This is a genomic window from Stenotrophomonas maltophilia group sp. vghtpe118 (assembly GCF_052605195.1).
In genome coordinates this window covers 1,242,213-1,298,298 of record NZ_CP199672.1, presented here as the reverse complement: position 1 = coordinate 1,298,298, position 56,086 = coordinate 1,242,213, and the positions used below count along the sequence as shown (strand labels likewise).

52 protein-coding genes (2 of these 52 only partly in view) are annotated in these 56,086 nt (G+C 66.8%); 25 read left to right on the top strand and 27 right to left on the bottom strand.

From position 1 onward, the window contains the following. Together cydB and ACUDTM_RS06095 are read right to left on the bottom strand one after the other, a co-directional pair. Positions 1–500, bottom strand: partial view of a cytochrome d ubiquinol oxidase subunit II gene (gene cydB / locus ACUDTM_RS06100; protein ID WP_053501030.1) — the start only. It extends 652 nt beyond the left edge of the window; only the first 500 of its 1,152 coding nucleotides appear in the window; the start codon lies at positions 498–500; the stop codon falls past the left edge of the window. Positions 501–515: 15 nt separating this feature from the next. Further along, positions 516–2,105 carry a cytochrome ubiquinol oxidase subunit I gene (locus tag ACUDTM_RS06095; protein ID WP_053501033.1) on the bottom strand — a complete coding sequence of 530 codons (1,590 nt, stop codon included), beginning with the start codon at positions 2,103–2,105 and terminating at the stop codon, positions 516–518. 228 nt (positions 2,106–2,333) lie between these two features. Between ACUDTM_RS06095 and cydD the strand changes: the two genes are divergently transcribed. Together cydD and cydC are read left to right on the top strand one after the other, a co-directional pair. Then, on the top strand, positions 2,334–4,079 hold the full coding sequence (cydD, locus tag ACUDTM_RS06090; protein WP_088497654.1) for a thiol reductant ABC exporter subunit CydD: 1,746 nt from the start codon (positions 2,334–2,336) through the stop codon (positions 4,077–4,079). Continuing rightward, positions 4,076–5,749 carry a thiol reductant ABC exporter subunit CydC gene (cydC, locus tag ACUDTM_RS06085; RefSeq protein WP_252745301.1) on the top strand — a complete coding sequence of 558 codons (1,674 nt, stop codon included), beginning with the start codon at positions 4,076–4,078 and terminating at the stop codon, positions 5,747–5,749. Before cydD ends, cydC begins: the two co-directional genes overlap by 4 nt. A gap of 85 nt (positions 5,750–5,834) precedes the next feature. On the opposite strand, the gene ACUDTM_RS06080 is transcribed toward cydC, so the two are convergent. From ACUDTM_RS06080 to ccmA, 11 genes are all read right to left on the bottom strand, one after another. Beyond that, positions 5,835–6,179 (bottom strand): DUF1294 domain-containing protein, encoded by a 345-nt coding sequence (locus ACUDTM_RS06080; protein WP_061478025.1) that lies wholly within the window; start codon positions 6,177–6,179, stop codon positions 5,835–5,837. Further along, on the bottom strand, positions 6,180–7,292 hold the full coding sequence (gene metX / locus ACUDTM_RS06075) for a homoserine O-acetyltransferase MetX (RefSeq protein ID WP_088496661.1): 1,113 nt from the start codon (positions 7,290–7,292) through the stop codon (positions 6,180–6,182). It lies immediately after the preceding gene. Between the two features lie 180 nt (positions 7,293–7,472). Next, entirely contained in the window at positions 7,473–8,462 is a 990-nt protein-coding gene (locus ACUDTM_RS06070) for a tetratricopeptide repeat protein (RefSeq protein WP_180890825.1), read from the bottom strand. Next, entirely contained in the window at positions 8,456–8,905 is a 450-nt protein-coding gene (locus ACUDTM_RS06065) for a cytochrome c-type biogenesis protein (RefSeq protein WP_072168379.1), read from the bottom strand. The genes ACUDTM_RS06070 and ACUDTM_RS06065 overlap by 7 nt, the downstream gene beginning before the upstream one ends. A 4-nt stretch (positions 8,906–8,909) precedes the next feature. Further along, entirely contained in the window at positions 8,910–9,527 is a 618-nt protein-coding gene (locus ACUDTM_RS06060) for a DsbE family thiol:disulfide interchange protein (RefSeq protein WP_072168378.1), read from the bottom strand. A gap of 8 nt (positions 9,528–9,535) precedes the next feature. After that, entirely contained in the window at positions 9,536–11,455 is a 1,920-nt protein-coding gene (locus tag ACUDTM_RS06055; RefSeq protein ID WP_334272285.1) for a heme lyase CcmF/NrfE family subunit, read from the bottom strand. Beyond that, positions 11,456–11,917, bottom strand: a complete 462-nt coding sequence (gene ccmE, locus ACUDTM_RS06050) for a cytochrome c maturation protein CcmE (protein WP_061478019.1) — start codon at positions 11,915–11,917, stop codon at positions 11,456–11,458. It lies immediately after the preceding gene. Beyond that, entirely contained in the window at positions 11,914–12,102 is a 189-nt protein-coding gene (locus ACUDTM_RS06045; protein WP_061478018.1) for a heme exporter protein CcmD, read from the bottom strand. The genes ccmE and ACUDTM_RS06045 overlap by 4 nt, the downstream gene beginning before the upstream one ends. Beyond that, a complete protein-coding gene (gene ccmC / locus ACUDTM_RS06040) occupies positions 12,099–12,869 on the bottom strand; it encodes a heme ABC transporter permease CcmC (RefSeq protein WP_061478017.1) in 771 nt (256 codons plus the stop codon). Before ccmC ends, ACUDTM_RS06045 begins: the two co-directional genes overlap by 4 nt. Before the next feature lie 43 nt (positions 12,870–12,912). Then, positions 12,913–13,608, bottom strand: a complete 696-nt coding sequence (gene ccmB / locus ACUDTM_RS06035) for a heme exporter protein CcmB (protein WP_329847438.1) — start codon at positions 13,606–13,608, stop codon at positions 12,913–12,915. Continuing rightward, the gene (gene ccmA / locus ACUDTM_RS06030) at positions 13,605–14,234 is read right to left on the bottom strand and encodes a heme ABC exporter ATP-binding protein CcmA (RefSeq protein ID WP_252744466.1); all 630 of its coding nucleotides are present in this window, start codon (positions 14,232–14,234) and stop codon (positions 13,605–13,607) included. Before ccmA ends, ccmB begins: the two co-directional genes overlap by 4 nt. A 178-nt stretch (positions 14,235–14,412) precedes the next feature. Between ccmA and ACUDTM_RS06025 the strand changes: the two genes are divergently transcribed. From ACUDTM_RS06025 to ACUDTM_RS06015, 3 genes are all read left to right on the top strand, one after another. Continuing rightward, the gene (locus ACUDTM_RS06025) at positions 14,413–15,561 is read left to right on the top strand and encodes a pyridoxal phosphate-dependent aminotransferase (RefSeq protein ID WP_072168376.1); all 1,149 of its coding nucleotides are present in this window, start codon (positions 14,413–14,415) and stop codon (positions 15,559–15,561) included. A 14-nt stretch (positions 15,562–15,575) separates the two neighbouring features. Further along, on the top strand, positions 15,576–16,382 hold the full coding sequence (locus tag ACUDTM_RS06020) for an amidohydrolase (RefSeq protein WP_061478015.1): 807 nt from the start codon (positions 15,576–15,578) through the stop codon (positions 16,380–16,382). A 103-nt stretch (positions 16,383–16,485) separates the two neighbouring features. Next, positions 16,486–16,920 carry a hypothetical protein gene (locus ACUDTM_RS06015; RefSeq protein WP_061478014.1) on the top strand — a complete coding sequence of 145 codons (435 nt, stop codon included), beginning with the start codon at positions 16,486–16,488 and terminating at the stop codon, positions 16,918–16,920. On the opposite strand, the gene ACUDTM_RS06010 is transcribed toward ACUDTM_RS06015, so the two are convergent. Together ACUDTM_RS06010 and ACUDTM_RS06005 are read right to left on the bottom strand one after the other, a co-directional pair. After that, on the bottom strand, positions 16,907–17,200 hold the full coding sequence (locus ACUDTM_RS06010) for a hypothetical protein (protein ID WP_088496667.1): 294 nt from the start codon (positions 17,198–17,200) through the stop codon (positions 16,907–16,909). The two genes, ACUDTM_RS06015 and ACUDTM_RS06010, sit on opposite strands and share 14 nt — an antisense overlap. 95 nt (positions 17,201–17,295) lie before the next feature. Next, positions 17,296–18,423: an MFS transporter gene (locus ACUDTM_RS06005; RefSeq protein ID WP_445391211.1), complete on the bottom strand. Its 1,128-nt coding sequence runs from the start codon at positions 18,421–18,423 to the stop codon at positions 17,296–17,298. A gap of 90 nt (positions 18,424–18,513) precedes the next feature. Here ACUDTM_RS06005 and ACUDTM_RS06000 point away from each other — a divergent pair, with 90 nt between their 5' ends. After that, positions 18,514–19,302 (top strand): AraC family transcriptional regulator, encoded by a 789-nt coding sequence (locus ACUDTM_RS06000; RefSeq protein WP_088496669.1) that lies wholly within the window; start codon positions 18,514–18,516, stop codon positions 19,300–19,302. Between the two features lie 116 nt (positions 19,303–19,418). Here ACUDTM_RS06000 and ACUDTM_RS05995 read toward each other — a convergent pair whose 3' ends face one another. The 3 genes from ACUDTM_RS05995 to ACUDTM_RS05985 are packed head-to-tail and all read right to left on the bottom strand — an operon-like array spanning position 19,419 to position 22,825. Further along, positions 19,419–21,038 (bottom strand): pseudouridine synthase, encoded by a 1,620-nt coding sequence (locus ACUDTM_RS05995; protein ID WP_188240802.1) that lies wholly within the window; start codon positions 21,036–21,038, stop codon positions 19,419–19,421. Beyond that, the gene (scpB, locus tag ACUDTM_RS05990) at positions 21,031–21,906 is read right to left on the bottom strand and encodes an SMC-Scp complex subunit ScpB (RefSeq protein WP_072168371.1); all 876 of its coding nucleotides are present in this window, start codon (positions 21,904–21,906) and stop codon (positions 21,031–21,033) included. Before scpB ends, ACUDTM_RS05995 begins: the two co-directional genes overlap by 8 nt. 13 nt (positions 21,907–21,919) lie before the next feature. Further along, a complete protein-coding gene (locus ACUDTM_RS05985; protein ID WP_005417635.1) occupies positions 21,920–22,825 on the bottom strand; it encodes a segregation and condensation protein A in 906 nt (301 codons plus the stop codon). Positions 22,826–23,199: 374 nt separating this feature from the next. Between ACUDTM_RS05985 and ACUDTM_RS05980 the strand changes: the two genes are divergently transcribed. The 10 genes from ACUDTM_RS05980 to ACUDTM_RS05935 all read left to right on the top strand — a co-directional run bounded on the left by ACUDTM_RS05980 (position 23,200) and on the right by ACUDTM_RS05935 (position 37,053). After that, on the top strand, positions 23,200–23,499 hold the full coding sequence (locus ACUDTM_RS05980) for a YciI family protein (RefSeq protein ID WP_005417634.1): 300 nt from the start codon (positions 23,200–23,202) through the stop codon (positions 23,497–23,499). Then, positions 23,496–23,771, top strand: coding sequence for a BolA family protein (locus ACUDTM_RS05975; RefSeq protein ID WP_227836962.1), 276 nt, complete (start codon positions 23,496–23,498; stop codon positions 23,769–23,771). Before ACUDTM_RS05980 ends, ACUDTM_RS05975 begins: the two co-directional genes overlap by 4 nt. Before the next feature lie 148 nt (positions 23,772–23,919). After that, positions 23,920–24,957, top strand: a complete 1,038-nt coding sequence (locus tag ACUDTM_RS05970; protein WP_005417630.1) for a LacI family DNA-binding transcriptional regulator — start codon at positions 23,920–23,922, stop codon at positions 24,955–24,957. Between the two features lie 78 nt (positions 24,958–25,035). After that, complete coding sequence (locus ACUDTM_RS05965) at positions 25,036–28,092, top strand: TonB-dependent receptor (protein WP_353761199.1); 3,057 nt, start codon at positions 25,036–25,038, stop codon at positions 28,090–28,092. Between the two features lie 249 nt (positions 28,093–28,341). Further along, positions 28,342–29,946, top strand: a complete 1,605-nt coding sequence (locus ACUDTM_RS05960) for a glucoamylase family protein (RefSeq protein WP_088496671.1) — start codon at positions 28,342–28,344, stop codon at positions 29,944–29,946. Between the two features lie 4 nt (positions 29,947–29,950). Further along, entirely contained in the window at positions 29,951–31,291 is a 1,341-nt protein-coding gene (locus ACUDTM_RS05955) for a sugar ABC transporter substrate-binding protein (RefSeq protein ID WP_252744460.1), read from the top strand. Next, on the top strand, positions 31,288–32,169 hold the full coding sequence (locus ACUDTM_RS05950; RefSeq protein WP_005410323.1) for a carbohydrate ABC transporter permease: 882 nt from the start codon (positions 31,288–31,290) through the stop codon (positions 32,167–32,169). The genes ACUDTM_RS05955 and ACUDTM_RS05950 overlap by 4 nt, the downstream gene beginning before the upstream one ends. Beyond that, on the top strand, positions 32,166–33,002 hold the full coding sequence (locus tag ACUDTM_RS05945) for a carbohydrate ABC transporter permease (protein WP_005417620.1): 837 nt from the start codon (positions 32,166–32,168) through the stop codon (positions 33,000–33,002). The genes ACUDTM_RS05950 and ACUDTM_RS05945 overlap by 4 nt, the downstream gene beginning before the upstream one ends. Continuing rightward, positions 32,999–36,166, top strand: a complete 3,168-nt coding sequence (locus ACUDTM_RS05940) for a discoidin domain-containing protein (RefSeq protein WP_353080280.1) — start codon at positions 32,999–33,001, stop codon at positions 36,164–36,166. Before ACUDTM_RS05945 ends, ACUDTM_RS05940 begins: the two co-directional genes overlap by 4 nt. A 2-nt stretch (positions 36,167–36,168) precedes the next feature. After that, positions 36,169–37,053, top strand: a complete 885-nt coding sequence (locus ACUDTM_RS05935) for an endonuclease/exonuclease/phosphatase family protein (protein ID WP_032954315.1) — start codon at positions 36,169–36,171, stop codon at positions 37,051–37,053. Positions 37,054–37,220: 167 nt separating this feature from the next. Here the strand turns inward: ACUDTM_RS05935 and ACUDTM_RS05930 are convergent, their stop codons facing one another. Next, positions 37,221–40,463 carry an Rne/Rng family ribonuclease gene (locus tag ACUDTM_RS05930; protein WP_353761195.1) on the bottom strand — a complete coding sequence of 1,081 codons (3,243 nt, stop codon included), beginning with the start codon at positions 40,461–40,463 and terminating at the stop codon, positions 37,221–37,223. 407 nt (positions 40,464–40,870) lie between these two features. Here ACUDTM_RS05930 and ACUDTM_RS05925 point away from each other — a divergent pair, with 407 nt between their 5' ends. Then, entirely contained in the window at positions 40,871–41,845 is a 975-nt protein-coding gene (locus ACUDTM_RS05925) for an RluA family pseudouridine synthase (RefSeq protein ID WP_049397926.1), read from the top strand. A gap of 347 nt (positions 41,846–42,192) precedes the next feature. On the opposite strand, the gene zupT is transcribed toward ACUDTM_RS05925, so the two are convergent. The 3 genes from zupT to ACUDTM_RS05910 all read right to left on the bottom strand — a co-directional run bounded on the left by zupT (position 42,193) and on the right by ACUDTM_RS05910 (position 43,864). Then, positions 42,193–43,002: a zinc transporter ZupT gene (gene zupT / locus ACUDTM_RS05920; RefSeq protein ID WP_072168365.1), complete on the bottom strand. Its 810-nt coding sequence runs from the start codon at positions 43,000–43,002 to the stop codon at positions 42,193–42,195. 98 nt (positions 43,003–43,100) lie between these two features. Beyond that, a complete protein-coding gene (locus ACUDTM_RS05915; protein ID WP_111200747.1) occupies positions 43,101–43,517 on the bottom strand; it encodes an energy transducer TonB in 417 nt (138 codons plus the stop codon). Beyond that, a complete protein-coding gene (locus tag ACUDTM_RS05910) occupies positions 43,514–43,864 on the bottom strand; it encodes a 4a-hydroxytetrahydrobiopterin dehydratase (protein WP_021203009.1) in 351 nt (116 codons plus the stop codon). Before ACUDTM_RS05910 ends, ACUDTM_RS05915 begins: the two co-directional genes overlap by 4 nt. A gap of 90 nt (positions 43,865–43,954) precedes the next feature. Here ACUDTM_RS05910 and ACUDTM_RS05905 point away from each other — a divergent pair, with 90 nt between their 5' ends. Then, complete coding sequence (locus tag ACUDTM_RS05905; RefSeq protein WP_049417239.1) at positions 43,955–44,554, top strand: NfuA family Fe-S biogenesis protein; 600 nt, start codon at positions 43,955–43,957, stop codon at positions 44,552–44,554. Between the two features lie 10 nt (positions 44,555–44,564). Beyond that, the gene (locus ACUDTM_RS05900; RefSeq protein ID WP_072168364.1) at positions 44,565–46,328 is read left to right on the top strand and encodes a hypothetical protein; all 1,764 of its coding nucleotides are present in this window, start codon (positions 44,565–44,567) and stop codon (positions 46,326–46,328) included. A gap of 132 nt (positions 46,329–46,460) precedes the next feature. Here the strand turns inward: ACUDTM_RS05900 and ACUDTM_RS05895 are convergent, their stop codons facing one another. Further along, positions 46,461–46,874: a barstar family protein gene (locus ACUDTM_RS05895; RefSeq protein WP_072168363.1), complete on the bottom strand. Its 414-nt coding sequence runs from the start codon at positions 46,872–46,874 to the stop codon at positions 46,461–46,463. Continuing rightward, entirely contained in the window at positions 46,874–47,326 is a 453-nt protein-coding gene (locus ACUDTM_RS05890) for a ribonuclease domain-containing protein (protein ID WP_061478000.1), read from the bottom strand. The genes ACUDTM_RS05895 and ACUDTM_RS05890 overlap by 1 nt, the downstream gene beginning before the upstream one ends. Before the next feature lie 219 nt (positions 47,327–47,545). Between ACUDTM_RS05890 and ACUDTM_RS05885 the strand changes: the two genes are divergently transcribed. Then, positions 47,546–48,157 (top strand): superoxide dismutase, encoded by a 612-nt coding sequence (locus ACUDTM_RS05885; RefSeq protein ID WP_005410310.1) that lies wholly within the window; start codon positions 47,546–47,548, stop codon positions 48,155–48,157. Between the two features lie 71 nt (positions 48,158–48,228). Here the strand turns inward: ACUDTM_RS05885 and ACUDTM_RS05880 are convergent, their stop codons facing one another. Beyond that, positions 48,229–49,077 carry an endonuclease/exonuclease/phosphatase family protein gene (locus ACUDTM_RS05880; protein ID WP_072168362.1) on the bottom strand — a complete coding sequence of 283 codons (849 nt, stop codon included), beginning with the start codon at positions 49,075–49,077 and terminating at the stop codon, positions 48,229–48,231. Between the two features lie 162 nt (positions 49,078–49,239). On the opposite strand from ACUDTM_RS05880, the gene ACUDTM_RS05875 reads away from it, so the two are divergent. Further along, positions 49,240–50,805: a POT-type proton-dependent oligopeptide transporter gene (locus ACUDTM_RS05875; protein WP_188240810.1), complete on the top strand. Its 1,566-nt coding sequence runs from the start codon at positions 49,240–49,242 to the stop codon at positions 50,803–50,805. Between the two features lie 7 nt (positions 50,806–50,812). Then, entirely contained in the window at positions 50,813–51,436 is a 624-nt protein-coding gene (locus ACUDTM_RS05870; RefSeq protein ID WP_005417591.1) for a rhomboid family intramembrane serine protease, read from the top strand. 48 nt (positions 51,437–51,484) lie between these two features. Here the strand turns inward: ACUDTM_RS05870 and ACUDTM_RS05865 are convergent, their stop codons facing one another. Continuing rightward, complete coding sequence (locus tag ACUDTM_RS05865; protein WP_162911592.1) at positions 51,485–51,646, bottom strand: hypothetical protein; 162 nt, start codon at positions 51,644–51,646, stop codon at positions 51,485–51,487. A 208-nt stretch (positions 51,647–51,854) separates the two neighbouring features. On the opposite strand from ACUDTM_RS05865, the gene ACUDTM_RS05860 reads away from it, so the two are divergent. The 3 genes from ACUDTM_RS05860 to cfa are packed head-to-tail and all read left to right on the top strand — an operon-like array spanning position 51,855 to position 54,211. Continuing rightward, positions 51,855–52,157: a GNAT family N-acetyltransferase gene (locus ACUDTM_RS05860; protein ID WP_005417588.1), complete on the top strand. Its 303-nt coding sequence runs from the start codon at positions 51,855–51,857 to the stop codon at positions 52,155–52,157. Between the two features lie 37 nt (positions 52,158–52,194). Further along, entirely contained in the window at positions 52,195–53,076 is an 882-nt protein-coding gene (locus ACUDTM_RS05855; RefSeq protein WP_353080283.1) for a DUF3298 and DUF4163 domain-containing protein, read from the top strand. Between the two features lie 19 nt (positions 53,077–53,095). Next, a complete protein-coding gene (gene cfa, locus ACUDTM_RS05850) occupies positions 53,096–54,211 on the top strand; it encodes a cyclopropane fatty acyl phospholipid synthase (protein WP_072168359.1) in 1,116 nt (371 codons plus the stop codon). Between the two features lie 127 nt (positions 54,212–54,338). Here the strand turns inward: cfa and ACUDTM_RS05845 are convergent, their stop codons facing one another. Next, on the bottom strand, positions 54,339–56,086 hold the 3' portion of the coding sequence (locus ACUDTM_RS05845; RefSeq protein ID WP_353080284.1) for a M3 family metallopeptidase. It continues 421 nt past the right edge of the window; only the last 1,748 of its 2,169 coding nucleotides appear in the window; the start codon falls outside the window, past its right edge; the stop codon is at positions 54,339–54,341.

Sequence of the window (56,086 nt, the reverse complement as noted above, 5' to 3'; positions counted from 1 at the left end):
CCGAAGAACGAGCCGGTGTAGAAGATGCGCATGCTGTCATCGAAATGGAACGGAACGCCCAACAACACGTTGCCCACGGCCACGCCCATGATCAGTGCGGGAATGAAGCCACCGATGAACAGCGCCCAGTCCCAGGTGTTGCGCCAGCGTTCGCTGGGCATCTTGCTGCGGAACTTGAAGCCGACCGGACGCAGGATCAGGGCGAACAGGATCACGAACATCGCCAGGTAGAAGCCAGAGAAGCTGACCGCATACAGCGGCGGCCAGGCGGCAAAGATTGCGCCACCGCCCAGGATCAGCCACACCTGGTTGCCTTCCCAGACCGGGCCGATGGTGTTGATCACCCGGCGGCGTTCGGCATCAGTGCGGGCGACGAAGGGCAGCAGGGTGCCCACGCCCAGGTCGAAACCATCCATCACGGCGAAACCGATCAGCAGGATGCCGAGCAGCAGCCACCAGATCACGCGCAGCGTGGTGTAGTCCAGAAGAATGAAATCCATCTTGGTTCTCCTGCCTCAGGCCTGGCCGGCGGCGGGCGCCGAGGCATTGTGGGAAGCATGCGGCTGGGGCGACTGCAGCGAAGGCAGCAACTCGTCCGGACCCTTGCGGATCGCCTTGAGCATCAGCTTGATCTCGACCACGATCAGCGCGGTGTAGATCGCGGTGAAGCCGGCCAGGGTCAGCACGATTTCATGCAGGGCCAGGCCCGATGCCGCATAGAAGGTCGGCAGCACGCCATCGACCGCCCACGGCTGGCGACCATACTCGGCCACGAACCAGCCGCACTCGATCGCGATCCACGGTGCCGGCAGCGTCCACAGGGCCAGCTTGAGGAACCAGCGCTTGTCCTGGAAGTTGTTGCGGCACGAGTAGTAGAAGGCCAGCGCGAAGAAGGCGATCAGGTAGAAGCCCAGGCCGGCCATCACGCGGAAGGTCCAGAACAGCGGCATCACGCGCGGCACGGTATCCATCGCCGCCTGCGAGATCTCCTGCGGGGTGGCGTTGAGGATGTCATCGCGGTAGCGCTTGAGCAGCAGGCCGTGGCCCAGGTCCTGCCAGTGGCGGTCGAACATCTCGCGTGCTTCCACGTCGTTCTTGTTCGCACGCAGGCGTTCCAGCGCGCCGTAGGCGAGCTGGCCGCCGCGCACGCGGTGTTCGGCGCGCTCGACCAGTTCCAGGATGCCTGGAATCGGCTGGTTCAACGAACGGGTGGCGATCAGGCCCATCAGGTAGGGGATCTTCACCGCATAGTCGTTCTGGTGGGTGTCCTGGTTCGGGATGCCGAAGGCGGTGAAGTCGGCCGGCGCACGCTCGGTCTCCCACATCGCTTCGATCGCGGCCAGCTTCATCTTCTGGTGTTCACTGGCGGCGTAACCGCTCTCGTCACCCAGCACCACCACCGACAGCGATGACAGCAGGCCGAACGCTGCGGCCACCGCGAACGAACGACGGGCCAGGTCCTTGTGCTTGTTGCGCAGCAGGAACAGGGCACTGATCGCCATCACGAACACCGCACCGGTCACATAACCGGCGCTGACGGTGTGCACGAACTTGGCCTGCGCCACCGGGTTGAACACCACCGCCATGAAGTCGACCACTTCCATGCGCATGGTTTCCGGGTTGAACACCGCACCGGTCGGGTTCTGCATCCAGCCGTTGGCGACCAGGATCCAGATCGCCGACAGGTTGGTACCCAGCGCCATCAGCCAGGTCACCATCAGGTGCTTGACCTTGGTCAGGCGGTTCCAGCCGAAGAAGAACAGGCCGACGAAGGTGGCTTCCAGGAAGAAGGCCATCAGGCCTTCGATGGCCAGCGGCGCACCGAAGATGTCACCGACGTAGTGGCTGTAGTAGGACCAGTTCATGCCGAACTGGAATTCCATGACGATGCCGGTGGCGACGCCCATGGCGAAGTTGATGCCGAACAGGACGCCCCAGAACAGGGTCATCCTGCGCCAGATCTCCTTGCCGGTCATCACGTACACGCTCTCCATGATGGCCACCATGAAGGACAGGCCGAGGGTGAGCGGTACGAATAGGAAGTGGTACATCGCGGTCAGCGCGAATTGCAGCCGCGACAGTTCTACGACTGTCTGATCAATCATGGCCTGGCTACCTCGTTGGATAGTGCCGTTGCAGGTGGCGGGAAGGGTGGTCTACGACGTGAATGATGTGACCGACTACTTCAAACAGCCTTGATCCAGATCAATGTATGAACAGGTGCCCCGGTCGATCGTATGCCAACCTGATGAAGACTGCGACTGCTGGCCGCAGAGGCCGGCCATTGCCTGCGCCTACAATGCCGTGTCTCCCCCGTTGCCCGTGAAGACCCCTTGAGCGCTGCCGAAACCTCCTCCGTCGCCCTGTCCCAGGACGCCGAAACGACCCGCCAGCGGCGCGCCCGCAGCGCGTGGCTGGCCGATCTGGCGCGGCCTGCTCGAGGCCGCCAGCGGCTGGCGGCACTGTGCATCAGCCTGTCCGGTGCCCTGTTGATCGGCCAGGCGGCCGCCATCGCCTGGCTGGTGCAGCAGGTGCTGGTAGAGCGCGCGCCGCTGGCCTCGGGGTTGCCGGTGCTGGGCGGTCTGGCGGCGATCCTGGTGGCGCGCACGCTGCTGGGCAGCGCCACCCAGGCCGCCGCCGGTGATGTGGCCGATGCCGCGCGGTTGGCCCTGCGTGAACGCGTGTTCGGACGCCTGCTTGGCCTGGGGCCGCTGTGGCTGCGCCAGCGCCGCACCGGCGAACTGGGCGAACTGATGCTGCATCACGCTGATGCGATCGAGAGCTATTACAGCGGTTTCCTGCCGGTACGCACCGAAGTAGTGGTGGTGCCGCTGCTGATCCTGGCCGCCGTAGCCTGGGTCGACTGGGTGGTGGCGCTGATCCTGCTGTTCACTGCACCGTTGGTACCGTTCTTCATGATGCTGGTGGGCTGGGGGGCCGAAGCGGCCGGCCGCGCGCAGCTGGGTGAGCTGGCGCGGATGAGCGGCCATTTCGCCGACCGCATCAAGGGCCTGGGCCTGCTGCGCCTGTATGGCCGCGGCGAGGCTGAGCTGGAGGGGATCGAGGCGGCTGCCGAAGGCGTGCGCGTGCGCACCCTGAAGGTTCTGCGCATCGCTTTCCTGTCGTCCACGGTGCTGGAGTTCTTCGCCTCGGTCAGCGTGGCGATGGTCGCCCTGTACCTCGGGCTGAGCTATCTGGGCATGATGTCGCTGCATGCAACGGTACCGACGCTGGGGGCGGGCCTGTTCTGCCTGCTGCTGGCGCCGGAATTCTATGCGCCGTTGCGACGGCTGGCCGCCCACTACCACGACCGTGCCAATGCGCTGGCTGCCGCTGCCGAGGTGGAGCGCCTGCTGCAGTCGCTGCCCGATGAGCAGGGCCTGATCGAGAACGAAGCTGCGCCGCTGGCGGTGGAGCCGGCCGAGGCCGCGCTGCCACCGCTGCGGGCACAGGGTCTGGTGCTGCGTCCGCTGGGCGCGCCGCACGATGTGCTGCAGGATCTGGACGTGCTGCTGGAACCGGGCCAGCGCCTGGCCCTGGTCGGTCCCAGCGGGTCCGGCAAGAGTACGTTGCTGGAGGCGCTGGCCGGTTGGCTGCCGCCGCGAGCCGGCAAGCTGCAGGTGCGTCCCGGCGTGCAGGTGGCCTATGCCAGCCAGCGTCCGTACCTGTTCCACGGCAGCATCGCCGACAACCTGCGCCTGGCCGATCCCGGCGCCAGCGATGCGCGCCTGCGCGCGGTGGCCGAGGCGTCGCAGGTACTGCAGTTTGCGCAGCGCCTGCCGCAGGGGCTGGATACGGTGATCGGCGAACGTGGCTTCGGCCTGTCCGGTGGTGAGGCGCGTCGCATCGGCCTGGCCCGTCTCCTGCTGCGTGATCCGCAGGTGCTGCTGCTGGACGAACCCACCGCGTTCCTGGATGCCGATACCGAAGCGGCATTGCTGCGCAGCCTGGCCGCATATGCACGTGGCCGCAGCGTGGTGGTCGCCACCCACAGCCCGGCGGTGATCGCCTGGGCCGATCGTTGCCTGCTGCTGCCGGAAGGCCGCCTGGTAGAACCGGCACAGGCGGTGCGCGCATGAGCCGTTCACCTGATTCGCTGCGCGCGGTGTTCCTGCGTCATCGTCCACGCCTGTTGCTGACGATCCTGTTGTTGTGGACCACGATGCTGGCCGGCACTGCATTGCTGGGCCTGTCCGGTGGTTTCCTCACCGCGGCCGCGCTGGCCGGTGCCGCAGGCCTGGGGCAGGGATTCAATTTCTTCTCGCCGTCTGCGGGTATCCGTGGCTTGACCATGGCGCGCATCGTGTCGCGCTACTTCGAAAAGCTGGTGGGCCACGATGCCACCCTGCGCATCGCCCGCGATCTGCGCGTCTGGTTCTTCCGCCGCGCGCTGCCACTGGCGCCGGCACGGCTGGGGGCTACGCGTACCGGCGAGTTGCTGGCGCGACTGCTGGGCGACATCGGCGAAGTGGATGGCCTGCTGGTACGTGCGATCGGGCCGCTGGTGGCGCTGGGTGCGCTGTCGGTGGTGGCGGTTGCATCGGCGGCGCTGATCCTGCCGTCGGCGGCAGTCCTGCTGGCGGTGCTGGCGCTGCTGATCGCCTTCGGTGTGCCGTGGCTGGGCGTGCGTGGCCACGATGATGAAGAAGCCGACCGCGCCGCACATCGCGCCGCATTGCGCACCGCGGCCTTTGAGGGGTTGGAGGGGGCGGGAGATCTGGCCGCGCTGCATGCCGATGCCGCGTGGCAGCTGAAGGTGCGCGTGGCAGCCAAGCAGTTGGCCTCGCGTGACCGCCGCCGTCGCTGGCGCCTGATCGCGGCCTCGACCCTGCACGGCCTGGTGGCCGGGCTGGGCCTGGTGGCGATGCTGGCGTTGGCCCTGCACGCCGCCGAACAGCAGCGCATCGCGCCGGAGATGGCGGCGGGCCTCGTGTTCCTGACCGTGGCGTTGATCGAACTGTGGGCCGGCATGGGCCTGGCCTGGCAGTCGCTGCAGTCCGGGCGCATTGCCGCAGATCGCCTGCAGGCGATCGTCGAGCAACCGCCGACGGTGGACGATCCGCAAGTGCCACAGCCGGTGCCGCAAGCCGCGCGCGTGCATTGGGACGATGTGCATTTCCAGTGGCCGGGCGCGGCGCGGCCGGTGCTGTCCGGCCTCCAGCTGACCCTGGCGCCAAGCGAACGCATCGCCATCCGCGGCGACAGCGGCAGTGGCAAGACCACGCTGTCCAGCCTGCTGCTGCGGCTGTGGGATCCGCAGCAGGGGCGAATCACCTATGGTGGCCGCGATCTGCGCGACGTCGCCCAGGCTGAGTGGCACCAGCAACTGGCGTGGCTGCCACAGAACGCACCGGTGTTTGCCGGCAGCGTGGCAGAAAACCTGCGGCTGGGCGATCCCGATGCCAGCGACGCCGCCTTGTGGGCGGTCCTCCGTCGCGTGCGCCTGGGCGACTGGGCCGAGCGCAACGGTGGCCTGCAGGCCTGGGTGGGCGAGAACGGCGCGACGATGTCGGCCGGCCAAGCGCGACGGCTGGCGCTGGCGCGGGCGCTGCTGCGCAACGCGCCGATCCTGCTGCTGGACGAACCAACCGAAGGGTTGGACGTGGATACCGCACGTGCGCTGCTGCACGATCTCTCCGGGTTGCTGGACGGGCGCAGCCTGTTGATGATCACCCACGACGACCTGCCCGAAGGCGTGGTCGATGCGCAGTACCGGTTGCGTGATGGGGTGTTGATTCGCGAATCGTGACGATGGTCCGGTAGTGCCGGCCGCTGGCCGGCAATTGAAGCGTCTGAGGTTGCCGGCCAGCGGCCGGCACTACCGATGGCGAGGGTTATCGCGAAAATTCGCGCAGCAGTACCGCGATCGAGGCCACGTTGGCCAGCACGCACAGCCAGAACACCCATTGGAACGCGGCCTTGCGGTGCTTGTGGCGGAACATCGCCTGGCCCAGCAGCGCGCCGGGCCAACCACCGGCAAAGGCCAGCAGCTGGAGGGTGCGCTCGGGAATCCGCCACTGCTTTCGCTGCGCCGCGCGCTTGTCATGGCCATAGAGCCCGAACGACACCGCGCTGGCCAGCACGCACCAGCCGCCCAGCCACAGCGGCAGCACGCCGCTGATCATCAGCGCGATCAACGCGCCGAAGGCAGCCAGCGCGAGATTACGCCGCCACGCCACTTACAGCGCGTCGAGGAAGCCGCGCACGGCCGGGCCGAAACGCTCGAAATCGACGAGGAAGGCGTCGTGGCCCTGCGGCGATTCCAGGCCGATGAAGTGCGCATCGGCACCGCCGGCGCGCAGGCCATCGGCAATCTGTTGCTGCTGCTGCACGGGGAACAGGATGTCGGTGTTGGCGCCGATCGCCAGCGCCTTCTCCACACGGATCTTCGCAAGCCCGGCCAGCACGTTGCCGTCGGCATACTCGGCCAGGTCGAACCAGTCCATCGAGCGGCTCAGGTACAGGTAGCAGTTGGGATCGAAGAAACGCACGAAGCGCCGTGCGTGGCCTTCCAGATAGCTTTCCACCTGGAATTCCAGGCCGAACGGATCGTCGTCGGTCTGGTCCGAATCCAGCCGCACGCGGCCGAAGCGGCCATCCCACTCCAGCGCCGAGCGGTAGGTGATCACGCCCAGCTTGCGCGCCATGCGCATGCCGGACTCGGGGTACTCGGCATCGTCGTAGTGGCCGCCATTCCAGCGCGGGTCAAGGCGGATTGCCTCGCGCTGCAGCGAGCGGATCGCGATCGAGAACGGCAACGCCTGCGCGCTGCCGGAAATGTTGACGTGGCTGCGCGCGATGCCCGGATGCAGCATCAGGATGGCAAGGGCCGTCATGCCGCCCATCGAGTTGCCGACCACGCAGGCCAGCCGCTCGATACCGAGTGCACGCACGACGTCGACGGCGGCGCGGGCACCGTCTTCGATCGACAGCTCGGGGAAGTCCAGGCGGTAGGGCTCACCGTTGGCCGGGTTGAGCGAAGCGGGGCCGGTCGAGCCCTTGCAGCTGCCCAGCGAATTCACGCATACCACGAACCAGCGGTTGGTATCGATCGGCTTGCCGGGGCCAACCATCGCTTCCCACCAGCCCGATGCCGGGTTGGCCTCGTTGGCCGCTGCATGCGCGTCTGGGGACAGGCCGGTCACGATCAGGATCGCATTGCTGGCATCGGCCGCCAGCGTTCCCCAGGTCTCGTAGGCCACGCGCGCGCCGTGCAGGGCGCCACCGCGCTTGAACGGGAACGGCGAAGGCAGGGCGTGGAAGCGGGTGCCGGGCGGGATGAATTCGGTCATGCACGCATTCTAGCGGGGTGGCATGTGGAGCTGGCGACACGCTGGATTCCAGCAGCGGGTGGACGCGGACCGGACCGTCGTATCCACGCATGGCGTGGATCTGCTGTAGAGCCGAGCCGATGCTCGGCTGGCGGGCGCCGGCAACCCAATCGCAGCCGAGCGTGGGCTCGGCTCTACAAGTCAGGGAAACCGCAGTTCCACCACGCCTTCATGCGGCAGGCTTACCTTCACTGGAACGCTCTGCAGGTCGCCCTCGCTGCGATTGGCGCTACCAGTACGCGAGATGCGTGCCAGCACTTCCACTTCGCGATGGGCCGACAGCGGTGCAGTTGGCATCGGACTGTCACCGTCGCCGAGCCCGACCGTGTCCGGGAATCCGCTCAGCGGCAGCTTGCGAGCGGCCACCGGCATCGGCGGGCCGCCGACGGCACGGGCCAGCACGAACACCTGGGTGCTGGCGGGCCACTCGGCGTTGTTCAGTGCCGGCAGCTGCACGCGCACCTGCAGCAGCGCCGGTGGCGCCGCAACGCCAGCATCGGGCGCATGGCCGGCGGCCTCGCGGGCAATCGCGATCTGCGCCTGCAGCGCCTGCGCGGCACCCGGTTCCAGTCGCGGCAGCAGGCCGCTCCACACGTCCGCAGCCTCGGCATTCCTTCCACGTTGCCGCAGGGCGATGCCCAGCAGCCAGCTGGCGCGCTCGGCGTCGGGGGCCTGTGTACGTGCCTGCTGCAACCAGGTCATCGCGGTGTCATCGAACTGCTTGCCGGCATCAGCCTGCGCGCGCGCCTGCGCGGCTTCCACCAGCACGCCCGGATCATCCGGTGCCAATTCGGCGGCCTTCGCGAAGGCGTCTGCCGCAGCTGAGGCATTGCCCAGTTCGGCCTGCGAACGCCCGAGCAATGCCCAGCCATCGGCACGCTGAGGGTCGCGCTTCAGTGCATCCTGCAGGGCCTGCACGCCATCGCGCAGGGTGGCCACCGACGGCGTCGGCTGTACCTGTGCTGCACGCGGATCACCGACCAGCAGGTACAGGCAGGCACCGGCCACGCCCAGTGCGAACACGCCGACCACGAAACCGCGACGACCGTGGTGGCGCAGCGGCCACAGCACCAGTGCTGCCATCAGCGCTGCAACCAGGCCGGCCAGCACCGGCAGCCAATGGTTCACCATTCGTCTCCTTCATCGGCCTTGCCGGCCGGCGCCGCGCCGACGGTGCGTCCACGTCGGCGGACGATGCCCAGCACCACCAGTGCACCGGCGCCGAGCACCAGCAGGGGGCCACCCCACAGCAGCCAGGTGCCCGGCTGCAACGGTGGTTGATAGAGCACGAACTCACCGTAGCGGGCGACCAGGAACTGCTTGATCTGTGCGTCGTCGTGGCCCTGCTGCATCAGCTGCAGCACCTCGCGACGCAGGTCCTGCGCGATCTGTGCGTTCGAATCGGCCAGCGACTGGTTCTGGCACTGCACGCAGCGCAGTTGTGCGGCCAGGTCATGGAAGCGGCGCTCCTCGGCATCGTCGCGGAACTGCAGCGGCTGTGGATCGTGCAGCGGCTGCTGGGCCAGCACGGCCAGCGGCAGCATCAGGAGCAGCAGCGCCAGCAGCCAGCGCATCGGCTCAGGGCGCCGTATGCAGGGTGTTGCCGGCACTGCCCTGGGCCTTCTCGATCTTCTCCAGTGCCGGGATCAGCTTCTCATCGATCACGCGCTGGGTCATCGCGCCACTGTACTTCCAGCGCACGATGCCGCTGCCATCAACCAGGAAGGTTTCTGGCGCAGCGGTCACGCCCCAGTCGATCGCGGTGCGGCCCTCGACGTCGCTAAGCACCACCATGAACGGGTTGCCCAGCTGCTCCAGCCAGTGCAGCGCGTCGGTCGGATCATCCTTCCAGTTGTAGCCGATCACGCGCACGCGCTTGCTCTCGGCAAAGCGGGTCAGTACCGGGTGTTCTTCGCGGCAGGCCGCGCACCAGCTGCCCCAGACGTTCAGCAGATAGGGCGCGCCGCGCAGCTCGTCGCTGTGTACGATCATTTCCGGGTCATGCAGCACCGGCAGCGCGAACGCCGGCGCCGGCTTGTCGATCAGCGCCGACGGCAGCACGTCGCGCTGCGGGTCGCCCGATTTCATCACCCCGTAGATCATCAGCCCGAGCAGGCCGAAGAAGAACAGCACGCCGATCACGATGGCTACCGGCGGCAGCGGGCGGGAGGGGCGCGGGGCGGGGGACTCGGACATGGGAACTCCTACGGACGACGGAAACGGCGGTCGGCGGCGGTGATGAATCCGCCCAGGGCCATCAGCAGCGCGCCGAGCCAGATCCAGCGCACGAACGGCTTGATGTGCACCCGGACCGCCCATGCATTGTTGCCCAGCGGCTCGCCCAATGCCACGTAGACATCACCGTCGAAGCGTGCATCGATGCCGGCCTCGGTCATCACCTGGCCGCCACTGGCGTACTGGCGCTTCTCGGGATGCAGCAGGGCCTGCTCGCGGCCGTTGCGGAACACCCGCAGGTGGCCCCGATCAGCGATGAAATTCGGCCCTTCGCGATGGTCCACGCCTTCGAAGCGGACTTCGTAGCGACCGACCACCAGCTGCTGCCCCGGTGCCAGCGCCACTTCGCGCTGCACGTTCAGCGCTTCGACCAGCAGGGCGCCGGCCAGGAACACGGCGATGCCGGCGTGGGCGACGATCATGCCGAGCATTTCGGCGGTGAAGCGGCCGTTGCCGCGCAGGCGCTGCCAGACGAAGCGTGCGGTGCCGAGTGCGACCCAGGCCGCAGCGGCGACGCCGATGCCGGCCTTCCAGCCATTCTGCGGTGCCTGCCACCAGACCAGCGCGCCCAGCAATACCGCCAGGCCCAGCCAGGGTGCCAGCAGCGCGAAGGCGCGCGAGGGCTGGTCACGCTGCCATTTCACCAGCGGGCCGAACGGCAGCAACAGGATCATCGGTGCCATCAGCAGCAGGAACAGGCTGCCGAAGTAGGGCGGACCGACCGAGATCTTGCCCAGCGACAGCGCATCGGCCAGCAGCGGGTACAGCGTGCCGAGCAACACCATCGCGCAGGCGGTGGCCAGCAGCAGGTTGTTCGCCAGCAGCAGGGTCTCGCGCGAGGTGGCGGTGAAGCCACGGCGCGGATCATCGGCATCCACGTTCAGCTGGCTGGCACGCAGCGCATACAGCAGCAGGCTGCCGCCCACCAGTACCGACAGGAACACCAGGATGAACAGGCCGCGCGAGGGATCGGCAGCGAACGAATGCACGCTGGTCAGCACGCCCGAGCGCACCAGGAAGGTGCCCAGCAACGACAGCGCGAAGGCGGCGATCGCCAGCAGCAGGGTCCAGCTGCCGAAGGTGCCGCGCTTTTCGGTGACGGCCTGTGAATGGATCAGTGCCGCACCGACCAGCCACGGCATGAAGCTGGCATTTTCCACCGGGTCCCAGAACCACCAGCCGCCCCAACCCAGCTCGTAGTAGGCCCACCAGCTGCCCAGTGCGATGCCCAGGGTCAAAAAGCCCCAGGCGACGTTGGTCCACGGCCGCGTCCAGCGCAGCCAGCGCGCATCCACGCGACCTTCCAGCAGCGCCGCTACCGCGAATGCGAAGGGCACCGCGAAGCCTACGTAGCCCAGGTACAGCATCGGTGGATGGATGATCAGCCCCGGATCCTGCAGCAGCGGATTGAGGTCGCGGCCTTCCAGCGGTGCCGGGTTCAGGCGCAGGAACGGATTGGAGGTGAAGATCAGGAAGGCGAGGAAGCCGACGCTGACAATGCCCATCACCGCCAGTACGCGCGCCTGCACCGGTGCCGGCAGGTGCCGCGAGAACAGCGCCACCGCGCCGGTCCACAATGCCAGCACCAGCGCCCACATCAGCAGCGAGCCCTCGTGCGCGCCCCACACCGCCGAATAGCGGTAGATCAGCGGCAGCAGCGAATTGGAGTTCTCGGCCACATAGCGCACCGAGAAATCCTGCTGCACGAACGCGGTGGTCAGCACCGCGAAGGCGCCGGCCAACAGCAGCAACTGCGCGAAGGCGGCAGGCCGCGCCACTGCCATCCATGCCGCGTTGTTGCGATGCGCACCGGCCAGCGGCAGGCCGGCCTGCAGCAGCGAGGCCAGCAACGCACACAACAGCAGGATCTGACCCAGTTCGGGCAGCACTCAGCGCACCTCGGGGGCCGTCACCGGCACGTCGTGCTTGCGATGGGCATCGCCCATCTTGTCGGCCACTTCCTTCGGCACGTACTTCTCATCGTGCTTGGCCAGCACTTCGTCGGCGACGAAGACGCCGTCCTGCAGGCGGCCACTGGCGACCACCGCGGTGCCTTCGGCGAACATGTCCGGCAGGATCCGCGAGGTGGTCACCGCCAGCTGTGCATCGCCGTCGGTCACGTCGAAGCGCGCCTCCAGCGAGCCGACCGGGCGGTTGAAGGAGCCCTTTACCACCATGCCGCCCAAGCGGAAACGCGACTGTGCATCGACATCGCCGCGCAGCACTTCCGAAGGGGTGTACAGGTAGGCGATGTTGCGTTCCAGCGCCATCGCCACCAGCGCGGTGGCCAGGCCGGAGGCGAGCAGGGCCAGCAGCACCCACACCAGGCGGCGACGCTGCACCGGGGTCATCGTTCCAGCTCCGTCGACAGCGGCGTCGCAGCGTCCTGCCTGCCAGCGCGGGTCTGCTGCCGCTGCTGGCGGGCCAGTGCCAGCCGGCGCGCCACGCGCAGGCGCAGCCACGAACCGAGGGCATCGGCGCTGAGCACCAGCACGAATACGGCGTAGGCGCCGATCACATAGGGCAGGTGTGTCATGGCTGGGCCTCCCGGGTGGCGCGCGCGGCATCGACACGGCCGCCGACCCAGGCCTTGCCGGCCTCGCGGTCGAGATTGTCGGCGCGGGCCTTGGCCAGCACCGAACCGGCGAACCAGAACTTGGTGCCGATCACCATCCACCACAGCGGCGCGATCATCGCGCTGCTGATCGCCGATTCACCGAACACGTTGATCGACTGGCGCTGGTGCAGGCCGCCCCACCAGTCCACCGAATAGCGGATCACCGGCAGCAGGCTGACACCTACAATGGCCAGCAGGCCAGCGGCGCGCGCGGCGCTGCGGCGGTCTTCGATGGCGTGGTACAGGCCGATCACGCCCAGGTACAGGAACAGCAGTACCAGTTCGCTGGTCATGCGCGGGTCCCAGTCCCACCAGGTGCCCCAGGTGCCCTTGCCCCAGATGCTGCCGGTCAGCAGGGTGATGAGGGTGAAGCCGGCGCCCATCGGCGCGCAGGCCATGGCCAGGATCTCGCAGACCTTGATCCGCCAGATCAGCGCGATCGCGGCATACAGCGCCATCAGCGCGAACACGAACAGGCTCATCCAGGCACTGGGGACGTGGATGTAGAGGATGCGGAAGCTGTCCAGCTGCTTGGCTTCCGGCGGCACCACCAGCAGCGCCTGCCACATGCCGACCAGCAGCACCGGCACTGCGGCGAGGTAGAACACCCGCGACCAGCGGGCAGCGAAACGGTCGAACGTGGGAGGCGAACCGAGTTGGTGGAACCAGCGGACAATCGGATTCATGCGTGGCGGCTATCCAGCAGGGGTGGATTGGCTCTCAGCTCGGTCAACTCAGAGAAATACGTATTGCAGCGGCGGTGGCCAGCGGCGCCAGCACCAGCGCGACCAGCAGGCCGGCGCCCAGCATCAGCAGCGCACCGACCGGATCCTGCCCGCGCCCGGCTGCCGCCAGGCTGCCTGCGCCGAACACCAGCACCGGCACGTACAGCGGCAACGACAGCAACGCCACGAGAATACCAGAGCGCCGGATGCCAACGGTCAGTGCAGCGACCACGCCACCGATCAGGCTCAGCAACGGCGTTCCCAGCAGCAACGATGCCAGCAACATCGGCAGCTGGTCATGCGGCAGATGCAGCATTTCGGCCAGCAGCGGGCTGACCACGATCAGCGGCAGTGCCGTGGTGGCCCAGTGCAGCAGCACGCGCACCAGTACCAGCCAGGCCAGCGGCACCGGCGCCAGCAGCCACTGTTCCAGCGAGCCATCTTCGGCGTCGGAACGGAACAGCGAATCCAGCGACAGCTGTCCCGCCAGCAGCACGGCCAGCCACAGCACCGCGCCGGCGGTGGCGGCCAGCAGTTGTGGCTCACGACCCTGGGCCAGCGCGAACAGCACCACTACCAGCACCGCGAACAGCAGCGGTTGCAGCGCGTCGCCGCGGCGGCGCCAGAGCAGGCGCAGGTCGCGCTTGAGCAGGGCGTCCGCGGTCTGCCACAGGCCCGGTTCGGTGCCCGGCGCGATCATGCGGCACCGCCGAGGTCGAGCTGGCGGGTGCGCACCGGCGGTGCGGCATAGGCGCCGTGGGTGGTGACCAGCGCAGCGCCACCGGCGCGCAGGTGCGCCGAAATCATCCGGTTGACCAGAGTGATGCCCTCCAGGTCGAGGTTGGCGTAGGGTTCGTCGAGCAGCCACAGTGGCGCCGGCGACAGCCAGATGCGCGCCAGTGCCAGCCGCCGCTTCTGCCCGGCCGACAGGTGGCGTACCAGAGTGTCCTCGTAACCGGCCAGGCCGACGATGGCCAGCGCGTTGCCGGGCATCTGCCGCGCACGGCGGCCGTGCAGGCCGCACAGGAAGTGCAGGTTCTCCAGCGTGTCGAGGTCCGGCTTCAGCGCCGGCAGGTGGCTGAGATAGGCGACATAGCGCGCACGCTCGGCGTTGCTGGCCGGCTTGCCGTCGATCCGCACCTGGCCGGCCCCGGGCCGGGCCAGGCCGGCCAGCACGCGCAGCAGGGTGGTCTTGCCGGCGCCATTGCCACCCTGCACCAGCAGGGCTTCGCCGGCGTCCACATGGAAGTCCAGCGGGCCGAACACCGGCTCGTCATTGCGGGAGAAGCTCAGGCCGCTGGCGGCCAGCAATGCAGGGGTGTCCAAGGGGCAGGGATCTTCATGCCGGAGTGCGGTGGCAATTGTAGCGGTGAATTCACAGGGTAGTGCCGGCCGCTGGCCGGCAATTTCGCCATCTGCCAGCCGAGGTTGCCGGCCAGCGGCCGGCACTACCGACGCGCGGATTGCGTAAACTCGGAGGCCTTGTTCCCCACAGTCCAGGCCGATGCAACCCACCACCAAGCTGCCCAAGGTCGGTACCACGATCTTCACCGTGATGTCCCAGCTCGCCGCCGAACACGGCGCGGTCAACCTGGGCCAGGGTTTCCCGGACTTTTCCGCGCCGCAGCGCCTGATCGATGAGACGGCCAAGGCGATGGCCGCCGGGCTGAACCAGTACCCGCCGATGACCGGCGTGGCGCCGCTGCGCCAGGCCATCGCACAGAAGGCGCTGGACTGCTACGGCGCGCAGGTGGATGCGGACAGCGAGATCACCGTCACCAGTGGCGGTACCGAGGCCATCTTCAACGCCATCCACGCCGTGGTGCGTGCCGGCGAAGAAGTGATCGTGCTCGACCCGGCCTATGACTGCTATGAACCGGCGATCGATCTGGCCGGTGCCAAGGCCGTGCATGTGTCGCTGGATCCGCAGACCTTCGCCGTCGACTGGGACCGCGTGCGTGCGGCGATCACCCCGCGCACACGCATGCTGATCGTCAACACCCCGCACAACCCGTCCGGCGCGATGCTGTCGGCGCAGGACATGCAGGCGCTGGCCGAGCTGCTGCGCGGCACGCAGATCTACCTGATCTCCGATGAGGTGTATGAGCACATCATCTATGACGGCCGCCGCCATGAATCGGCGCTGCGCTACCCGGAACTGCGCGAGCGCGCGTTCGTGATCTCCAGCTTCGGCAAGACCTACCACTGCACCGGCTGGAAGATCGGCTATGCGATCGCCCCGCCGGCGCTGACCGCCGAGTTCCGCAAGGTGCACCAGTACAACACCTTCACCAGCTTCGGCCCGGCGCAGTACGGTTTCGCCGCGATGATCCGCGATGAGCCGGAACACCACCTGGAACTGGGCGCGTTCTACCAGGCCAAGCGCGACCGTTTCCGCGAGCAGCTGGCCAGCACCCGCCTGAAGGCGCTGCCGGTGCCGGGCGGCTACTTCCAGCTGGTCGACTACTCGGCCATCAGTGACCTGCCGGACCATGAGTTCGTGAAGTGGCTGACCATCGAGAAGGGCGTGACCGCCATCCCGCTGTCGCCGTTCTACGAGACTCCTCCGGCCGGCCAGCGCCTGGTGCGCCTGTGCTTCGCCAAGAACGAAGCGACCATGGACGCGGCGATCGAACGCCTGCGCCTGCTGTGAGCGGAGGCGTGGACATGCAGGATCTGCGTATTTCCCTCGTCCAGGGCGACACCCGCTGGCACGACCCGGCCGGCAACCGCGCCTACTACGGCGCGCTGCTGGCACCGCTGGCCGGCACCACCGACCTGGTGATCCTGCCGGAGACCTTCACCAGTGGTTTCTCCAACGAGGCCATTGCCCAGGCCGAAGGCATGGACGGCCCGACCGTGGCCTGGGTGCGCGAGCAGGCCAGGGCCTTGAACGCGGCGGTGATCGGCAGCGTGCAGCTGCGTGATGGCGAAGGCGTCTACAACCGCCTGCTGTTCGCCACGCCCGATGGCACGCTGGAGTACTACGACAAGCGCCACCTGTTCCGTTACGGCGGCGAGCACGAGCGTTATGCCGCCGGCCGCGAGCGCCTGAGCGTGGAATGGAAGGGCTGGCGGATCAATCCGCAGGTCTGCTACGACCTGCGCTTCCCGGTGTTCTGCCGCAACCGCTACAACGTCGAGCGTCCGCAGCAGCTGGACTTCGATCTGCAGATCTTCGTGGCCAACTGGCCGTCGGCGCGCGCCTATGCGTGGAAGACCCTGCTGCGCGCGCGCGCGATCGAGAACCTGTGCTTCGTGGCGGCGGTGAACCGCGTCGGCGTGGACGGCAACCAGCTGCACTACGCCGGCGACAGCGCGGTGATCGACTTCCTCGGCCAGCCGCAGGTGGAGATCCGCGAACGCGAACAGGTGGTGACCACCACCATCTCGGCCGATGCCTTGGCCGCGCATCGCGCGCGCTTCCCGGCGATGCTCGATGCCGATGCCTTCCACCTGGATGAACAGGCCTGAGCCACGGCCTGAACACCGCCGCACCAGCGCGCGCGCCTGCATCCAACGTGCACGCGCGCACTGCTAGATTCGCCGTCAGTCCGACCGAACTGGAAGTCCTGCCATGAACAAGCCTTTCGCCGTGCTGCTGGCCCTGTCTGCTGCAACGCTGGCCCCGGCTGCGCACGCTGCCGGCAATCTCGATTGCCAGCTGCGCTACAACCTGTCCGGCTGGTCGCTGATCTACAAGACCGCCTCCGGCAACGGCACCGTCACCTGCAGCAATGGCGCCAGCATGCCGGTACGTATCGAAGTGAAGGGCGGCGGCCTGACCGTGGGCAAGTCGAAGATCACCAATGGGCGTGGCAGCTTCACCGGTGCGGTCAGCGTCAACGAACTGCTGGGTACCTACGCCTCGGTGGGTGCGCATGCGGGTGCGGTGAAGTCCAGCAACGCGCAGGTGATGACCAAGGGTGACATCTCGCTGGCCCTGTCCGGTACCGGCAAGGGCTGGGACCTGGGCGTGGACGGCGCCGCCTTCACCATCAGCCGGCGCTGAGGCGCGTCGGCTCGGCAGTTCCCCAGCTGATGCGGATGTAGTGCTGTTCGGAGTCGCTCAACAGCCGTTCGACAACGAAACCATTTTTCAGCAATTGTGCGACCGCGTCTTCGACGAGCTGCCCGCTGGCCATTACCTGGCTGAAGCCGAACACGATGTAGCGACGGCCATTTTCCGAGCCGGCCTGGATGGCGTTGTCGAGGTCGCGGTAGAACAACTCGATCGGGCGCTTGGCGGCGTCAGCATTGGCGCGGGCCTGTTCGGCGGTGATGGTGATCATGGGCATCTGCCTTGGGTGGGGCAGCGCGCACGATAGCCAGCGAATCAAAGCCGTTCCCGGAAGCCGCGCACAGTGCGCTCCATTTGCAGCCATTCCTAGGTTGCAGCGGGACGCCGTCGCTGCAGCCACAAGGCCAGCAGGCCACACACGATAACGGTCGGTGCCAGCAGCTGCACTGCACCAACCAACGCCATTGCCGCACCGATCAACAGGTAGTAGAGCAGGCCGAACAGCGCGCCTGCGCTGCCGAGACAGTGTGGATAGCCGCGCAGGGCCTGGCCGAGCACATTGGGAATGGCCAAGCCGAAGCCCGTCACCCCCGGCACCATCGCCGCGACCAGGGCAGGGTGATCATGCAGCAGCGCAGCCAGCAGGCCTCCCGTCAGAACCAGGCCTGCGGCGATGCGGATGCGCGTGGCCGCGGCAACGCCGGCACGCAGCAGGCGGCCATTGCCCCACGCGCCCAGTGCCGAGCCCAGTGCCAGCACCGCGCCGCTTGCACCGAACCAAGCCAGCGGCCAATGCAGTCGTTCAAACACGAACGGACCCAGCGCGTACCAGCTGTACATGGCCACGTTGAACGCCGTCACCAGCAGCGCCTGTGACCAGATCCAGCGATCGCGCAGCAGTTGCCGCAGCAGCGGCAGCATGGGTGTGTGCGCGACTTCGGCAGGGCGGCTCTCGTGCAGGCCGGATGTGCATCCGAGCATCAGCAGGATGACCATCAGCAGGAGGCCGGCCTGCACACCGGCATAGCCATGGCGGCCCACCAGCAGCGTGCCCAGTGCAAGGCCGATGGCCGGACTCAGGGCCAGGGCCATGCCGATCCAGGAGAATGCCTGCGCCAACGCCGGCCCCTGCAGATGGTCGCGCAGCACGGTCTGGGTGACCACCGAAGCGGCCGCGGCGCCGACCGCGGCCAGCGCTTGGGCCAGCAACACCGGGCCGAAGCTGCCAGCCAGCAGGCCGCCCAGTGCAGCCACGGCAAAGATGCCGAGGCCACAGAGAATGGCCGGGCGACGACCGATACGATCGGCCAGGCGCCCCCACAGCAGCACGCCTGCAGCGAAGCCGAACAGATACAGGCTCATGGCCTGGCTGGCGGTACCCGGCGGCAGGGCGAAGCGTTTGCCCAGATCGGCCAGGGCCGGGCTGTACAGGGTCTGCGCCAGCTGGGGAAACATCAGCAGCGCGATGGTGAGCAACAACAGGCGACGCGACATGCGGGCGCTCCACGAACAGGGCCGCGCATTGTGGTCGCGCCTGCAATGGCGCACTCTCTCCATCCTGTCATTGGATATATGAAATCGGACATGGCCTGGTTGCAGCCGGACGCGCCCTTCGACGCTGATGCCTGGAGCGCTCCGGTGCTGGGGATCGCGGCGTCACTGGCGGATCACGATTCGGGTTGGCACCAGCATGCACGCGCGCAGCTGCTCTACACCCGGCAGGGCTGTACGCGCCTGACCTACGGTGATCGCATCAGCCTGCTGCCGCCTGCGCGCGCGGCGTGGATTCCGGGCGGGCTGCGCCATCGCGCGCAGATGCGCCAGGCGGTCGACTACCGTTCGTTGTACTTCGACGCCACCCTGTCGGCCCAGCTGCCCCGGCAACCGGCGATCATCGGCGTAGGTCCGCTGCTGCAGGCCTTGCTGGAGCCGATCGCGCAGGCACCGTTCGACCATGACTGGCAATTGCCGCGCGCGCACCATCAACTGGCGTTGTGCGTGCTGGAAATCGCCGCTGCACCGGTGGCGCCGATGGACCTGCCTTTGCCGCGTGATCCACGCATTGCACGTTGCCTGCCGCTGGCCGAACAGCTGCCGCCCGAACTGGGCGAGCTGGCCGAGCGCGCGGGTCTGAGCGTGCGCACCATTGGCCGGCTGATGCAACGTGATACCGGCATGGGCTATCAGGCCTGGCGCCAGCAATGGCGCCTGATGAGGGCCATGGAGCTGTTGCTGCTCGGGCATCGCGTCGCGCATGTGGCGCAGGACACTGGCTTTTCCGCCGAGAGCCCGTTCATCGCCTTCTTCCGCAGCATGGCCGGCACCACGCCCGCCGCTTTCCAGCGCCACGCAAAAGGGGACGGAGGGGATTAAGTCGTTTTCGCCCCTTCGACACATGGCGTGGCGAAAACGACTTAATCCCCTCCGTCCCCTTTTTAAAGAAAAACCCCGGCCTGGGCCGGGGTTTCTCATTTCAGCGTGGCCTGTGATCAGCCGCCGCGTGGGCCGCTACGGCGCGGGCCGCCCGGGCCGCGGTTGCCGCCGGGACCACGGTTGCCACCCGGACCGCCGGGGCCGCGGTTACCTCCGGGGCCACGGTTGCCACCGCCCGGGCCGCGACCGCCCGGACGGGCGCCGTGTGCCGGCTTCGGGCTGCCATACGGGTTGAAACCCGGGGTTGCATGGTCGGACGGGAAGCTCGGAGCGTTGCCCGGATGACCGTACGGGTGCTTGTTGCCCTGGCCCTGCGAGCGGTTGCCGGCACCGGCCGGACGACCCTGGCCGCCTGCGCCGCCACGGCCTTCACCACCGAAACCGCCACGGCCCTGGCCGCCGGCGGCACCCGGGCCCTTCGGCTTGCCGTACGGACGGCCCTGGCCGCCCGCGCCCGGTCCACGGGCACCCGGGCCACGTGCGCCCGGGCCGGCATTGCGGTGCCCGCTCGGGCCAGTGCTCACGCCATCGGGCACGTACCAGGTGCGGAACGCGGCCGGATTGCCTTCCGGCAGCGAACGGTCATTCTTCGGCGCGCGCTGCTTGAACGGCTTCTGCGACTGCTTGGCTGCTGCTTCACCGCTGACCGTCAGGCCGCCCTTGAAGCCGCCACCCTTGCCGCCGCGACCACGGCCGCGGTCTTCGCGGACGTTGTCGAAACGGCGCAGCTCGCGACCTTCGTCAGCGGTGTTGTGGCCATTGACGTAGGCATTGCCGCGGCCACCTTCGCGCACGCGCACGGTGGTCTTTGCGGCGCGGCGCTGGCCGATCACCGGCTGCAGCGTCAATGCCGACGGAGCGCCTTCTTCCAGCTTCAGCTGCGCACGCAGCGCTTCCACCTGAGCGGTGCCCAGTTCCACCGAATGGCCACGGGCCAGTTCGCGCGGCAGGCTCACCTTGCCATAGCGGGTGCGCTTCAGGCGGCTGACCTGGCAGCCCTGCGATTCCCACAGGCGGCGCACTTCGCGGTTGCGGCCTTCCTTCACCACGACGCGGAACCAGTCGTGAGAATCGGTGCCGCCGATGCGTTCGATCTCATCAAACTTGGCCGGACCGTCTTCCAGTGCGACGCCACGGCTGAGGCGGTCGACGATGGCGTCGGAGACCTTTTCCTCGCCTTCCGGTGCACGCACGCGCACCACGTACTCGCGCTCGACCTCGAACGACGGGTGCATCATGGCGTTGGCCAGCTCACCGTCGGTGGTGGCCAGCAGCAGGCCGGTGGTGTTGATGTCCAGGCGGCCGATGGCGATCCAGCGCGCGCCCTTCAGCGGCGGCAGCGACTCGAACACGGTCGGGCGGCCTTCGGGATCTTCGCGGGTGGTCACCTGGCCTTCCGGCTTGTTGTAGACCAGCACGCGCGACGGCTCGGCCAGGGCAGTGGCGACGAAGCCACGGCCATCCAGTTCGATCCTGTCGCCGCTCCTGACCGACATGCCGGTCTGCGCGACTTCACCGTTGACCTTGACCAGGCCTTCGGCGATGCGCTGTTCCAGCGCGCGGCGCGAGCCGAGGCCGGCCTGGGCCAGCACCTTGTGCAGGCGCTCTTCCAGCTTGAACTGTTCGGAGGTGGCTTCGCGCTTCAGCGAGAGCTTGTTACGGGGGGTGTCACTCATCAGTTTTGCTCCGGCCGACGGTTTCGAGGTCGGCCTCTGGTTCGGAATCGGCTTGGTCAACAGCCACGGTCGTCATCGCGACGGCGTTGTCTTCGCGTTCGTTCACTGGCACCGCGCGCTCGCCCGGCGCGGAATCGGGGTGCCCATCATCGAGGGGCGAAGGTGCTTGCTCATCGGAGGCCGATGCAGGGGCTGCATTGGCGGAATCGGGGGTGTCACTGCCGGCCAGGCCGGCGTCATCGTTCGCGGCAACGCCATCGGCGCCGGCCGAGATATCCGGACCCTCGGCACCGGCCACGGCCGGTGCATCACGGTCCAGGGCCAGCTGCGGTTCCAGCTCACCCAGGTCCTTCAGTTCCGACAGCGGCGGCAGTTCGTCCAGCCGCTTCAGCCCGAAGTAGTCCAGGAAGCCCTTGGTGGTGCCGAACAGCGCCGGCTTGCCGGGCACGTCGCGGTGGCCGACCACGCGGATCCATTCGCGTTCTTCCAGCGCCTGGATGATGTTGCTGCTGACCGCCACGCCGCGCACCTGCTCGATCTCGCCGCGGGTGATCGGCTGCCGGTAGGCGATCAGCGCCAGGGTTTCCAGGGTGGCGCGGGTGTAGCGGGTCTTGCGTTCGGTCCACAGCCGGCTGATCCAGCCATGTACTTCGCCGGTGACCTGGTAGCGGAAGCCGGAGGCGACCTCGACCAGTTCCACGCCACGACCTTCGCAGGCCTCGCGCAGGCGCTCCAGCGCACGTTCGATGCTGCCCGGCGGTGCCGGTTCCTCTTCCGGAAACAGGTCCTTCAGCTGGGCCAGGGTGAGTGGCTGGCTGGAGGCCAGCAGGGCACCCTCGACAATGCGGTCGATCAGCGATTGATCCATCGGCAGTCAGCGCTCACTCGTTGGCATTGGCGGCGTCGTTGTCGTCGAACTCGCTGCTGAACTGCAGCGGCGCGTTGGTGTTTCCAGCGGCCAGCGACTTCACGTAGATCGGCGCCAGCGGTTCTTCCTGGACGATGTCCAGCAACTGTTCCTTGGCCAGTTCCAGCACCGCCAGGAACGTGACCAGCACGCCCAGCTTGCCTTCTTCGGCGGTGAACAGCCCTTCAAAACGATAGAACTTGCCGTCTTCCAGGCGTCCCAGTACTTCGCCCATGCGTTGCCGCACGCTCAGTGCTTCGCGCTTGATGGCGTGGCCGCTGAACAGCTCGGCGCGCTTGAGCACGTCGTGCAGGGCCAGCAGCATTTCCTTCAGGTCCACCGGCGGCGGCAGCTTCACCGTGGCGCGCTCGGGCATGAAGGCATGCGCCACCGTGGTGTCGCGGTCCTGGCGGGGCAGGGCGTCGATGTCCTCGGCGGCCTGCTTGAAACGTTCGTACTCCTGCAGCCGGCGCACCAGCTCGGCGCGCGGGTCGGCCTCATCGCCTTCCTCGCTGACCGGGCGCGGCAGCAGCATCCGCGACTTCACCTCGGCCAGGATCGCGGCCATCACCAGGTACTCGGCCGCCAGCTCGAAGCGCAGCTCGCGCATCACGGTGATGTATTCCACGTACTGCCGGGTGATTTCGGCCACGGGAATGTCCAGCACATCCAGGTTCTGGCGGCGGATCAGGTACAGCAGCAGGTCCAGCGGGCCTTCGAAGGCGTCCAGGATGACTTCCAGCGCGTCCGGCGGGATGTACAGGTCCTGCGGGATCTGCAGGACCGGTTGCCCATGCACCACGGCCAGCGGCATTTCCTGCTGCTGGGGGGCGGGCGGCCGGGTTGGCGGGTTCGCGTCGAGCGCGAGTTCGGAAGTCATCTAATGGACATCAGGATTGCAACGGACCAGTCGCGGCACCGGGTTCGCCGGGCCAACGCCACGGAGCCCCAGGGCACCAGACACGCCGGGATCGGCGCGATTCCACACATATCAAACAGCAGGACGCGCCGCAGTAAACGGCCGCGACAGAACTACGGGGAGGTCGTCTACGTGGCCCGGCCAAGTGGTCCGGTTTGAAGCAGCGGATCTGTCGTCGGGGGCTGCGTGGCTGCAGAATCCGACGGGCTGCTGCATCCAGCCACGTGCAATGGAGTCTAGGGTAAGCCTTTGCTGCGCCAGTGTCCAGCCGGACCGGGGCAGGGGCTGCATTGGCTAGAATCGGCGGACCCGACAACGCGAGCGAGGAAATGCCGGTGTGGTATGTGATCGAAGGGTATGACGGCCAGGATGTGCTGGCGCAGCGGCTGCAGGCGCGGCCGGAGCATCTGGCGCGGCTGCATGCGCTGCGCGACGCGGGACGCCTGCTGCTGGCCGGGCCGTGCCCGGCGGTGGACAGTGAAGACCCGGGCCCGGCCGGTTTCAGCGGTTCGGTGGTGATCGCGCAGTTCGAGTCGCTGCCGCAGGCCCAGGCCTGGGCCGATGCCGACCCGTACGTGGCTGCAGGCGTCTACACCCGCGTGCAGGTCCGCCCGTTCCGCAAGGTGCTGCCGTGAACGCGAAACGGATCGAGCGGATCCGTGATGCGCTGCAGCAGGCGCTGGCGCCGAGCGTGCTGGAGATCGAGGACGACAGCCATCGTCACGCCGGCCATGCCGGTGCGCGCGACGGGCGCGGCCATTTCAACGTGCATGTGGTCAGTGAGCGCTTCGCCGGGCTGGGGCCGCTTGCCCGGCACCGCGCGGTCTATGCCGCGCTGGGGTCGATGATGGAGACCGATATCCACGCGTTGTCCATCCGCGCGCAGACCCCGTCAGAACAGGGCTGAGCCCTTGTCCCACGCTGTCCTGGCGGGTCCTTCATGGCCTCGCTACGGACAGGTTTTCATGTCCATTTCGGGACATTCGCCTAACGGACTGTTTACAAGCCTGGATGGAAACGCTTACATTCCGCGCCAATGCTGGTAGGTCCAAGCCGTGGAGGGCGGCTTCGTGAACAAGGCAGCTATCACAATCAAAGACGTCGCACGCGAAGCCCGGGTCTCCGTGGCCACGGTTTCCCGCGCGCTCAACGGGCATGAAAATGTCGCCGAACCGGTCCGCCAGCTTGTGCTGGAGGTGGCCGCACGGCTGCGTTACACCCCGCACGCCGCCGCCCGCAGCCTGAGCAGCCGCCGCACCAATACGGTGGGCGTGGTGCTGCCTGACCTGTACGGCGAATTCTTCTCCGAGCTGATGCGCGGCATTGACGGCGTGGCCCGCAACCGCCGCCAGCACCTGCTGGTGTCCAGCTACCACGGTGACCAGGAACAGCAGGGCGCCGCCCTGCGTGCCATGCGCGGCCGCGTCGACGGCCTGCTGGTGCTTTCGCCCTATGCCGAGAGCCCGGGCTTCCTGACCGACAACCTGCCGCAGTCGTTGCCGACGGTGTTGATCAACACCTATCTGCCCGGCCAGGATCACCCGGTGCTGAGCATCGACGACCACGCCGGCGCAATGGCGATGACCCGCCACCTGCTGGATGCCGGCCACCGCCGCATTGCCTTCATTTCTGGTCCGGACCTCAACTTCGACGCGCGCGAGCGCCTGCGCGGCTTCCGTGACGCGCTGGCGGCTTCTGGCGGTGGCGCCGAAGGCATCGAGTTGCCCGGTGATTTCGACGAAGCTTCCGGCCATCGTGCCGGTCAGGAGTTGCTGGCAGCCGGAGCGCTGCCCGATGCCGTATTCGCCGCCAACGACATGATGGCCCTGGGCTGCCTGTATGCGTTCACGCAGGCAGGGGTCCGTGTGCCGGCCGATGTGGCCCTGGCGGGTTTCGATGACATTCCACTGGCGCGTTTCGTCCACCCGTCGCTGACCACCATGCAGGTCAGCATCGCCGAGCTCGGCGACCGGGCCATGACGCGTCTGATGCAGTTGATGGACGGCACCTCCACGGATGGGGCAGGGGACAAGCAGACCCTGGTTCCCCGCTTGATTGTTCGCGATTCCACCACTCCGCCATCCGGCCGTTGAAGCCAGAGGCGTTTCTTCTTTTTTTTGACTGATCGCAGGGACCGCGCAAGCGGTTACCGCCACCCGGAGATTGAGTTGATGATGCATACCACCTTCCGCATGCCGGCGCGCCGGCTGCTGAGCACCGCTCTGGTCAGCTGCCTGATGCTGGCTGCCGCCCCGAACGTCATGGCGCAGTCGGCCAACGCCAGCCTGCGCGGCCAGGTTGCCGGTGCCCAGGCCGGCACCGAAGTGACCGCCACCAACGTGGCCACCGGTACCGTCCGCCGTGGCACCATCCGCGCCGACGGCAGCTACTCGCTGATGGGCCTGGATCCGGGCACGTACAACGTGGTCGCCAACGGCCAGACCCAGAAGGTCACCGTCACCGTGGCTTCGACCGCGACGCTGAACTTCGCTGGCGCAGCCAGCAGCACCGCGGGCTCGACCGCGGCCACCAACCTGGACACCGTCAACGTTGTTGCGCCGACCCTGCTGCAGGAAGTGCGCACCTCCGAAGTTGGCAAGACCGTCAGCCTGCAGCAGATCCAGACCACCCCGCAGGTGTCGCGCAACTTCCTGGAGTTCGCCGACGCGGTGCCGGGCCTGATCTTCACCCGCGATGCCAAGGGCAACACCTCGCTGCGCGGCGGCGCCACCAATGCAGATGGCACCAACGTCTACATCGACGGCGTCGGCCAGAAGAGCTACGTCAAGGGCGGCGGCGTGGCCGGCCAGTCCGGCAGCGCCGGTAACCCGTTCCCGCAGCTGGCCATCGGCGAATACAAGGTCATCAGCGGCAACTACAAGGCCGAGTATGGCCAGGTGTCGAGCGCCGCAGTGACGGCTGCGACCAAGTCCGGTACCAATGAGTTCAAGGGTGAAGCGTTCTACCGCTACACCGATGAAGACATGCGTGCCAAGACCCCGGCCGAGCGGCAGGGCGGCAAGGAGAAGATGGTCTCGGCCGAGAAGGAATACGGCTTCGCCCTGGGCGGCCCGATCATCCAGGACAAGGCGCACTTCTTCGTGACCTACGAAGCCAAGCGCTTCGACCTGCCGGTCACCATCGCGCCGGATGGCGCGGTCACCGGCGCTGCCGGCCTGCTGCCGCCCGCCGGTGCCGCCGGCCTCGGCCCGGCCAGCCAGCCGTTCCAGCAGGATCTGATCTTCGGCAAGATCGACTTCGAGCCGACCGACAACGACCGCATCGAGCTGACCTTCCAGGACCGCGACGAAACCCAGTCGCAGTTCAGTGGCCAGACCTCGCCGGAAGCCGGCCGTGAAGTGGTCAACACCGACCGTCGTTATGCCCTGCGCTGGAACCACAGTGGTGAGCGCTACTACAACGAGTTGATGGTCACCCACGAAGACTCGTTCAACAACCCGACCCCGCTGACGCTGGCCAACGGCATCACCTACACCGCACCGGACGGCCCCGAAGACCGCACCATCGTGAAGATCGGTGGCGCCTCGGCACTGGATTCGCAGGTGAAGGGCCAGAAGGGCTGGTCGATCGAAGACAACCTGACCCTGGATGGCATCCAGTGGGCCGGTGACCACACCATCAAGATGGGCGTGAAGTACAAGGCGATCGATCTGTACGCATCCGATGCGGCGCAGATCAATCCGACCTTCACGTACTCGCTGGGCGATCCGGACTTCCCCGATTCCATTCCGTACAAGGCGCAGTTCGTCAAGCCGGTGACCGGCGTGACCGGCGTGTCCGGCGAAGTGCGTTCGAAGTCCAAGCAGTACGGCGTGTTCATCCAGGACGACTGGCAGGTCAACGATCACCTGCAGCTGAACATCGGCCTGCGCTGGGACTACGAAAAGACCCCGTCCTACCTGGACTTCGTGACCCCGCAGCAGGTGGTCGACGCCATCTATTCGCAGGATCCGCGCGCCCCCGCTGGCCAGACCTATGCCGATTCGCTGGCACTGGGCGGCCTGGACATCAGCGACTACATCAGCAACGGCCACAACCGCAAGGCGTTCAAGGACGCCTGGCAGCCGCGCCTGGGCTTCTCGTATGACATCAACGCCGACGAGCAGCACGTGATCCACGGTGGTGCCGGCCGTTCCTACGACCGTGACCTGTTCGACAACCTGCAGCTGGAAACCACCAAGCTGGCCCTGCCGCAGCCGACCATCTACTTCCGCAACCCGGCTACCGGCGCCTGCATCAACGGCCAGGCCGCCTGCTATGACTGGAACCCGAACCTGCTCAACGGGATCGGCAACCTGCAGGCCCTGGTCGGCGCGACCAGCAATGCCGGCCTGGAAGTGGACCTGCTGAACAACAAGCTGAAGGCGCCGTACTCGGATCAGTTCAGCCTGGGCATGAGCAACCAGATCGGCGACTGGCTGACCGACGCCACCATTGCCCGTACCCTGAGTTACGACGGCTTCGCCTTCACCCTGGGCAACCGCTACCCGACCGGCCAGTTCTTCGATGATCCGCGCCTGTGTGGTGGCACCTCCCCGGGCCTGAGCCAGGCCTGGAGCTGCAACGTGCCGGGCTTCGGCAGCCTGATCATCGGCCAGCAGGGCATCAAGACCCGTGCCACCCAGGTCCTGTTGTCGGCACAGAAGCCGTTCACCAAGGAAAGCGGCTGGGGCACCTCGATCGCCTACACCTGGACCACCGCGCGCCATAACCGCGACATCAACGAGAAGTACGCCTTTGACCGCGGCCTGATCGGTGACTACCCGACCATCCGCTCCAACGGCGCACCGCGCCACCGCCTGGTGGTGACCGGTTCGTACGCGGGCTTCTGGGGCATCACCTTCGGCGGCAAGATCACCCTGGCCACCCCGACCGCCGTCAACGACTGGTACCCGGTGATGCAGGCCAGCGGCTACACCCTGCCGACCCCGCAGGCGGCCGTGCCCAATGCAACCGGCAAGTTCCTGGTGGGTGGCAAGATCTTCGGCTACCGTTCGGTTGACCTGCAGGCGACGAAGACGTTCAAGCTGGCGGGCAACACCGAGCTGTACGCCCGTCTGGACATCATCAACGTGTTCAACTTCGACAACTTCTCCACCTACAACTACGTCAAGACCAACGGCAAGCTGCAGGCCAGCTACAACGAGACCGGCGACATCATCGGCACTCCGCGCCAGGTGAAGGCCGAGGTGGGCTTCCGCTTCTAAGCGGCGCCGCCTGCTGCTGTATCCGATGCCGCCGGTCCGCCGGCGGCATCGATTGTGTGAGAACGGCAATGGCCGGCCCCGTGCCGGTCCATTGCCCACGCCGCTGCCGGGCAGGGGGCAGCGGCGTGGGCAATGATCGCGGTGTCAAACCACGTTTTTCGTGGTTTTTTAAGAGCTCATCTTGTAAACGATTTCAGATCATTGGACGGTATGCTTTCCCATCGATCAGACCACCGGAGGAACCGCGCCATGCAGGCACGCCATCTGTTGTCCGCCGCAATGCTGTGCTTGGCGGTGGCCGCCTGCCAGCCGGCCCAGCAGGAACCTGCCAAGCCGCGCCCGCCGGTGATCCTGATCGAGGCCGATGCACCGCCGCGGCCGATGAAGCCGGAGTTGCCGCCGCTGTTCGATGACATCGAGCGCCGCACCTTCCAGTTCTTCTGGGACACCACCAACGAGATCAATGGCCTGACCCCGGACCGCTATCCGTCGCGGCCGTTCGCCAGCATCGCGTCGGTGGGTTTCGCGCTGACCGCCTATCCCATCGGTATCGAGAACGGCTGGGTCAGCCGCAACCAGGCGATCGACCGGACCCTGACCACGCTGAAGTTCTTCCGCGACGTGCCGATGGGCCCACAGCGCACCGGCAAGGCCGGCCACAAGGGCTTCTACTACCACTTCCTGGACATGCAGGAAGGCCGTCGCTACGACAGCTGGGTCGAACTTTCCTCCGTGGATACCGCACTGCTGATGATGGGCGTGCTGTTCGCGCAGTCGTACTACGACGGTGACGATCCGCGCGAGAAGGAAATCCGCCAGATTGCCGATACCTTGTACAAGAAGGTCGACTGGCCGTGGCTGCAGCAGCGTGCACCGCTGATCTCGATGGGCTGGTTCCCGGAGAGCGGCTTCATCGACCACGACTGGATGGGCTACAACGAGGCGATGATGGTCTACATCCTCGCCCTGGGCTCGCCCACGCACCCGGTCAGCCCGGACGCGTGGACAGTGTGGACGCGCACCTATGACAACGACTGGGGTGTCTACCAGGGCCAGGAATACCTGTCCTTCGGCCCGCTGTTCGGCCACCAGTACAGCCACGTCTGGATCGATTTCCGCGATATCCAGGACGCGTACATGCGCGAGCGCGGCAGCACCTATTTCCTCAACAGCCGCTCGGCCGCGCTGGCCCAGCGCGAGTACGCCATCGCCAACCCGATGCAGTGGAAGGACTATGGCGAGAACGTGTGGGGCCTGACCGCCAGCGATGGCCCGCAGAACACCACGCAGGAGTACCGCGGCGAACAGCGCCAGTTCCGCCACTACTCCTCGCGCGGCGCCGGCCTGCGCGAGAACTTCGATGACGGCACCATTGCCCCGACTGCGGCGATCGCCTCGGTGGTGTTCGCGCCCGAGCAGGTGATCCCGGCGACGCTGGAAATGCACAAGCGTTACGGCGACTACATCTATTCCAGCTACGGCTTCCTGGATTCGTTCAATCCCAGCTTCAACTACGACATCCCGATCAAGACCGGTCGCCTGGTGCCGGATCGCGGCTGGGTCGCCAGCGACTACATCGCCATCGACCAGGGGCCGATCCTGACCATGATCGCCAACTACCGCAACGACTTCGTCTGGGAAGTGATGAAGAAGAATCCGTACATCCGCAAGGGCCTGGAGCGGGCCGGATTCAGCGGCGGCTGGCTGGCGCCGGAAGGGTCGTTCCAGCCGCTGGAACTGCAGAAGGACGAAAAGGCCGCGGCAGCACGCGCGGTGGGTATCGCCGAATCACGCGCGGCTGCCGCGCAGGAACAGAAGAACAATGCCAACCGCACCACAGGCCAGGGCAAGTAACCCGATGCCGAACTGGATCGACCGCCTGCGCCGCTGGGCGCTGCCTGCCCTGGCCACCCTGGCCGTGGCCGGCTGCGCCCGCACCGAACCGGGCACCACCACCGTGCGCTTCTGGGCGATGGGCCGCGAAGCCGAGGTGGTCAGCGAGCTGATCCACGAGTTCGAGGCCGAGAATCCCGGCATCAAGGTGGATGTGCAGAACATCCCGTGGACCGCCGCGCACGAAAAGCTGCTGACCGCGTTCGCCGCCGATGGCCTGCCGGACGTGTGCCAGCTCGGCAACACCTGGGTGCCGGAGTTCGCAGAACTCGATGCATTGACCCCGCTGCAGCCGTTCGTGCAGCGCTCCACTGTGGTCGATCCGAAAGATTACTTCCAGGGCATCTGGGATACCAACGTGATCCACGGCGAGCTGGTCGGCGTGCCGTGGTACGTCGATACGCGCCTGATCTACTACCGCAAGGACCTGCTGGCCAAGGCCGGCTACGACCACCCGCCGCGTACCTGGGCCGAGTGGGACGAGCAGATGGCGGCGATCAAGCGCATGCAGGGCCCGAACCGCTACGCAGTGCTGATGCCGATCAACGAGTTCGAGCAGCAGCTGTCGCTGGCCCTGCAGCAGCCCGACCCGCTGCTGCGCGACGACGATACCCGCGGCAATTTCGCCAGCCCGGGGTTCCGCCGCACGCTGTCCTTCTACGCCAACATGTTCGAGCAGGGCTGGGCGCCGAAGATGTCCGAGACGCAGATCTCCAACGTCTGGGATGAATTCTTCCGCGGCTTCAACGTGTTCTACATCTCCGGCCCCTGGAACATCCGCGAGTTCAAGAAACTGCAGCCGAAGGAACTGGAAGGACAGTGGGGCACCGCTGCGCTGCCGGGGCCCGACGGTCCGGGCGCGGGCATCGCCGGCGGCACCAGCCTGGTGATCTTCCGCAAGTCGCAGCAGAAGCAGGCGTCCTGGAAGCTGATCGAATTCCTGTCGCGCCCGCAGATCCAGGCACGCTTCCATTCGATCATCGGCGACCTGCCGCCACGCCGCAGCGCCTGGAACGCGCCGTCGCTGGCCAACGATCCGCTGGCCGCCGCGTTCCGCGATCAGCTGGAGCGGGTCAAGCCGACGCCGAAGGTGCTCGAATGGGAGCGCATCGTGCAGGAAATGCGCATTGTCACCGAGAAGGTGGTGCGCGGTGGCCTGCCGCAGGACAAGGCCGTGGCCGAACTGGACCAGCGCGTGGACAAGGTGCTGGCCAAGCGCCGCTGGATGCATGAACAACAACGCCTGCAGGAGCGCGCGCCGTCGCCGCAATCGAGCAGCGCAGTGGCCGCCGGGAGCGCGCAATGAAACGTACTTCGCTGGCCGGCTGGATCTTCGCCGGCCCCTCGCTGATCGTGCTGGGCGTGTTCTTCGGCCTGCCGGTCGCCTCGGCGCTGGCACTGAGCGTGACCGACTTCGACCTCTATGCACTGGCCGACAGCAGCAACCTGCGCTTCGTCGGCCTGGGCAACTACATCGACCTGCTGCAGACGCCGATGTTCTGGAAGTCGCTGTGGAATACCACCTACTTCGTGCTGATCGGCGTACCGTTGTCGATTGGTGTGTCGCTGGGCGCGGCCATGCTGCTCAACGCACCGGCCGCACGCTTCAAGGCCCTGTTCCGTACGGCACTGTTCGCGCCGGTGGTGACCACGCTGGTGGCGGTGGCGGTGATCTGGCGCTACCTGTTCCATACCAGCTATGGCCTGGTGAACTACGGGCTGGGCCATCTGGGCATCAGTCCGATCGACTGGCTGGGTGATCCCAACTGGGCGATGCCGACCATCATGCTGTTCGCGGTGTGGAAGAACTTCGGCTACAACATGGTGATCTTCCTCGCCGGCCTGCAGGCGATCCCGCATGACCTGTACGAAGCCGCGCGCATCGACGGCGCTTCGCGCTGGAAGCAGTTCCTGCACATTACCCTGCCGATGCTCGGCCCGGTACTGCTGGTGGTCGGGGTGATCACCGTGTCCGGCTACTTCCAGCTGTTCGCCGAGCCGTATGTCATGACCCGCGGTGATCCGCTGCAGAGCACCGTCAGCGTGCTGTATTTCATGTTCGAGGAAGGCTTCAAGTGGTGGAACCTGGGGCGCGCCTCCGCGGTGGCGTTCCTGCTGTTCCTGATCATCCTGGCGGTGACCACCGTGATGCTGCGTTTCGGCCGCAAGAGGCAGTTGGTATGAGTCGTGAAATCGGCCAGTCGCGCTGGTATCCGTGGATGATCAATGGTGCGTTGCTGGTGCTGGCCCTGGTCAGCCTTGCACCGCTGCTGTGGATGCTCTCGGTCTCGTTCATGCCGCAGGGCGAGGCCAGTCATTTCCCGCCGCCACTGCTGCCTTCGAGCATCACCACGCACAACTACCACGAGCTGTTCGCGCGCACCGGCATGGGCGGCAACTTCGCCAACAGCCTGCTGGTGTCGCTGGCTATCACGCTGGGTTCGCTGCTGCTCAACACCATGGCTGGCTACGCCTTCGCCAAGCTCAACTTCGTTGGCCGCGAACGCCTGTTCCAGGTGCTGATGGCAGCGCTGGTGATTCCGGCGCAGGTGGCGATGCTGCCGCTGTTCCTGCTGATGAAGCAGCTGGGCCTGGTCAACAGCTTTGGCGGGGTGATCGTGCCGGCGCTGGCCAGCGTGTTCGGCATCTTCCTGGTGCGCCAGTACGCGCGTTCGATCCCGGACGAGCTGCTTGAAGCGGCGCGCATCGATGGCGCGGGGGAGCTGCGCATCTTCTTCCAGATCGTGCTGCCGATGCTCAAGCCGGTACTGGTGACCCTGGCGATCTTCACCTTCATGGGTGCATGGAACGATTTCATGTGGCCGCTGATCGTGTTGACCGACCAGGAGCACTACACTTTGCCGGTGGCGCTGGCCACCCTCTCGCGCGAGCACATCATGGACGTGGAAATGATGATGGCTGGCGCGGTGGTCACCGTGGTTCCGGTGCTGGCACTGTTCCTGGTGCTGCAGCGGTACTACATCCAAGGTCTGTTGCTGGGGAGCGTCAAGGGATGAAGCGAGCGATCGCCGTTGGACTGGGCCTGTTGTGGACTTCCCTGGCGATCGCCGCACCACCGGCACTGCCGGCGCCGAAGGTACTGGACGATTTCGACGACATCGGCGCCTGGAAGCTGGTGCTGTCCGACCAGGTCAGCGGTTCGCTGCGGCCGGTGAGCGGTGCCGGTGGCGGCCGCGCGCTGTGCCTGGACTACGATTTCCACAAGGTGTCGGGCTACGTCGGCATCCGCCGCGCGCTGGGTATCGAGTACCCGGCCAACTACCGCTTCGGCTTCCAGCTGCGGGGAGATTCGCCGGGCAACGACCTGCAGTTCAAGCTGATCGATGCCAGCGGCGATAATGTCTGGTGGGTCAACCGTCCGGGCTACAGCTTCCCCAAGGCGTGGACGCCGGTCGAATACCGCCGTCGCCAGATCGACAAGGCATGGGGGCCATCGCCGGATAAGGAGATGGCGCGCAGCGCTGCGGTCGAGTTCACGATCTACAGCAAGGTCGGCGGCCGTGGCACGGTGTGCTTCGACAAGCTGACCCTGCAGGGCCTGCCGCCGCAGGATGATTCGGCGCTGGTGCCATCGGTGATCGCCGACACCGCCACCGCGCTGCAGGACCGGATGATCGACGGAAAGAGCGATACGTTCTGGATCAGTGGCGGGGTCAAGCAGCAGACCATCAGCCTGGACCTGCACAAGAGCCGCGAGATCGGCGGCGCGGTGATTGACTGGCTGCCGAACCTGGAAGCCAATCGCTACACCGTGCGGACGTCCGAGGATGGCCGGGACTGGCGCACCGTGCGCGAGGTGACCGGCGGTGCGGGCGGCCGCGACTGGCTGGCGCTGCCGGATACCGACGCGCGCTACGTGCGCTTCGATCTGCACGATGGCCCGAACTGGCGCTATGGCATCCGTGACATCACGCTCAAGCCGCTGGCGTTCGCGGCCACGCCGAACGCATTCCTGTCCTCGGTGGCGGCCGACCTGCCGCGCGGCTCGCTGCCGCGTGCATATGTGGGCGAACAGCCGTACTGGACCCTGCTCGGCCTCGATGGCGGCCAGGAGCAGGCACTGATCAGCGAGGACGGTGCGCTGGAACCGGCCAAGGGCAGTTTCAGCATCGAGCCGTTCATCCGCGTGGACGGCAAGTTGCTGGACTGGTCGACGGTGACCATCACCCAGTCGCTGCAGGATCGCTACCTGCCCATCGCCAATGTCGACTGGGTGCATGAGAAGGCCGGCCTGGCGGTAACCAGCTTCGTGCAGGGCACGCCGGAGCGCGCGCAGCTGATCGGCCGCTACCGGTTGAGCAATCCGGACAAGGTGGCGCACGAGTACACCCTGGCGCTGGCGATCCGGCCGTGGCAGGTGAACCCGCCGACCCAGTTCCTCAATACCGTCGGCGGCTTCAGTCGCATCGATGCGCTGGATGTGGGCGAACAGCTGGTGCGCATCAACGGTGAGCCGCGCATCTATCCGTTGCAGGTGCCGGATGCGCGCTTTGCCAGCACGTTCGATGGCAAGCTCGACGCGATGCATCTGGCCTCCGGGAAATACCCGGCCAGCACGGCGGTGAAGGACAGCACCGGCATGGCGTCCGGTGCGCTGCTGTATACGATCAAGCTGGAGCCTGGCCAGAGCCGAGAAGTGGCGGTGGTGTTGCCACAGACCGGAGGCTGGGCGCCGCAGGCGCTGGATGTGGCCAAGGCGCAGGCACAGGTCGCAGAGCAGTGGCGGCAGAAGCTGGGGGTGGTCTCGTTGCAGGTACCGGCTGCGGGCCAGGCACTGGTCGATACCCTGCGCACCGCCGTGGCGCACATGCTGATCTCGCGGGTCGGCCCGCGCCTGCAGCCGGGCACGCGCTCGTACGCGCGCAGCTGGATCCGCGATGGCGCGATGATTTCAGAGGGCCTTCTGCGCATGGGGCGCAGTGATGCGGTGCGTGATTACATCAACTGGTATGCGCCTTATCAGTTCGAGAATGGCAAGGTGCCGTGCTGTGTCGATGCACGTGGCAGCGATCCGGTGCCCGAGAACGACAGCCATGGCGAGCTGATCTACAGCATTGCCGAGTATGGGCGCTATACCGGTGACAGCACCTTCGCCGAACTGATGTGGCCGCATGTGCAGGGCGCCTACAACTACATGGAGCAGCTTCGCGCCAGCGAGCGCACGGACGAGAATCGGGCGCGCAATCCGGCGTTCTACGGGATGATGCCGGCCTCGATCAGCCACGAAGGCTATTCGGCCAAGCCGATGCATTCGTACTGGGACAATTTCTGGGCCTTGCGCGGCTACAAGGATGCGGCATCGCTGGCGGCCCAGCTGGGCAAGGTCGAAGCCATGCAGATTGCCGAATCGCGTGACCAGTTCCGTGATGACCTGCAGGCCTCGCTGCTGTCGGCGATGCAGCAGCACAACATCGATTACCTGCCGGGCTCGGCCGAGCTGGGCGATTTCGATGCGACCTCGACCACCATCGCGCTGGCTCCGGGCGGTGAACAGGGGCGCCTTCCGCAGCAGGCGCTCGATGCCACTTTCGAGCGCTACTGGAAGGAATTCGTGGCCCGTCGGGACGGCAAGCGCGAGTGGAAGGACTACACGCCCTACGAGTGGCGCAACGTGGCCGCCTTCGTCCGCCTTGGCTGGCGCGATCGCGCCTGGCAGGCGACTGAGTTCTTCTTCAAGGACCGTGCGCCGCAGGCCTGGAACCAGTGGGCCGAAGTCGTCTCGCGCACGCCGCGCAAGCCGTTCTTCGTCGGTGACCTGCCGCATGCCTGGGTCGCCTCGGACTTCGTGCGCTCGGCCCTGGACATGTTCGCCTACAGCCGTGACATGGACGATGCGCTGGTGTTGGCCGCCGGCATTCCGACCGCCTGGCTGCAGGGCGACGGCATCGCTGTGCAGGGCCTGCGCACGCCGCAGGGCCAGCTCAACTACCGCCTGCAGCGCAGCGACAAGCAGCTGGTGCTGGAGGTGCAGCCGGGCCTGGTGCCACCGGTCGGTGGCGTGGTCTTGCCGTGGCCGTACGCCGGTGATCCGGGCGAGGCGACCATCAACGGCGAAGCGGCCGAATGGACCGACAGGGAACTGCACGTGCACCAGCTGCCGGCGCGGGTCGAGATCGATGTACCGGGCGCGGTGCGCCGCGCCGAGCGCAAGGGGCAGTAACGATGAAGCAGCAGGGGGGAAGAGTGCGCACGGCCGTGCGTGCCCTGGGACTGGCCATTGCATTGGCATTGCCGGGTGCCGTGATGGCAGCCGTGCCAACCGCCGCGACAGCGGCTGACATCGCCAGCGCACCAGGCATGAGCATGGTGACCTTCAACCTGCATCACGACCGCGAGGACTGGCCGAGCCGCCGCCGCACCATCCTGGCCGAGCTCAAGCGCCTGCAGCCGGATGCGGTTGCCCTGCAGGAGGTGATCCAGCGCCGCAACGTGCGCAACCAGGCGCAGTGGCTGGCCAGCCAACTCGGCTACAAGTACGTGTTCGTGTCCACCGATCCGGTGGGTGCGCCGAAACGTTACGGCAATGCGCTGCTGACCCGGCGGCCGATCCTCGCCCAGGGTGAGCACCTGCTACAGCCGCTGGACGACTACCGGACGGTCGCCCATCTGCGCATCAATGTGGACGGCAAGGCGGTCAACGTCTATGCCACCCACTTCAACGAGCGCAGCGACGAAAATGGCCAGCGCATCCGTCGCACCCAGGTCGAGGACCTGCTGCGCTTCATCGCCAGCACCTCAGCCGGCGCACCGGTGGTGATCGCGGGCGACTTCAACGCGCTGGTCGATGCCAGTGACCTGAGCGAGCTGCGCAGCCATTACGGTGACAGCTACGGCAGCGTGCACGTCAACACCGACCTGGCCGGGGTCAGTACGCTGAACAGGCACTACTACCCGGTGGCCTCGCGGATCGACCACATCTTCTTCCAGCAGGACGCGATGGTCGCACGTGAGGCCAAGCTCCTGTTCGACCAGCCCGATGACAGCGGTCGCTGGGCCTCGGACCATTATGGCGTGTGGACCCGCCTGCAATTCGCTCCGGCGCACTGATGTCCTGGTAGGTGCCACCTTTGGTTGGCACGGACGTGTCCGCGTTCGCTCCAACAACGGCGCCGACCAGGGTTGGCCTCTACCAGAGTGCTGCACGCGCCCGGCGCACAAACAGAAACGGCGGGGATCATCGATCCCCGCCGTTCTTTCACGCGATCAAAGCGCGATCAGTTCGCCGGCGGCGTGCGCTTGGCGCCTTCTTCGTCTTCTTCGTCGGCCTTGGCTTCGGCCGCCTGGGCTGCCGCATCGGCGTGGCCATCGGCGACCGGATCGATCGACGGTGTCACCACTGCATCGGCGACCGGGGCCGCAGCTTCCACCGGTGCAGCTTCAACTGCCACCGGAGCGACCGGCTGTTCGGCCACCGGCGCGGTCTCGACGACCGGCTTGGCTTCAACCACCGGAGCAGCCTCAACGATCTCCGGCTTGGCTTCTGCCACCGGAGCGGCTTCGGTAGCGGCCGGCTTGGCTTCAGCCACCGGTGCAGCCTCGACTGCCGCCGGCTTCGCTTCGATCGCCTGAGTGACTTCAGCCACCGGGGCTGCTTCCACCGCGACCGGCTTTGCTTCGACCGCCGGTGCGGCAACAGCCACCGGTTGCGCCGGGGTTGCTGCGTCGATGGCATCGAGCATGCTGGTCTGCACCGGCGAGGACACCGGCTCTGCCTTGGCTGCGGCTTCAACCGCCGCCGGCACTTCGGCGGTGATCGGTGCGGCAGTCTCGACCACGGCGCTGCTCACCACCGCCGCCGGTGCGGCGACAGCAGCGGCGGCAACACGGACCGGCTTCTCGGCTTCGACAGCAACCGGTTCGGCTTCGTCATCGAAATCGAATTCCGGCTGCGCACGGGTCGGCTGTGCGGCGGCGACCGGAGTGGCCGGGGCGGCACTGTCGACGTTCGGCTCGACGCCCTCGGCGTCATCACCCTCGTCACCCTCGTCCTGGTCATCGCCCAGGCCGTCACCACCGGCAGCGTTCTCGGCGCCACCGCGACGACGACGACGGCCGCCACGACGGCCGCGACGGCGGCGGGTTGCACCTTCGCCAGCCTGCTCGCCATGGGCGTCGGCTGCAGTCTCTTCAGCGGCAACCGCAACCACCTCGGCCTCGCCGGCAGCGGTCTCGACCGGTACTGCGTCCACCGGAGCGGCGGCCACCGGGGCAACCGGGGCGACCGGTGCAGTGGCTTCCTGCGCGGTCACCACGTTGGCGGCGACGGCGTTGGCGGCCACAGCTGCTGCCGCGGTCACACCTTCAACCGGGGCTTCGGCGACGTTGCGCTGCGGCTTCTCGGCCGGCTTGTCACCGTCCTGCTGCTGGCGCGGCTGCTTGGGCTGCTTCAGCTTCGGCTGGTTCTGGCCCTGGCCCTGCTGCTCGTTGCGCGGCTTGTTCTGCTGCTGCGGCTGCTGCTGGCCATCCTTCTGCTGCGGCTCTTTCTGCCTGCCCTGCTGCGGCTGCTGCTGGGCATTGCCGTTGTTGCCGTTGCGGCCGTCCTTGTTGCGCTGCTCACCACGGTCCTTGCGGTTGCCGCCATCCTTCTGCTGCTGCGCGTTGCCGTTGCCACCGTTGCCACGGTTTTCGTCGCGACGGTCCTTGCGATCCTTGTTGCGATCCTTGTTGCGGTCCTTGCGACCACCGTCCTGCTGCTGGCGCGGAGCCGGGGCGGCCGGAGCCGGCGCCGGCGCCGGCTCGCCACCGAACACGCGCTTGAGCCAACCGATCACGCCGCCGCTCGAAGCCGGCGCCACGGGCGCTGCCACGACCGGAGCCGGAGCGGCTGCAGCCGGAGCCGCTTCCTCGCGCACCGGGGCGGGAGAGGTGTGCTTGACCTGGGTCACTGCCGGCGGCGGGATGTTCAGCTGGCCCTTGGTCAGGGCGTGCACCGGCAGCTTGCGCGGGGTGCCGCGCTGGTAGCTGGGCTTGCTGCTCTCTTCACCGAGCTCGTTCTCACGCAGGCGGGTGACCGCATAGTGCGGGGTGTGCAGCTGCTCGTCGGCGACGATCACGATCGGCGCTTCGTGGCGTTGCTCGATCTCGCGCAGGGCGCTGCGCTTCTCGTTCAACAGGTAGTTGGCGATCTCCACTGGCGCCTGGACCAGCACCTGCCCGGTGTTCTCCTTCATCGCGTGCTCTTCGGCGACGCGGATGATCGACAGCGACAGCGACTCGACGCTGCGCATGCGGCCGTGGCCGTCGCAACGCGGGCAGACGATCTGGCTGGATTCGCCCAGGCTCGGGCGCAGGCGCTGGCGGCTCATTTCCAGCAGGCCGAAGCGCGAGATGCGGCCGACCTGCACGCGGGCACGGTCGTACTTCAGCGCGTTGGCCAGGCGATTCTCGACCTCGCGCTGGTGCTTGTTGGAGGCCATGTCGATGAAGTCGATCACCACCAGGCCGCCCAGGTCGCGCAGGCGCAGCTGGCGGGCCACTTCCTCGGCCGCTTCCAGGTTGGTCTGGAACGCGGTGTCCTCGATGTCGCTGCCCTTGGTGGCGCGCGAGGAGTTCACGTCGACTGCGGTCAGTGCTTCGGTCTGGTCGACCACGATCGAGCCACCCGACGGCAGGCGCACGTTGCGCTCGTAGGCACCTTCGATCTGCGACTCGATCTGGAAGCGGTTGAACAGCGGGATGTCGTCCTTGTAGTGCTTGAGCTTGCGCAGGGTCTGCGGCATCACCTGCTGCATGAACTCGCGGGCGTGCTCGTACATCTCCTCGGTGTCCACCAGGATCTCGCCGATGTCGGCGCGCAGGTAGTCACGCAGGGCGCGCACGATCAGGCGCGATTCCTGGTAGATCAGGAACGGGGCCGGCTTGCTCAGTGCGGCTTCGGCGATGGCGCGCCAGACGTTGAGCAGGTAGTCCAGGTCCCACTGCAGCTCTTCCGCATCGCGACCGACGCCGGCGGTACGGATGATCACTCCCATGTCGTCGGGAATGTTCAGCTTGTCCAGGGCCTCCTTCAGCGCGGCACGGTCTTCGCCCTCGATGCGGCGGGACACGCCGCCGGCGCTGGGCGAGTTCGGCATCAGCACCATGTAGCGGCCGGCCAGCGAGATGAACGTGGTCAGGGCGGCGCCCTTGTTGCCACGCTCTTCCTTGTCGACCTGGACAACGATCTCCTGACCTTCCTTCAGCAGCTCGCGGATGCCGGCCTTGTTGTGGTCGACACCGGCCTGGAAGTAGTCACGGGAGATTTCCTTCAGCGGCAGGAAGCCATGGCGGCCACCGCCGTACTCGACGAAGGCGGCTTCCAGCGAGGGCTCGATGCGGAAGATCCGGCCCTTGTAGATGTTGGACTTCTTCTGTTCCTTCGACGGCTGTTCGATGTCGATGTCATACAACGACTGGCCATCCACGATGGCAACACGCAGCTCTTCAGCCTGCGTGGCGTTGATCAGCATTCGCTTCATTGTTGCGTTCCTCGCAAGCGGCTACCGCGCGGAACGCCATGGGGTTTCGCCTCTGGACACGGCTCGCCGCCCATTCGCGCAAGCGCGGGGAGGGCGGCTTGGGTTTCCAGCGCTACGACACCACGGCAGGCCGCGGGAGCGCTTCACTCTTATGGGTTTTGGGTGTTGCAGGGCCGCAGGCAGCTGTCAGCCAGGCTGGAGCGCCACGCGGGACATGTTCAGCACGGTTGCGTGTCAGGCATCCGGCGATGGCCGGGAAGGCCGGTGAGCCGCTAACATGGCCGCCCCGCGGGCGGTGGTCGCGCACTGTGCCGGATTCGTCGGAAGCTGGGCTTCTGGCCCTGAGTAACTTCCAACGAAATCAATCCCTTATCTCGCCCCCCGAGTGTAACAGAATAAACAGCCTGATGACCGCCCAAGACCCGACCAAACCCGCTGGCGACAAGCCTTCCGTGCGCATGATCACCGTTCCCGCCGACCGCGCCGGCCAGCGCCTGGACAACTTCCTGCTCGGCCAGCTGAAGGGAGCCCCGCGCAGCCTGGTGTACAAGCTGGTGCGCAGCGGGCAGGTTCGGGTGAACGGCGGCCGCGCCAAGGCCGAGCGCAAGCTGGAGGCGGGCGATGAGGTGCGTGTGCCGCCGGTCCGTCTCAGTGAGGAAGGAGACAAGGCCGGCCCGCCAGAGGCGTTCATGCGGCGCCTGGAGCAGGCCATCGTCTTCGAGGACGCCCGGCTGCTGGCCCTGAACAAGCCCTCCGGCGTGGCCAGCCATGGCGGCAGCGGCATCAGCTTCGGTGCCATCGAGACTCTGCGCGCGTTGCGCCCGGGACAGACACTGGAGCTGGTCCATCGGCTGGATCGCGACACCTCGGGCCTGCTGATCGTGGCCAAGAAGCGTTCGGCGCTGAGCGAACTGCAGGCGCTGTTGCGTGAAGACCACGGCGCCGGCATCCGCAAGCGCTACCTGACCCTGCTGGCCGGCCGCATGCCGGACGGCGTGATGACCGTCGACGCGCCGCTGCACGTGGGCCTGCGCCAGGGTGGCGAGCGCCATGTACAGGTCAATGCGATCGGCAAGGAATCGATCAGTCACTTCCGGGTGCTGGAGCGCCGCGGCGGCCAGTCGTACTGCGAGGTGCGCATCGAAACCGGCCGCACCCATCAGATCCGCGTGCATGCCCAGCATCTGGGCCATCCGGTGGCCGGTGACGACAAATACGGCGATCCTGCGGTCAACAAGCGGCTTCGTGAGCAGATCGGGCTGAAGCGCCTGTTCCTGCACGCGGCCTCGCTGGAGTTTGCACTGGACGACGGCAAGAGCCCGTATGTGCTGAACGCGCCGCTGGCGGATGAGCTGGTCGAGGCGCTGGACCGTCTGCGCTGACGGCGGTTCGGCGGCGCCGGGTGCTCGGTCGGCGCCGTCGCTTCCCTGCGGAGAGTGGGCTTGTCACTTTCTTTGCTCGTGCAAAGAAAGTAACCAAAGAAACACGCCGCCATCCGCGAGCCGGCGCCGCGCGCCGGTGCCCTGCGCTCCTCGGTCCGCCGAGGGACGGCGCGGAACTCGCTGCGCTCAGACACCCGCGCCTCTTCGCCCTCGCCGGACCTGCGGTGCTCGGCTCGCTACAAGGCGGACCCGGACATCCGCAGCGTAGGCCCATACCCGCCCGTGACCTCTCGATACTGTGGGACGTACCAGCCGCGAAGGGGCTCAGCCCGTCGGCCGCAAACCCCTCACCATTTGAACAGCACCAGGCTGATCGCCAGCGTGCCCATGCCGGCCACCAGCCCATAAACGGTCTCGTGGCCCTTCGCATAGCGCTTGGCGGCCGGCAGCAGCTCGTCCAGTGCCAGGAACACCATCACGCCGGCAATCAGCCCGAACACCCAGCCGAAGGTGGCGTGCGACAGCGACCCGGACAGCAACCAGTAGCCGAGCGCCGCGCCCACCGGCTCGGCCAGGCCCGACAGCAGGCTGGCGCTGAATGCATAGGCCTTGTTCTGGGTGGCGAAGTACACCGGCACCGCGATCGCGATGCCCTCGGGGATGTTGTGGATGGCAATCGCAAAGGCCAGTGGCATGCCCACCGACGGGCTTTCCAGCGTGGCGAAGAAGGTCGCCAGCCCTTCCGGGAAATTGTGCGCGGTGATCGCGACGGAAGTCAGCAGCGCCACCCGCTTCAGGTACTCGCGGCTGTTCTCGCGGAACGCGGGATCCTGCTTGTCCAGGCTGTCATGCGGGTTGGGAATGAAGTGGTCGATCATCACGATCACGATCACGCCCAGCAGGAACGCGAGGGTGCCGTAGGTGAAACCGGTGCGCTCGCCATGGGCCAGTGCGAACGAAGCAATGGACTTGTTGAGGATTTCCGACAGCGACACATAGACCATCGCGCCGCCGGCGAAGGCCAGGCCGAAGGCCAGCAGGCGCGGGTTGGGGCGGCGCGAGAACAGCACCAGCAGGCTGCCGATCGCAGTGGCGAGGCCGGCCGCGAGGGTGACCGCCAGCGCAATCCAGATGTTTTCGGGGGGAATCTGCAGCATCTACCGACGCAGTCCTGGTCAACAGACAACCGCCCCGGACAGGACCGGGGCGGCGAGGGCGAGGCGGGCGCCGGCTGGCCTCGTCGGGTTGCGTGCGATCAGCCGCCGCGGCGCAGGCGCTCTTCAATGGCGAAGCACTGGTCCGGCTTCGGCTGCGGCGGGTTGAAGCTGACCGGCACCTGGATGGTGGCCGGCACCGGCTGGCCATTGCGTGTCGCGGCCTTGAACTGCCAGCCCTGCACGGCGGTTTTGGCCAGTTCGTCCAGCTGCGGGTTGCCCGCGCCAGTCAGCAGGGCGACCTCGCTCGGCTTGCCGTCGGTGCCGATGGTCACCTTGAACGTACTGGTGCCGCCCACGCCCATGCAGGCCAGTTCAAGCGGGTACTGCGGCGGCGGCGTCTTCACTGCTGCGACTTCGGTCGGCGGTGGCGGCGGTGGTGCCGGCGGTTCGGACGAGCCGCAGCCGGCCAGGCCGGTCGCAGCGATCAGGGACAGGTTCAGCAAGCGTACGTTCATGGCAGTTGCTCCGTCAGGGCCGAAGTCTTTGCCGCGCAGATGAAGTCGTTCTCGCTCAGACCGCCCACGTCATGGGTGGAAAAGCGCACGACCGCGCGGTCGTAGTGCACGCCCAGGTCCGGGTGGTGGTCCTCGCGATGGGCAATCCAGGCCAGCGCGTTCACGAAGGCCATGGTGGCGTAGTAATCCTTGAAGCGGAAGGTGCGCGTCAGGGCCTGCCCGCCCTCGCTCAGCTCCCAGCCGGGAACCTGCGGCAGCAGTTCGGCCAGGCGGGCTTCGCCGAGCTTGTGGTCGCTGCCTTTGCGTGGCACGCAACGGGCCTGGGCCAGTGGAATCAGGTCGGCCATGGGAATCTCCACCTCGTGTTGACTGAACAATGCGCCGGACGGTGTATAAACCGAATGAGCGGCTGACGCTTACTTGGCTAGAATAGCCTGATGATCCAGATCTCCGACACTGCCCAGACCCATTTCCGCAAGCTGATCGAACGCGAGGGCGTGCCTGGCATGGGCGTGCGCCTGAGCGCGGTCGACCCCGGTACCCCGCGCGCCGACGCCCGGCTGGAATTCGCCGAACCCACCGACCTGCTGGGCGACGAGTGGGCGGTGGACTGCGATGGCTTCACCCTCTATGTCGATGCCGGCAGCGTTGGCTGGCTCGACGGCGCAGAGATCGACATCGTCGCCGGCACCGCCGGTGCCCAGCAGTTGACCATCAAGGCGCCGCGCATCAAGGGTGAAGCGCCCGGTGATGCGGCCTCGCTGGTCGAGCGCGTGCACTGGGTGGTGGAGAACGAAGTCAATCCGCAGCTGGCCTCGCATGGCGGCAAGGTGGCCGTGCAGGAAGTCTCGGCCGACGGCGTGGTGCTGCTGCGCTTCGGTGGTGGCTGCCAGGGCTGCGGCATGGCCGACGTGACGCTCAAGCAGGGCATCGAAAAGACCCTGATGGGCCGCGTGCCGGGCGTGACCGCCGTGCGCGACGCGACCGACCACGACAGCGGCCACGCGCCGTACATTCCGCGCGACAACGTCGCCTGATCGCTGACGCGTGCCTCTGACCCGGGCCGAGCAACTCATCGATCTGCTGCTGGCCCGCCAGCAGCCCCGCGCCGTCCTTGAGAAGACCACGCGCCTGCCTTATGGCTGGGCGTTGTGGCTGCGCTCGCTGGGGCCGCTGCCGCGGCCGTTGCATGCCGGCGAAGTAATTGCGGTGTTGCTGCCGCGTCCGCTGCCCGGCCGGCCAGGCCAATCGCCGCAGCTGTCGCTGTGGCAAGCGTTGCGCCGTCTGTTCTGGCAGGACTGGGACGCTGCGCCGCGCGACCAGCGCTGGATGCGCTGGACCTCGGCACTGATCAGCGCACTGCTGCACCTGCTGTTCTTCATGCTGCTGCTGTGGGTGGCGGTGATCCGCACCACTGCGCCAGACGAAGAGGGTGCCGAGGGTGAGCGCGTGCAGGTGGAGTTCGTCGGCCGCGCGACCCAGGAAGGCGGGGGCGATCAGCCAGGCGCCGAAGTCGCTGCGGCCGCTGCGGCAGGTCGGGTTGCGACGGGGCAGCAGACGGGTGCCGCCACAGCTCCTGCCCCGCACCCGGCGGCTGCCGAAGCCGCCGCATCTTCCCCTGCATCCGCGCCGACCGCCAGTGTTCCTCCGCCGCCTGCCGAAGCCGAGCCGGCGCCGGTTGCCGCGCCGCCGCCTTCACCGGTCCAGGCCACCGAGGTGGCGCAGGCCAGCACGGATTTCGTGGTGCCGCCGGTCAGCGTGCCTCGAACCGAAGTCAGCGTCGTACCGCGTGACAGCACGCCCGTTGTGCGCGAGCGCAGCGTGCAGCCGGTGCAGGCGCCGCCGACGCCAAGCCAGATGCGCAGCCCGGAACTGGCCGTGCGCACGCCGCAGGTGCGTGACATCCAGGTGCGCGAACGCGAAGTCAGCATCGTCGAAGCGCCCGTCGCACCCAAACCGCTGCGCAGCCCTGAAATGCAGGTGCGCGTGCCACAGCAGGACGTGCAGGTGCGTGAACGTGAAGTGCAGGCCGTGGCCGATCCGCAGGTGCGGATGGCGGCGGTGGCCGGGCGTGAGCCCGCCGTACGCGCGCCCACCGGCCGTGATGTACAGGTGCGGGAGCGTGAAGTGGCCCCGGCAGCGGCACCGGCGGCGGCACCGGCATCCTCCAGTGGCAGTACCACCGTGGCGCCTGCGGCTGCGGCGCAAGGCAGCGCGGCGCAGACGAGCAGCAGCACGCGTCCGTCGGCCTCCAGCAGCACGGCAAACGCCGGAGCGCGCCCGGCGCCCAATCCAGGCAACTGGGCCACGCCTGCCAAGGGCGACGACTGGGGTTCATCCAGCCGTAACCGTAACGGTGCCAGCAGTGGCGCCCGCCAGGCCAGCACTGCCGGCAAGGGCAATGGCCTGTTCAATGCCGATGGCAGCGTGCGCGTGCCGGGCCAGGACGGCGATGGCCACGCCGAGCGCGGTGCGCCCGGTGGCGCCAACGACGGCTGGAGCAAGGAGCGCATCGCGCAATCGGGCACCTGGCTGAAGCGCCCGCCCTACGACTACACGCCGACCTCGTTCGACAAGTACTGGGTGCCGCAGGAATCGCTGCTGGCCGAATGGGTGCGCAAGGGCGTCAAGGCGATGGAGATTCCGCTGCCGGGCACCAACACGAGGATTTCCTGCGTCATTTCGATCCTGCAGGCCGGCGGTGGCTGTGGCCTGACCAACCCCAACATGCAGGACCAGCCGGCCGTGGCACGGCCGCCGCCGGACATCCCGTTCAAGAAGGAACTGCAGGAAGACAACGGGAGCCGCTAGGACGGCGCATCCACGCATGGCGCGGATCTACTGTGCATCCAGCTGCGCCGGGTAGATCCACGCCATGCGTGGATGATCCAATGGGGGGCACGCCCATGCCGACCAAGGTCAGCCTCTATCAGGGCGTTGCCCTTACGCGCTCTGCGACAGGAACACCCAGAACGGCACATCGCGACCGACCCAATCGCGGCTGGCTTCATCCATCACGTCCAGCAGGGTGTCGAAGTCCTTCTGTGCGGCGGCGCGCAGCGCGTCCACATCGCACAGGAACAGCGCGTAGCCGTTGGCCGGCAGCCATTGCAGATCACGCAGGTTGTCCGACAGTGCATCCCAGTTGCCGCCGAAACCGGCCGGGAAATCCAGTTGCGCGGCGAGCCGGGCGAGCAGGGTGCGCTTGTCCGTCACGCCTTCCAGATCGATGCGGATCACCTTGAGGCTGGCATCGCGCATTGCTGCGGCCAGTGCGCCGATGTCATCGCTGTCGATGGCATAGACGCCGGCATTGTTGATGTCATGCAGGCCGAGGCCGAAATCATCGTGGCTCATCACTGCGCTCCCTGGGCCGGTACGGTGAAGCTGCGGAACGATTCGTAGTGGTCGTCGGTGTAGTACCACGCCTCCGGCGGATCGCCGCCGGTGACGATGCGGCGCGTGCCACGCGTGCGTGCACCGGGAGTGTCGACGGTGTACTCGCGGTAGTAGCCACGCGGACGTTGTGGCAGCTGCTGCTCGCGGTTGCCGAAGGTAGTGCCGTCCTGGCGGTGCGGGAATGGACCGCCTCGCTGGATCAGGGCAATGGTCTGGCGTGCTTCGGTGGGCAGGAACGCGGGCAGGCCGTTGTCCCGTCCGGGCGTTGCCGTGGCAGGGGCCCGTGCGGTCGGTGTTCCCTGCAGGTCCGGTGCGAACTGTGGCGCCGGCGGCCGCTGCAGGAAATGGTTGGCGACCAGGCCGAGCAGCAGCAGGGCGATGGCGGTGATCAGCAGCCGGGGGTTGCGCATGGGCAGGGGCGGGCGAGGGTGGTGCACGCACTGTAGCGCCTGCGCGCTGCATGGCGCATGAGGAGGGTGCCGCGTCACTGCTGCGTAACAATTGCCGTCGTGCTCACTGGCAGGACGCAATTTCCTTTACATCCCCCTTGGTAATCTGCGGGTCTGTCCCCATCATTCACGGCGCACCGCCCGACATCGTCGGGTGCCCTCGCAATCAGGAGATGCATCATGGCCTACACCCTGCCCAAGCTGTCCTACGCCTACGACGCGCTGGAGCCGCATATCGATGCGGCGACGATGGAAATCCATCACACCAAGCATCACCAGACCTACATCAACAACGTCAACGCGGCGCTGGAAGGCACCGAATACGCTGACCTGCCGGTCGAAGAGCTGGTGAAGAAGCTCAAGTCGTTGCCGGAGAACCTGCAGGGTCCGGTGCGCAACAACGGTGGTGGCCATGCCAACCACTCGCTGTTCTGGACCGTGATGGCCCCGAACGCAGGTGGCAACCCGGTGGGTGACGTGGCCAAGGCCATCGACAAGGACCTGGGCGGTTTCGACAAGTTCAAGGACGCCTTCACCAAGGCGGCGCTGACCCGTTTCGGCAGCGGCTGGGCGTGGCTGAGCGTGACCCCGGACAAGAAGGTGGTGGTCGAGAGCACCGGCAACCAGGACAGCCCGCTGATGGAAGGCAACACTCCCATCCTCGGCCTGGACGTGTGGGAACACGCGTACTACCTGAAGTACCAGAACCGCCGCCCGGAATACATCGGCGCGTTCTTCAACGTCATCGACTGGAATGAAGTCGAGCGCCGTTACCAGGAAGCGATCGCCTGATCGCGGCGACGGGATGAGTGGAAAGGCCGGGGGAGACCCCGGCCTTTTCTGTTGCAGGATCCCGGCACGACCTATTCCGCCGTGGCCGTAGCGTCCTGCAGGCGCAGGGTTGCCAACACGCCCAGGCGCAGTCCGGGCAGGTCGCCGTCGGCGGGCAGCAGGATCGGCTGCTGGCGGATGCCGCCGAAGTGCTTGACCTGGAACAGCACGTCCAAGCCGTGGCCACTGGCGCCGCCGCCACTGGCCGCAGGCGGCTCGGGGCGGCCGCCGGGATTGCGCCGTGCCGGCTGGAAGCCGGGCGTGCTCCGCACCAGCTCCACCGTGCTGGCCGAAAAGTCGCCCGCGATCAGGCTCGGCATGCCTTCGGCGGTGGCGCCGATCCAGGTCATCAGGTCGCTGGTCTGGTGTTGGCGGGCAGTGGCCTCGTCCGGGTCCGGGCGCAGCCGCGCCACATAGATGTTGACCAGCGCCTCGCCCAGCTTCAGCCGCATCATGCCGGCCGCACTGAAGGTGCCGGGAGGATGCAGCAGGGTCACGCCGTCCTCGCTCACCGGCAGCCGGGTCAGCATGGCGTTGCCATGGCGCAGTGGCTGGCTGGGTGGGTCGGCGGTGACGAAGTCGCAGCTGTAGCGCAGCCGGCTGGCCAGCCAGCAGGCCGGGTTGCGGCCTTGCTGCTGCAGCACCTGCTGCACCGAGATCACGTCCGGCTGCAGGTCGGTCAGCAGTTGTGCGACCTGCTCGCGGCGCTGCTTCCATTGCGCGTCATCGCGGCTGGGCAGCTCCAGCGCGGCTACCGTCAGCTGCCGAGGTTCGCTCTCACTGGCAACGGCGGCCGGCGCCTGTGGTCGTGCCTGCGCCTGCAATGCCAGCAACAGCGCAAGGCAGCTGAGCAGGAGGCGGGCGGGGGCGAGGGGGCGCATAACGATAAGTTTACGCTTTTGCCGTGCAGGTGCCGTGACTTCCGGCAGGGCCTGCACTGCCTGCCACGGATTGGCACCGTTGTCATGCAGCCCTGCAGCGTGCTTCGCAAGCCCCGGTTCCGGTAACCTTGCGCCTTTCGCTTTGCAGGAATGCCTTACAGGATGAGCCACGACGCAGTCGCCCCCATCGCCGGCCAAGGAAAGATGCCGCGCCAGATTCCGTACATCATCGGCAATGAGGCCTGCGAACGGTTCAGTTTCTACGGGATGCGCAACATCCTGGTGCAGTTCCTGATCACCTCGCTGCTGCTGCAGGAAATCACTGCGGAAGGCCGTGCCGGTGAAGCCAAGGACATCATGCACAGCTTCATGATCGGCGTGTATTTCTTCCCGCTGCTCGGTGGCTGGCTGGCCGACAGGTTCTTCGGCAAATACCACACCATCCTCTGGTTCAGCCTGATCTACTGCGCCGGCCACCTGTGCCTGGCGCTGTTCGAGAACAGCCGCGAGGGCTTCTTCCTCGGCTTGGGCCTGATCGCGCTGGGTGCCGGTGGCATCAAGCCGCTGGTGGCCTCGTTCATGGGCGACCAGTTCGACCAGAGCAACAAGCACCTGGCCAAGATCGTCTTCGACGCCTTCTACTGGATCATCAACTTCGGCTCGCTGTTCGCCTCGCTGCTGATCCCGCTGGCACTGAAGAACTGGGGGCCGCAGTGGGCGTTCGGTATCCCGGGCATCCTGATGTTCATTGCTACCTTCGTGTTCTGGCTGGGCCGCAAGCGCTACGTGCTGGTGCCGCTGCCGCCGAAGGATCCGCATTCGTTCGCCAACGTGGTGCGTACCGCGCTGACCACGCGCGTGGCCGGCCAGGGCCGTCCGGGCCTGGTGATCGCCGTGCTCGGCCTGGCGCTGGCGGCGGCCTCGTTCGGCCTGGTCGGCTCGCTGGGCATCGTGATCTGCCTGTGCCTGGCGCTGGTGGCCATCCTCGCCGGCATCGGTGGCGGTACCTGGTTGCAGCTGGACCGCGCCCGTGGCCAGCATCCGGCCGAAGCCGTGGAAGGCGTGCGCTCGGTGCTGCGCGTGCTGGTGATCTTCGCGCTGACCACGCCGTTCTTCTCGCTGTTCGACCAGAAGGCCTCGACCTGGGTCCTGCAGGGCCAGCAGATGCAGATGCCGAGCTGGTTCACCGCCTCGCAGATGCAGGCGCTGAACCCGCTGCTGGTGATGATCCTGATTCCGTTCAACAACCTGGTGCTGTACCCGGCCCTGCGCCGCTTCGGCTTTGAGCCGACCGCGCTGCGCCGCATGACCGCCGGCATCGCCTTCAGCGGCCTGGCCTGGATCGTGGTCGGCGGCATCCAGGTGGTGATGGACGGCGGCAACGCCATGTCGATCTTCTGGCAGATGCTGCCGTATGCGCTGCTGACCTTCGGTGAGGTGCTGGTCTCGGCCACCGGCCTGGAGTTCGCCTACAGCCAGGCGCCACAGGCGATGAAGGGTGTGGTGATGAGCTTCTGGAACCTGACCACCACCATCGGCAACCTGTGGGTGCTGCTGTCGAACGCTGCCGTGCGCAACGATGCCGTGACCCACAGGATTGCCAGTACGGGCCTGAGCGAAGCGGCGTTCCTGATGTTCTTCTTCGCCGGTTTCGCCTTCGTCGCGGCGTTGGCCTTCGGTTGGTACGCGAAACGCTATCGTATGGTCGACAACTACCGTAGCGCCTGAGCCTGACATGACCCCCGTCAATCTGCTGTTGATCGCCATCACCGCCATCCTGTCGTGGATGGCGTTCAACAACCGCAAGCTGGCCGATCGCCTGATCCTGTGGCCGCCGGCCGTCGACCGCCATCGCCAGTACGACCGGCTGGTGACCTATGGCTTCATCCACGCCGACTGGTCGCACCTGATCTTCAACATGATCACCCTGTTCTTCTTCGGGGGATTCATCGAGAGCGTGATGGTGCAGCTGACCGGCAGCTACCTGACCTACCCGGCGTTCTACATCGGCGCGCTGCTGGTCTCGATCCTGCCCAGCTACCTGAAGAACCAGAAGAACCCGAACTACCTCAGCCTCGGGGCATCCGGTGCGGTGTCGGCGGTGCTGTTCGCCTTCATCCTGATCAAGCCGTGGTCGATCATCCTGGTGTTCTTCATCCCGGCACCGGCGATCATCTATGCCGCGTTCTACGTCGGCTACAGCATCTGGATGGACAAGCGCGGCGGCGACCGCATCAACCACAGCGCGCACCTGGCAGGTGCGGCGTTCGGCGTGATCTTCATGCTGGCCATGCAGCCGAGCATCTTCAACCACTTCCTGCGCGAACTCTCCAACCCGACCTTCCGCCTGGGCGGCTGAAGCGTGCCGGGGTCGGATCCTGTGGATCCGACCCCGGCGTATCCGGTTTCAGGCCTGGGTCGTGTGGCCGTAGGTATCCAGCAGGCGGGCGAATACTTCCTCGCCGATGCGCTGGAAATCCTGATCCTCGGTCTGCCCTTCCACCGCCAGTTGCAGCAGGCCCTCCAGCAGGGCGCGGTCGGTATCGGAATGGGAATCGCTGGCGTGCATGGGAGCCTCCACGGTGGTGCGCATGATCAACGGTCGCAAGGGTCGTGCCAGCCTGGCCGTACCCCGCCATAGGCGATAGCGGCCGGCGACCCTCCAGCTTGAGGGCGAAAACTGACGTGAATGGACTGGACTTGCCCCTGTTCAGGCTTCACGCGATCATGGCGCCCGGCTGCGCACCATCCACGCAGTCGCCGCAGGAGACAGTTCCATGGCTTCGGTCACGCCCCCCGGTCTGGCCTACGAGGTCGAACACGACCTGGCCAACCACCGCTTCACCGCCCGTGTGCGAGGACAGCTGGCGGTGCTGGACTACCAGATCAAGCGCAAGCGCATGGTGATCACCCACACCGAGGTGCCCGAGCCGATCGCCGGCCGTGGCATCGCCGGTGAGCTGACCCGCGTGGCACTGCGTTTCGCCCGCGAGCAGAAGTACAAGGTGGTGCCGGCATGTTCCTACGCCGAGGCTTTCCTGCAGCGGCACGAGGAGTACCACGACCTGCTCGTTGGCTGAGTGCCAGCGGGCCACGCTTCAGCCATGGCAGGCGATGATGTACAAACATGAACAGGGGATCCCGATGAAGATTGGAAACAACCGGCCACTGCACGTCAGCGTGCTGGCCGGCGTGGTGGGCGTGCTGTTGCTGGCCGGTTGCCAGCGTGAAAGCGAGCCGACGCCGGTGACCGACGCGGCGCCCGCCGCCGAAGCCACCGCCGCCGGCGAGACGCCGGCCACGGAAGCGCCGCTGGACCTGCGCGACGTGATCGAAAACAACGAGCGCGAAGTGGTGGGCATCAGCTACCCGGCCGGTATCGACCGCTACCCCGGCCTGGCGCGCGCGCTGCAGAGTTATGCGACGAGTGCACGCAGTGACCTGCAGCAGGCGCTGGACGGGCTGGGCAATGACAAGCCGACCATGCCCTACGAGCTGTCGTTGAGCTTCGAGAAGCTGCTGGAAACCCCGCAGCTGGTGGTGGTCAGTGCCGATGGCAGCCGCTACACCGGTGGCGCCCATGGCGAACCGCTGGTGGCGCGCTTCGTATGGCTGCCGCAGCAGCAGCAGATGCTCAGTGCCGACAAGCTGGTGACCGATGCCAAGGGCTGGAAGGCAATCAGCGATTTCGTCTCCGACCAGCTGCGCGAACGCGTGGCCACGCGGCTCAGCGGCGAGGACATGGACCCGGCCCAACTGCAGGAATCGCTGCGCAACGCATCGCGCATGATCGCCGACGGTACTGGCCCGCAGGCCGACAATTTCAGCCAGTTCCAGCCACTGACCGACGACAAGGGGCAGATCACCGCGCTGCGGTTTGTTTTCCCTCCGTACCAGGTGGGTCCATACTCGGACGGCACCCAGACCGCCGATGTACCGGCGGCGGTGCTGTTGCCGCACGTGGCCAAGGACTACGTGGAGCTGTTCGCACGCGGTTGACCGCAGTCGAGGAGGTGGCGTGGATACAGGGTTGCAGGAGCGGGTCGCCGGCCTGCTCCACGAAGCCGGGGTCCGCATCGGCGGTACCCAGCCACAGGACATCCAGGTGCATGACCCGCGCTTTTTCGCGCGGGTCATGGGCCAAGGCTCGCTCGGCCTGGGCGAGAGCTACATGGAAGGGTGGTGGGATGCGAACGTCCTGGATGAATTCCTCGCCCACCTGATGCAGGCGCACCTGGATGAACGGGTGCACGGCTGGCGCGAAGTGGCCGATGCGCTGAAGGCGCGCCTGTTCAACCTGCAGGCGGGGCAGGGCAGCTACGAGGTCGGGCGCCGTCATTACGACCTGGGCAACGATCTCTACCAGGCCATGCTCGGCCAGCGCCTGGTCTACAGCTGCGGCTATTGGCGCAACGCCGATGATCTCGACGCCGCACAGGAAGCCAAGCTCGACCTGGTCTGCCGAAAGCTGGGCCTGCGCCCGGGCCAGCGCGTGCTGGACATTGGCTGCGGTTGGGGCGAAGCGCTGAAGTTCGCCGCTGAGCGCTACGGTGTGAGTGGCGTCGGCGTGACGATTTCGCAGGAGCAGGCCGAGTTCGCGCGGAACCTGTGCGCGGGCCTGCCGATCGAGATCCGATTGCAGGACTACCGCGAGCTGGACGAACCGTTCGATGCGATTTTCTCGATCGGCATGTTCGAGCACGTCGGTGACAAGAACTACGCGGGCTTTTTCGAGGTGGCCAAGCGTTGCCTGTCGCCGCGCGGCCTGCTGCTGTTGCACACCATCGGCACCAACATCTCCCGGCATCGCACCGATCCGTGGATCGCGCGCTACATCTTTCCCAACTCAATGCTGCCGTCGGCGGCGCAGATCACCCGGGCGTTCGAAGGCCGTTTCGTGCTGGAAGACTGGCACAACTTCGGCACCGACTACGACCTGACCCTGCAGGCATGGCGGCGCAACGTGGAAGCAGCGTGGCCGCGGCTGGATGCGCACTACGACGAGCACTTCCGGCGAATGTGGCGCTTCTACCTGGCCGGGTCGATGGCCACCTTCCGCTGCCGGCATGCGCAGCTGTGGCAGCTGGTGCTGTCGCCGGAAGGCGTGCCGGGCGGGTACGTGGCGCCGCGATGAAGCCAGCGCGGGGTCGGAGACCCCGGGGTCAGATCCCTTTTCACAGAAAAGGGCTCTGACCCCAACCACAACAAAAAAACCGCCCGGTCTCCCGGGCGGTTTTCGTTTCACGCTAGCGCGCAGGCGATCAGTTGCCGGCGCCGGTCAGGCCACGCTTTTCCAGCAGCGGTTCGATCTGCGGCTCGTGGCCGGCGAAATCGCGGAACAGCTGCATCGCGTCGACGCTGCCGCCCTTGGACAGCAGGGTGGCACGGAAGTGGTCGCCGTTCTTGCGGCTCAGGCCGCCATTGTCCTTGAACCACTTCTGGGTGTTGGCATCAAGCACTTCCGACCAGATGTAGGCGTAGTAGCCGGCCGAATAGCCGCCCATGATGTGACTGAAGTACGGGGTCCTGTAACGCGGCGGAACCGGAGCGTAGTAGATGCCGTCCTTCTCCAGTGCGGCGCGCTCGAAGGCCATCACGTCCTTGGCTGCCGGCACCTGGTCCGGGCCGATCTGGTGCCAGCGCTGATCCAGCATGGCCGCACCCAGGTACTCGGTGGTGGCGAAGCCCTGATTGAACTTGGCCGCCGCCAGCACCTTGTCCAGCAGCGCCTGCGGCATCGCCGAACCGTTCTGGTAGTGCTTGGCGTAGTTCTTCAGGATGACCGGGTTGTCAGCCCACATCTCGTTGACCTGAGAGGGGAACTCGACGAAGTCACGCGGCACCGAGGTGCCCGAGAAGTACGGGTACTTCACGTTGGAGAACATGCCGTGCAGGGCGTGGCCGAACTCGTGGAAGGTGGTGTTCACCTCATCCCAGGTCAGCAGGGTCGGCTGGCCGGCCGGCGGCTTCGGGATGTTCAGGTGGTTGGCGACCACCGGCTTGAAGCCGGTCAGCTTGGACTGCGAGACGTAGGAGTTCATCCACGCACCACCGCGCTTGGAGGCGCGTGCATACGGGTCGAAGATGAAGATCGCCAGCTGGCTGCCGTCGGCATCGAACACGTCGTAGACGGTGACGTCATCGTGATAGACCGGCAGGTCGGTGCGCTGCTTGAAGGTCAGGCCGAATTCCAGGTTGGCGGCATGGAACACGCCGTTCTCCAGCACGTTCTTCATTTCGAAGTACGGCTTCAGCTGCGACTCGTCGAAGTTGTACTTGGCCTGGCGCACCTTCTCGCTGTAGAAGGCCCAGTCCCACGGTTCCAGCTTGAACGTCGGCTTGCCGGCCGCCTTCTGTTCCTGGTCGATCATCGCCTGCAGGTCGGCAGCTTCGCGCTTGGCGTTGGCCACGGCGGCCGGAGCCAGCTTGCCCAGCATCGCGTTGACCGCTTCGGGGGTCTTCGCGGTCTGGTTGGTCAGGTTGTAGGCCGCGAAGTTCGGGAAGCCCATCAGCTTGGCCTTGTCGGCACGCAGCTGCATGATGCGCGAGACCAGCGCGGTGTTGTCGAACTCACCGCCACGGCTGCCACGGCTGACCGACGCTTCGTAGATCTTCTGGCGCAGGGCGCGGTTGGCCAGGTTGGTCAGCGGCGGCTGGCCGGTGGTGTTGAGCAGGGTGATCACGTACTTGCCGTCCTGGCCGCGGGCCTTGGCAGCTTCGGCGGCGGCGGCGATCTGCTCCTTGGACAGGCCGTCCAGCTCCTTGACGTCGTCGACGGTGATCGCCGAAGCGTTCACTTCCGACTGCACGTTCTGGCTGAACTTGGTACCCAGGTTGGCCAGCTCGGCGTTCATCTCCTTCAGCTTGGCCTTGTCGGCTTCGGACAGCTTGGCACCGGCGCGCACGTAGTTGTCGTAGTACTTCTCGACCAGGCGTACGCCTTCGGCGTCCAGGCCCAGCTGGCCGCGGGTGTCGTACAGCGCCTGGATGCGGGCGAACAGCTTGCCGT

Bases quoted from the DNA above. Each gene is read 5' to 3' on its own strand.
- ACUDTM_RS05955 (WP_252744460.1), top strand. From the start codon at position 29,951: ATGCCGAACTGGATCGACCGCCTGCGCCGCTGGGCGCTGCCTGCCCTG.
- ACUDTM_RS05895 (WP_072168363.1), bottom strand. From the start codon at position 46,874: ATGAGCCACGATGATTTCGGCCTCGGCCTGCATGACATCAACAATGCC.
- ACUDTM_RS05870 (WP_005417591.1), top strand. From the start codon at position 50,813: ATGACCCCCGTCAATCTGCTGTTGATCGCCATCACCGCCATCCTGTCG.
- ACUDTM_RS06020 (WP_061478015.1), top strand. From the start codon at position 15,576: ATGCAGGATCTGCGTATTTCCCTCGTCCAGGGCGACACCCGCTGGCAC.
- ACUDTM_RS06060 (WP_072168378.1), bottom strand. From the start codon at position 9,527: ATGTCCGAGTCCCCCGCCCCGCGCCCCTCCCGCCCGCTGCCGCCGGTA.
- ACUDTM_RS06000 (WP_088496669.1), top strand. From the start codon at position 18,514: ATGGCCTGGTTGCAGCCGGACGCGCCCTTCGACGCTGATGCCTGGAGC.
- ACUDTM_RS05965 (WP_353761199.1), top strand. From the start codon at position 25,036: ATGATGCATACCACCTTCCGCATGCCGGCGCGCCGGCTGCTGAGCACC.
- scpB (WP_072168371.1), bottom strand. From the start codon at position 21,906: ATGGATCAATCGCTGATCGACCGCATTGTCGAGGGTGCCCTGCTGGCC.
- ACUDTM_RS05865 (WP_162911592.1), bottom strand. From the start codon at position 51,646: ATGCACGCCAGCGATTCCCATTCCGATACCGACCGCGCCCTGCTGGAG.
- ACUDTM_RS06095 (WP_053501033.1), bottom strand. From the start codon at position 2,105: ATGATTGATCAGACAGTCGTAGAACTGTCGCGGCTGCAATTCGCGCTG.
- ACUDTM_RS05860 (WP_005417588.1), top strand. From the start codon at position 51,855: ATGGCTTCGGTCACGCCCCCCGGTCTGGCCTACGAGGTCGAACACGAC.
- ACUDTM_RS05880 (WP_072168362.1), bottom strand. From the start codon at position 49,077: ATGCGCCCCCTCGCCCCCGCCCGCCTCCTGCTCAGCTGCCTTGCGCTG.
- ccmB (WP_329847438.1), bottom strand. From the start codon at position 13,608: ATGATCGCGCCGGGCACCGAACCGGGCCTGTGGCAGACCGCGGACGCC.
- ACUDTM_RS06010 (WP_088496667.1), bottom strand. From the start codon at position 17,200: ATGATCACCATCACCGCCGAACAGGCCCGCGCCAATGCTGACGCCGCC.
- ACUDTM_RS05995 (WP_188240802.1), bottom strand. From the start codon at position 21,038: ATGAGTGACACCCCCCGTAACAAGCTCTCGCTGAAGCGCGAAGCCACC.
- zupT (WP_072168365.1), bottom strand. From the start codon at position 43,002: ATGCTGCAGATTCCCCCCGAAAACATCTGGATTGCGCTGGCGGTCACC.
- ACUDTM_RS06045 (WP_061478018.1), bottom strand. From the start codon at position 12,102: ATGACACACCTGCCCTATGTGATCGGCGCCTACGCCGTATTCGTGCTG.
- ACUDTM_RS06025 (WP_072168376.1), top strand. From the start codon at position 14,413: ATGCAACCCACCACCAAGCTGCCCAAGGTCGGTACCACGATCTTCACC.
- ACUDTM_RS05890 (WP_061478000.1), bottom strand. From the start codon at position 47,326: ATGCGCAACCCCCGGCTGCTGATCACCGCCATCGCCCTGCTGCTGCTC.
- cydC (WP_252745301.1), top strand. From the start codon at position 4,076: ATGAGCCGTTCACCTGATTCGCTGCGCGCGGTGTTCCTGCGTCATCGT.
- ACUDTM_RS05925 (WP_049397926.1), top strand. From the start codon at position 40,871: ATGACCGCCCAAGACCCGACCAAACCCGCTGGCGACAAGCCTTCCGTG.
- ACUDTM_RS05935 (WP_032954315.1), top strand. From the start codon at position 36,169: ATGAAGCAGCAGGGGGGAAGAGTGCGCACGGCCGTGCGTGCCCTGGGA.
- ACUDTM_RS05960 (WP_088496671.1), top strand. From the start codon at position 28,342: ATGCAGGCACGCCATCTGTTGTCCGCCGCAATGCTGTGCTTGGCGGTG.
- ACUDTM_RS05915 (WP_111200747.1), bottom strand. From the start codon at position 43,517: ATGAACGTACGCTTGCTGAACCTGTCCCTGATCGCTGCGACCGGCCTG.
- ACUDTM_RS06015 (WP_061478014.1), top strand. From the start codon at position 16,486: ATGAACAAGCCTTTCGCCGTGCTGCTGGCCCTGTCTGCTGCAACGCTG.
- ACUDTM_RS06005 (WP_445391211.1), bottom strand. From the start codon at position 18,423: ATGTCGCGTCGCCTGTTGTTGCTCACCATCGCGCTGCTGATGTTTCCC.
- ACUDTM_RS05910 (WP_021203009.1), bottom strand. From the start codon at position 43,864: ATGGCCGACCTGATTCCACTGGCCCAGGCCCGTTGCGTGCCACGCAAA.
- ACUDTM_RS06065 (WP_072168379.1), bottom strand. From the start codon at position 8,905: ATGCGCTGGCTGCTGGCGCTGCTGCTCCTGATGCTGCCGCTGGCCGTG.
- ACUDTM_RS05940 (WP_353080280.1), top strand. From the start codon at position 32,999: ATGAAGCGAGCGATCGCCGTTGGACTGGGCCTGTTGTGGACTTCCCTG.
- ACUDTM_RS05985 (WP_005417635.1), bottom strand. From the start codon at position 22,825: ATGACTTCCGAACTCGCGCTCGACGCGAACCCGCCAACCCGGCCGCCC.
- metX (WP_088496661.1), bottom strand. From the start codon at position 7,292: ATGACCGAATTCATCCCGCCCGGCACCCGCTTCCACGCCCTGCCTTCG.
- ACUDTM_RS05905 (WP_049417239.1), top strand. From the start codon at position 43,955: ATGATCCAGATCTCCGACACTGCCCAGACCCATTTCCGCAAGCTGATC.
- ACUDTM_RS05885 (WP_005410310.1), top strand. From the start codon at position 47,546: ATGGCCTACACCCTGCCCAAGCTGTCCTACGCCTACGACGCGCTGGAG.
- ccmC (WP_061478017.1), bottom strand. From the start codon at position 12,869: ATGAATCCGATTGTCCGCTGGTTCCACCAACTCGGTTCGCCTCCCACG.
- ACUDTM_RS05855 (WP_353080283.1), top strand. From the start codon at position 52,195: ATGTACAAACATGAACAGGGGATCCCGATGAAGATTGGAAACAACCGG.
- ccmE (WP_061478019.1), bottom strand. From the start codon at position 11,917: ATGACCCCGGTGCAGCGTCGCCGCCTGGTGTGGGTGCTGCTGGCCCTG.
- ACUDTM_RS05945 (WP_005417620.1), top strand. From the start codon at position 32,166: ATGAGTCGTGAAATCGGCCAGTCGCGCTGGTATCCGTGGATGATCAAT.
- ACUDTM_RS05875 (WP_188240810.1), top strand. From the start codon at position 49,240: ATGAGCCACGACGCAGTCGCCCCCATCGCCGGCCAAGGAAAGATGCCG.
- ACUDTM_RS05950 (WP_005410323.1), top strand. From the start codon at position 31,288: ATGAAACGTACTTCGCTGGCCGGCTGGATCTTCGCCGGCCCCTCGCTG.
- ACUDTM_RS06070 (WP_180890825.1), bottom strand. From the start codon at position 8,462: ATGGTGAACCATTGGCTGCCGGTGCTGGCCGGCCTGGTTGCAGCGCTG.
- ACUDTM_RS05930 (WP_353761195.1), bottom strand. From the start codon at position 40,463: ATGAAGCGAATGCTGATCAACGCCACGCAGGCTGAAGAGCTGCGTGTT.